The sequence below is a fragment of the uncultured Chitinophaga sp. genome, assembly GCF_937874145.1.
GTDB lineage: Bacteria > Bacteroidota > Bacteroidia > Chitinophagales > Chitinophagaceae > Chitinophaga.
Map to the genome: position 1 here is coordinate 1 of NZ_CALNBI010000433.1, position 57,671 is coordinate 57,671.

General features: G+C 54.4%; 50 protein-coding genes (1 of these 50 running past the window's edge). 17 read left to right on the forward strand and 33 right to left on the reverse strand.

Annotated features, from left to right (window positions below; translation table 11 throughout):
- On the reverse strand, positions 1-1,486 hold a 1,486-nt coding region (locus Q0510_RS20645), incomplete at its 3' end, for a CarD family transcriptional regulator (protein WP_298715871.1).
- 445 nt (positions 1,487-1,931) lie between these two features.
- Here Q0510_RS20645 and Q0510_RS20650 point away from each other — a divergent pair.
- Positions 1,932-2,657 carry an FAD-binding oxidoreductase gene (locus Q0510_RS20650; RefSeq protein ID WP_298715872.1) on the forward strand — a complete coding sequence of 242 codons (726 nt, stop codon included), beginning with the start codon at positions 1,932-1,934 and terminating at the stop codon, positions 2,655-2,657.
- 65 nt (positions 2,658-2,722) lie between these two features.
- Here Q0510_RS20650 and Q0510_RS20655 read toward each other — a convergent pair whose 3' ends face one another.
- The 3 genes from Q0510_RS20655 to dtd all read right to left on the reverse strand — a co-directional run bounded on the left by Q0510_RS20655 (position 2,723) and on the right by dtd (position 5,007).
- Positions 2,723-4,162, reverse strand: a complete 1,440-nt coding sequence (locus Q0510_RS20655; RefSeq protein ID WP_298715874.1) for a glycine--tRNA ligase — start codon at positions 4,160-4,162, stop codon at positions 2,723-2,725.
- 61 nt (positions 4,163-4,223) lie between these two features.
- Positions 4,224-4,553 carry a nucleotide pyrophosphohydrolase gene (locus Q0510_RS20660; protein ID WP_298715876.1) on the reverse strand — a complete coding sequence of 110 codons (330 nt, stop codon included), beginning with the start codon at positions 4,551-4,553 and terminating at the stop codon, positions 4,224-4,226.
- Between the two features lies 1 nt (position 4,554).
- Positions 4,555-5,007 (reverse strand): D-aminoacyl-tRNA deacylase, encoded by a 453-nt coding sequence (dtd, locus tag Q0510_RS20665; protein WP_298715878.1) that lies wholly within the window; start codon positions 5,005-5,007, stop codon positions 4,555-4,557.
- A 52-nt stretch (positions 5,008-5,059) separates the two neighbouring features.
- Between dtd and arfB the strand changes: the two genes are divergently transcribed.
- Both arfB and Q0510_RS20675 read left to right on the forward strand, forming a co-directional pair.
- A complete protein-coding gene (arfB, locus tag Q0510_RS20670; protein ID WP_298715883.1) occupies positions 5,060-5,452 on the forward strand; it encodes an alternative ribosome rescue aminoacyl-tRNA hydrolase ArfB in 393 nt (130 codons plus the stop codon).
- Between the two features lie 33 nt (positions 5,453-5,485).
- Positions 5,486-6,973, forward strand: coding sequence for an oligosaccharide flippase family protein (locus Q0510_RS20675; protein WP_298715885.1), 1,488 nt, complete (start codon positions 5,486-5,488; stop codon positions 6,971-6,973).
- Here Q0510_RS20675 and Q0510_RS20680 read toward each other — a convergent pair.
- Complete coding sequence (locus Q0510_RS20680) at positions 6,956-7,618, reverse strand: MBL fold metallo-hydrolase (protein WP_298715887.1); 663 nt, start codon at positions 7,616-7,618, stop codon at positions 6,956-6,958. The genes Q0510_RS20675 and Q0510_RS20680 overlap by 18 nt on opposite strands.
- Positions 7,619-7,719: 101 nt before the next feature.
- On the opposite strand from Q0510_RS20680, the gene Q0510_RS20685 reads away from it, so the two are divergent.
- Positions 7,720-11,043: a hypothetical protein gene (locus tag Q0510_RS20685; protein WP_298715889.1), complete on the forward strand. Its 3,324-nt coding sequence runs from the start codon at positions 7,720-7,722 to the stop codon at positions 11,041-11,043.
- Between the two features lie 51 nt (positions 11,044-11,094).
- On the opposite strand, the gene Q0510_RS20690 is transcribed toward Q0510_RS20685, so the two are convergent.
- Genes Q0510_RS20690 through Q0510_RS20700 form a run of 3 tightly spaced genes read right to left on the reverse strand, consistent with a single transcriptional unit; the run spans position 11,095 to position 12,422 of the window.
- Positions 11,095-11,451 (reverse strand): diacylglycerol kinase, encoded by a 357-nt coding sequence (locus tag Q0510_RS20690; protein WP_298715891.1) that lies wholly within the window; start codon positions 11,449-11,451, stop codon positions 11,095-11,097.
- Positions 11,451-11,747 (reverse strand): transcriptional regulator, encoded by a 297-nt coding sequence (locus Q0510_RS20695; protein ID WP_298715893.1) that lies wholly within the window; start codon positions 11,745-11,747, stop codon positions 11,451-11,453. The genes Q0510_RS20690 and Q0510_RS20695 overlap by 1 nt, the downstream gene beginning before the upstream one ends.
- 12 nt (positions 11,748-11,759) lie before the next feature.
- Positions 11,760-12,422, reverse strand: a complete 663-nt coding sequence (locus Q0510_RS20700; protein WP_298715895.1) for a hypothetical protein — start codon at positions 12,420-12,422, stop codon at positions 11,760-11,762.
- A 339-nt stretch (positions 12,423-12,761) separates the two neighbouring features.
- Here Q0510_RS20700 and Q0510_RS20705 point away from each other — a divergent pair, with 339 nt between their 5' ends.
- A complete protein-coding gene (locus Q0510_RS20705; protein ID WP_298715897.1) occupies positions 12,762-15,269 on the forward strand; it encodes a DUF5686 family protein in 2,508 nt (835 codons plus the stop codon).
- Here the strand turns inward: Q0510_RS20705 and Q0510_RS20710 are convergent.
- The 5 genes from Q0510_RS20710 to Q0510_RS20730 all read right to left on the reverse strand — a co-directional run bounded on the left by Q0510_RS20710 (position 15,266) and on the right by Q0510_RS20730 (position 17,883).
- Positions 15,266-15,691, reverse strand: coding sequence for a helix-turn-helix transcriptional regulator (locus Q0510_RS20710; protein ID WP_298715899.1), 426 nt, complete (start codon positions 15,689-15,691; stop codon positions 15,266-15,268). The two genes, Q0510_RS20705 and Q0510_RS20710, sit on opposite strands and share 4 nt — an antisense overlap.
- 211 nt (positions 15,692-15,902) lie before the next feature.
- Entirely contained in the window at positions 15,903-16,283 is a 381-nt protein-coding gene (locus Q0510_RS20715; RefSeq protein ID WP_298715901.1) for a VanZ family protein, read from the reverse strand.
- 47 nt (positions 16,284-16,330) lie between these two features.
- Positions 16,331-16,711, reverse strand: coding sequence for a glycine cleavage system protein GcvH (gene gcvH, locus Q0510_RS20720; protein ID WP_298715903.1), 381 nt, complete (start codon positions 16,709-16,711; stop codon positions 16,331-16,333).
- Positions 16,712-16,798: 87 nt separating this feature from the next.
- A complete protein-coding gene (locus tag Q0510_RS20725) occupies positions 16,799-17,467 on the reverse strand; it encodes a peptidylprolyl isomerase (protein ID WP_298715905.1) in 669 nt (222 codons plus the stop codon).
- Positions 17,468-17,547: 80 nt separating this feature from the next.
- Positions 17,548-17,883, reverse strand: coding sequence for a hypothetical protein (locus Q0510_RS20730; RefSeq protein WP_298715907.1), 336 nt, complete (start codon positions 17,881-17,883; stop codon positions 17,548-17,550).
- Positions 17,884-18,142: 259 nt separating this feature from the next.
- Here Q0510_RS20730 and Q0510_RS20735 point away from each other — a divergent pair, with 259 nt between their 5' ends.
- The 5 genes from Q0510_RS20735 to rsgA are packed head-to-tail and all read left to right on the forward strand — an operon-like array spanning position 18,143 to position 23,045.
- Positions 18,143-19,144, forward strand: a complete 1,002-nt coding sequence (locus Q0510_RS20735; RefSeq protein ID WP_298715909.1) for a MoxR family ATPase — start codon at positions 18,143-18,145, stop codon at positions 19,142-19,144.
- Between the two features lie 26 nt (positions 19,145-19,170).
- On the forward strand, positions 19,171-20,037 hold the full coding sequence (locus Q0510_RS20740) for a DUF58 domain-containing protein (protein ID WP_298715911.1): 867 nt from the start codon (positions 19,171-19,173) through the stop codon (positions 20,035-20,037).
- Positions 20,038-20,064: 27 nt separating this feature from the next.
- Entirely contained in the window at positions 20,065-21,069 is a 1,005-nt protein-coding gene (locus tag Q0510_RS20745; RefSeq protein ID WP_298715913.1) for a hypothetical protein, read from the forward strand.
- 8 nt (positions 21,070-21,077) lie between these two features.
- Entirely contained in the window at positions 21,078-22,088 is a 1,011-nt protein-coding gene (locus Q0510_RS20750) for a VWA domain-containing protein (protein WP_298715915.1), read from the forward strand.
- A gap of 24 nt (positions 22,089-22,112) precedes the next feature.
- Positions 22,113-23,045: a ribosome small subunit-dependent GTPase A gene (rsgA, locus tag Q0510_RS20755; RefSeq protein ID WP_298715917.1), complete on the forward strand. Its 933-nt coding sequence runs from the start codon at positions 22,113-22,115 to the stop codon at positions 23,043-23,045.
- Here the strand turns inward: rsgA and Q0510_RS20760 are convergent.
- Genes Q0510_RS20760 through Q0510_RS20770 form a run of 3 tightly spaced genes read right to left on the reverse strand, consistent with a single transcriptional unit; the run spans position 23,042 to position 23,941 of the window.
- Positions 23,042-23,212 carry a hypothetical protein gene (locus tag Q0510_RS20760; protein ID WP_298715919.1) on the reverse strand — a complete coding sequence of 57 codons (171 nt, stop codon included), beginning with the start codon at positions 23,210-23,212 and terminating at the stop codon, positions 23,042-23,044. The genes rsgA and Q0510_RS20760 overlap by 4 nt on opposite strands.
- A gap of 12 nt (positions 23,213-23,224) precedes the next feature.
- Entirely contained in the window at positions 23,225-23,374 is a 150-nt protein-coding gene (locus Q0510_RS20765) for a hypothetical protein (protein WP_298715921.1), read from the reverse strand.
- A gap of 45 nt (positions 23,375-23,419) precedes the next feature.
- Positions 23,420-23,941 (reverse strand): gamma carbonic anhydrase family protein, encoded by a 522-nt coding sequence (locus tag Q0510_RS20770; protein WP_298715923.1) that lies wholly within the window; start codon positions 23,939-23,941, stop codon positions 23,420-23,422.
- A 34-nt stretch (positions 23,942-23,975) separates the two neighbouring features.
- On the opposite strand from Q0510_RS20770, the gene Q0510_RS20775 reads away from it, so the two are divergent.
- Positions 23,976-25,157: an aspartate aminotransferase family protein gene (locus Q0510_RS20775; RefSeq protein ID WP_298715925.1), complete on the forward strand. Its 1,182-nt coding sequence runs from the start codon at positions 23,976-23,978 to the stop codon at positions 25,155-25,157.
- A gap of 139 nt (positions 25,158-25,296) precedes the next feature.
- On the opposite strand, the gene Q0510_RS20780 is transcribed toward Q0510_RS20775, so the two are convergent.
- The 3 genes from Q0510_RS20780 to prfA all read right to left on the reverse strand — a co-directional run bounded on the left by Q0510_RS20780 (position 25,297) and on the right by prfA (position 27,897).
- Positions 25,297-25,980: an OmpA family protein gene (locus Q0510_RS20780; protein WP_298715927.1), complete on the reverse strand. Its 684-nt coding sequence runs from the start codon at positions 25,978-25,980 to the stop codon at positions 25,297-25,299.
- A gap of 136 nt (positions 25,981-26,116) precedes the next feature.
- Positions 26,117-26,686 carry a hypothetical protein gene (locus tag Q0510_RS20785; RefSeq protein ID WP_298715929.1) on the reverse strand — a complete coding sequence of 190 codons (570 nt, stop codon included), beginning with the start codon at positions 26,684-26,686 and terminating at the stop codon, positions 26,117-26,119.
- 134 nt (positions 26,687-26,820) lie between these two features.
- Positions 26,821-27,897: a peptide chain release factor 1 gene (prfA, locus tag Q0510_RS20790; RefSeq protein ID WP_298715931.1), complete on the reverse strand. Its 1,077-nt coding sequence runs from the start codon at positions 27,895-27,897 to the stop codon at positions 26,821-26,823.
- Positions 27,898-28,066: 169 nt separating this feature from the next.
- Between prfA and Q0510_RS20795 the strand changes: the two genes are divergently transcribed.
- Positions 28,067-29,233 carry an amidohydrolase family protein gene (locus Q0510_RS20795; RefSeq protein WP_298715932.1) on the forward strand — a complete coding sequence of 389 codons (1,167 nt, stop codon included), beginning with the start codon at positions 28,067-28,069 and terminating at the stop codon, positions 29,231-29,233.
- Between the two features lie 12 nt (positions 29,234-29,245).
- On the forward strand, positions 29,246-30,343 hold the full coding sequence (locus tag Q0510_RS20800) for a mechanosensitive ion channel domain-containing protein (protein WP_298715933.1): 1,098 nt from the start codon (positions 29,246-29,248) through the stop codon (positions 30,341-30,343).
- A 67-nt stretch (positions 30,344-30,410) separates the two neighbouring features.
- Here the strand turns inward: Q0510_RS20800 and Q0510_RS20805 are convergent, their stop codons facing one another.
- The 3 genes from Q0510_RS20805 to Q0510_RS20815 all read right to left on the reverse strand — a co-directional run bounded on the left by Q0510_RS20805 (position 30,411) and on the right by Q0510_RS20815 (position 32,513).
- The gene (locus Q0510_RS20805) at positions 30,411-30,899 is read right to left on the reverse strand and encodes a hypothetical protein (protein WP_298715935.1); all 489 of its coding nucleotides are present in this window, start codon (positions 30,897-30,899) and stop codon (positions 30,411-30,413) included.
- Positions 30,900-30,912: 13 nt separating this feature from the next.
- Complete coding sequence (locus Q0510_RS20810) at positions 30,913-31,446, reverse strand: MerR family transcriptional regulator (RefSeq protein WP_298715937.1); 534 nt, start codon at positions 31,444-31,446, stop codon at positions 30,913-30,915.
- Positions 31,447-31,541: 95 nt separating this feature from the next.
- Positions 31,542-32,513, reverse strand: a complete 972-nt coding sequence (locus Q0510_RS20815) for a M23 family metallopeptidase (protein WP_298715939.1) — start codon at positions 32,511-32,513, stop codon at positions 31,542-31,544.
- Positions 32,514-32,806: 293 nt separating this feature from the next.
- Here Q0510_RS20815 and alaS point away from each other — a divergent pair, with 293 nt between their 5' ends.
- Together alaS and Q0510_RS20825 are read left to right on the forward strand one after the other, a co-directional pair.
- A complete protein-coding gene (alaS, locus tag Q0510_RS20820; protein WP_298715941.1) occupies positions 32,807-35,419 on the forward strand; it encodes an alanine--tRNA ligase in 2,613 nt (870 codons plus the stop codon).
- A gap of 122 nt (positions 35,420-35,541) precedes the next feature.
- On the forward strand, positions 35,542-36,504 hold the full coding sequence (locus Q0510_RS20825) for a PDZ domain-containing protein (RefSeq protein ID WP_298715943.1): 963 nt from the start codon (positions 35,542-35,544) through the stop codon (positions 36,502-36,504).
- 69 nt (positions 36,505-36,573) lie between these two features.
- Here the strand turns inward: Q0510_RS20825 and Q0510_RS20830 are convergent, their stop codons facing one another.
- Both Q0510_RS20830 and Q0510_RS20835 read right to left on the reverse strand, forming a co-directional pair.
- Positions 36,574-36,990 (reverse strand): hypothetical protein, encoded by a 417-nt coding sequence (locus Q0510_RS20830; RefSeq protein ID WP_298715945.1) that lies wholly within the window; start codon positions 36,988-36,990, stop codon positions 36,574-36,576.
- A 466-nt stretch (positions 36,991-37,456) separates the two neighbouring features.
- Positions 37,457-38,830 carry an aldehyde dehydrogenase gene (locus tag Q0510_RS20835; RefSeq protein ID WP_298715947.1) on the reverse strand — a complete coding sequence of 458 codons (1,374 nt, stop codon included), beginning with the start codon at positions 38,828-38,830 and terminating at the stop codon, positions 37,457-37,459.
- A gap of 90 nt (positions 38,831-38,920) precedes the next feature.
- Between Q0510_RS20835 and gatB the strand changes: the two genes are divergently transcribed.
- Together gatB and Q0510_RS20845 are read left to right on the forward strand one after the other, a co-directional pair.
- Positions 38,921-40,378 (forward strand): Asp-tRNA(Asn)/Glu-tRNA(Gln) amidotransferase subunit GatB, encoded by a 1,458-nt coding sequence (gene gatB / locus Q0510_RS20840; protein WP_298715950.1) that lies wholly within the window; start codon positions 38,921-38,923, stop codon positions 40,376-40,378.
- 174 nt (positions 40,379-40,552) lie between these two features.
- The gene (locus tag Q0510_RS20845; protein WP_298715952.1) at positions 40,553-41,704 is read left to right on the forward strand and encodes a TlpA disulfide reductase family protein; all 1,152 of its coding nucleotides are present in this window, start codon (positions 40,553-40,555) and stop codon (positions 41,702-41,704) included.
- An 82-nt stretch (positions 41,705-41,786) separates the two neighbouring features.
- Here the strand turns inward: Q0510_RS20845 and Q0510_RS20850 are convergent, their stop codons facing one another.
- The 9 genes from Q0510_RS20850 to Q0510_RS20890 all read right to left on the reverse strand — a co-directional run.
- Entirely contained in the window at positions 41,787-43,130 is a 1,344-nt protein-coding gene (locus Q0510_RS20850) for a RagB/SusD family nutrient uptake outer membrane protein (RefSeq protein WP_298715954.1), read from the reverse strand.
- A 125-nt stretch (positions 43,131-43,255) separates the two neighbouring features.
- Positions 43,256-46,375, reverse strand: a complete 3,120-nt coding sequence (locus Q0510_RS20855) for a TonB-dependent receptor (RefSeq protein WP_298715956.1) — start codon at positions 46,373-46,375, stop codon at positions 43,256-43,258.
- Positions 46,376-46,817: 442 nt separating this feature from the next.
- Entirely contained in the window at positions 46,818-48,215 is a 1,398-nt protein-coding gene (locus tag Q0510_RS20860; protein ID WP_298715958.1) for a RagB/SusD family nutrient uptake outer membrane protein, read from the reverse strand.
- A 14-nt stretch (positions 48,216-48,229) separates the two neighbouring features.
- A complete protein-coding gene (locus Q0510_RS20865) occupies positions 48,230-51,079 on the reverse strand; it encodes a SusC/RagA family TonB-linked outer membrane protein (protein ID WP_298715960.1) in 2,850 nt (949 codons plus the stop codon).
- A gap of 186 nt (positions 51,080-51,265) precedes the next feature.
- On the reverse strand, positions 51,266-52,723 hold the full coding sequence (locus tag Q0510_RS20870; RefSeq protein WP_298715962.1) for a SusD/RagB family nutrient-binding outer membrane lipoprotein: 1,458 nt from the start codon (positions 52,721-52,723) through the stop codon (positions 51,266-51,268).
- 21 nt (positions 52,724-52,744) lie between these two features.
- Positions 52,745-55,975 (reverse strand): SusC/RagA family TonB-linked outer membrane protein, encoded by a 3,231-nt coding sequence (locus Q0510_RS20875; RefSeq protein ID WP_298715964.1) that lies wholly within the window; start codon positions 55,973-55,975, stop codon positions 52,745-52,747.
- A gap of 256 nt (positions 55,976-56,231) precedes the next feature.
- Positions 56,232-56,417 carry a hypothetical protein gene (locus Q0510_RS20880; RefSeq protein ID WP_298715966.1) on the reverse strand — a complete coding sequence of 62 codons (186 nt, stop codon included), beginning with the start codon at positions 56,415-56,417 and terminating at the stop codon, positions 56,232-56,234.
- A 77-nt stretch (positions 56,418-56,494) separates the two neighbouring features.
- Positions 56,495-57,193, reverse strand: a complete 699-nt coding sequence (locus tag Q0510_RS20885; RefSeq protein ID WP_298715967.1) for an IS1595 family transposase — start codon at positions 57,191-57,193, stop codon at positions 56,495-56,497.
- A gap of 246 nt (positions 57,194-57,439) precedes the next feature.
- Positions 57,440-57,671, reverse strand: the final stretch of a protein-coding gene (locus tag Q0510_RS20890; protein ID WP_298715968.1) for an efflux RND transporter permease subunit. 2,171 nt of this gene lie beyond the right edge of the window; 232 of the gene's 2,403 nt are visible here — the last part of the coding sequence; the start codon falls outside the window, past its right edge; it ends in the stop codon at positions 57,440-57,442.

Consider the following 57,671-nt stretch of genomic DNA (forward strand, 5'->3'; position numbering starts at 1 on the left):
TGCTGATCTTGTGCAGTGAGTTGATGTTCACATACAGCAGATCGTTGTTTTTGTAAATAATGCGGATCGCCTCCTGCATCTTCCCGCCCACTTCAATTTTCTGCAGGCCGCTGTATACGCCCACGCCGTGGTCGATGTGGGTCACGAAGTCGCCGGATTGCAGTTCCTGCAGGGTTTTGAGGGTGATGGCCTTGCTTTTGTTGTAGGCCTGCTTCACTTTATATTTATGGAAGCGCTGGAAGATCTGGTGATCGGTGTAGCACGCGATCTTCAGCCCCGTATCCACGAACCCCGCGCTGATGGGCACCGGGATGGGATAAAAGAGGAAATCGGCCTTGAGGTCTTCGAAGATGCTCCGGAGCCTTTCGAGCTGGCGCGGGTTTTCCGCGAAGATGAACAACGCGGTTTTGGCGGCGTTCTGTGCCGAGAGGTCTTTGATCAGCAGGTCGAACTGACGGTTGAATACCGGCTGCTCCACCGTTTTGAAGGCAATCTCTTCCACCCCTGCCGGCACTTTTTCAAAATTGAAATGCGACCCGAACACGATGCAATGCTTTTGCTGCAACTGCTGCATGATCACATCCGCCTTCTCAAAATCCGCTTCATAGAGCTGGATGGCCTCGTCGTCAGACACGTCTGTGGCGCGGCCGGTCTGCAGCCAGTCGTCGAGCCGCTGCTCCATCTGTCCCATCACGCCCTGCACATACGAAGGATCTTTGAGCCAGACGATGGTGTTGGCGGGAAGGAAATCGGGCAGCGACATTTTATCACCGGAAGACACGCGGGTGTCCATGTTGGCGATCAGGTTAACCTGCATGAGCTTCCTCTCGGATAGCTGTGTTTCGGGATCAAAGAGGCGGATGGAATCTACCTCGTCGCCAAACAGCTCAAAGCGGTAAGGCTTATCGTTCCCGAAGGAATATATGTCCAGGATACCGCCGCGGACGGCGTATTGCCCGGGTTCGTAAACAAAGTCGGTATGTTCGAAGCCCCATTCCACCAATTTAGCCAGCAGATCGTCGACTTTGAGGTTTTCCCCCACTTTGACGGAGATCATGTTGGTGTTGTACGTGGTGTTGCCGGCCACTTTTTCGAAGAGCGCTTCGGGGTAGGTGACGAGCACTTTTTTGTGGGGCTGGGGCCCGGTGAGCTTCATGAGCGCCTCGGTGCGCAGCATGCTGTGGCTGCTGTTGAGGTCGGAGAAAACGCCGGTTTTCTTGAACGAGTCGGGGAAGTAGAATATGTCCAGCGCCTGGGAGAGATGTTCCAGGTCGTTATGGAAATAGGCGGCTTCTTCTTTGTCGTTGAGGATGAAAACGTGGTTGGCGTCGGAGCCATTGCGGAGGGCGGTAGCCACGAAGGCGGCGGCGCTGCCGGTGAGGCCCGTCAGGTGGAAATACCGGGGTGCAGGCATACGAGTCCCGTCCGCCAGTGATTTCAGGCGGGAATCCCGTTCAAACAGCTGTAATACTCCCTGCAAATTCATGAAGGCTGCAAAGATAAGGCATTTTCAACTTTCATGCCGGACAGGATCATCCATCCAGGGAGGTTATGGTAAGTCATGCTGTAAGGTGAAACAGGTATACCTTACAGGTCAGCTACCCTTGATATACGGTTGAGATACCCTTATATAGGGTGGCTCAACCGTATCTGAACGATGGCTGAAGGGTATCTCAAAGGTATCTCAACCTATCTGTAACATAGTACCAGCCTGGCATTGAAGCCGCTGACAGGTAAAGCATCCGGTTATTCAATTCCGCACAAAGCCTCTATGGCAAAGGGTTTCCGGTGAATGTGAGGTTACACCGGGCGGCGGTGCCCCGGCGGATGGAGGGAAACAGGGAGCAGGACGGGCAAAGGGCGCCTCAAACCAGAAAAAAAGCGTAATTTATGGGTATTGGCTTTACTCATCTTACAAAATTATTCTATACATGCCCGAACAATGGTACACCGGCGTGGTGACGAAGATTGTGAATGAGACGTATAATACCAGGAGATTTTGGATCCACATACCCGAGAAGGAAGCATTTCATTTTAAGGCCGGCCAGTTCGTAACGCTGGACCTGCCGATCCACGAGAAGAAGAACAAGCGCTGGCGAAGTTATTCCATCGCCTCCCACCCCAACGGTTCTTCGGAAATAGAACTGGTGATCGTACTGCTGGACGGGGGCGCAGGCACTACCTACATTTTCAATGAGATCAGGGAAGGCAGCGAGCTCATACTCCGCGGGCCTTTGGGGAATTTCGTGCTCCCCGAAGCGATGGACCGCGATCTTTTCCTCATCTGCACCGGCACGGGCATCGCGCCTTTCCGGTCGATGGCGAAGTTCCTGCACAAGAACCAGCTGGCCCATCCCAACATCCACCTGATCTACGGATCGCGGTACGAGAAGGATATTTTGTACAAAGATGAGATGCGCGCCCTCGCCGCCGAGATGCCCGGCTTCCACTACCACCCCACCCTTTCGCGGGAGGATAGCCCCGACTGGACGGGCCACCGGGGCTACGTACACAACGTCTATGAAGATCTTCTCTCCGACCGCCGCCCCGCGCACTTCTTCCTCTGCGGCTGGAAAGTGATGATCGACGAAGCGAAGCAGCGCATCCAGGCCATGGGATACGACCGGCATGATATTCACCTCGAACTTTACGGGTAACGATATTTTATAATAAAAAAAGGCGCCTCCTGCCGGAAGCGCCTTCGCTATTTCTTTCGTGACGATTAATCCATCATCGATTTCATCACCATCTCTTTCACGGTAGCAAGCGGGATACGCTCCTGTTCCATAGAGTCGCGGTGACGGACGGTTACGGTGCCGTCTTCTTTCGTCTGGTGGTCGATGGTTACGCAGAAGGGCGTGCCGATTGCGTCCTGGCGGCGGTAGCGTTTACCGATGCTGTCTTTTTCCTCGTAGTAGCAGTAGAAATTCTTTTTGCAATCAGCCATCAGTTCCTGGGCGATCTCGGGCAAGCCGTCTTTCTTGGTCAGCGGGAGGATCGCCAGTTTGATGGGAGCCAGCTTGGCGGGGAACTTCAGTACCACGCGGGAATCTTGCTTCTCCGGGGTGCTGAGGTCCTGCTCTTCATAAGCTTCGGAAAGCACCATGAAGCAGCAGCGGTCGAGGCCGATGGAGGTTTCGATCACGTAGGGAACGTAGTTCTGGTTGATCTCGGGATCGAAGTACTGGAGCTTTTTGCCGGAGAATTTCTGGTGCTGGCTCAGGTCGAAGTCGGTACGGCTGTGGATGCCTTCCACTTCCTTGAAACCAATCGGGAAATTATATTCGATATCCACGGCCGCGTCGGCATAGTGGGCCAGTTTGGCGTGGTCATGGAACTGGAGGTGCCCGGGTTTCAGGCCGAGGCTCTTGTGCCATTTCATGCGCTCTTCTTTCCAGTATGCGTACCATTCCTGCTGGGTGCCGGGGCGGATGAAGAACTGCATCTCCATCTGCTCGAATTCCCGCATGCGGAACACGAACTGGCGTGCCACGATCTCATTGCGGAAAGCCTTCCCTACCTGCGCAATACCAAACGGGATCTTCATACGGCCCGTCTTCTGCACATTCAGGAAGTTGACGAAAATACCCTGCGCCGTTTCCGGACGGAGGTACACTTTATTATCGCCCTCGTTTTCGGCAGCCACGGCGCCGAACTCGGTGGAGAACATGAGGTTGAACTGCCGGATGTCGGTCCAGTTAACGGTTCCGCTCACGGAGCAGGCAATTTTCTTCTCTTCGATGAAAGCCTTCAGCCCGGCGTAATCGTTTTCTTTCAGGTAGTTTTCCATGGCGGCGATCACGGCGTCTTTCTCGGCTTCGGGCAGGGTGTCTGCATAGCCTTCGATGAGGTGATCCACGCGGTAGCGCTTCTTGCTGTCTTTGTTATCGATCATCGGGTCGCTGAAGTTGTCGACGTGCCCGGATGCTTTCCAAACCGTGGGGTGCATGAAAATGGCCGCGTCGATGCCCACGATGTTTTCGTGCATCTGCGTCATGCTGCGCCACCAGTAGTCGCGCACATTCTTTTTCAGCTCGGCGCCGTACTGACCGTAGTCATATACCGCGCTCAACCCGTCATAAATCTCACTCGACGGGAAAATGAAACCGTATTCTTTACAGTGCGAAATGATCGCCTGGAACTTGTTCTGATCTGTTGCCATAGTCGCGCAAAGATAAAATCCTATTTTGAAACAACGTATTATTATAATCAACCAACCGTAACTAGCCTTTCAGCTTCTCGTTATCCTGGTGCCGTTGGGCGTCGCGGGTCGTTTTCTTCTCAAAGTTCTTCTCCAGCGCTGCGGTGAGGTCTACCCCGGTCTGGTTGGCGAGGCATAGCAGGACCCAGAGGACGTCCGCCAGCTCGTCGGGCAGGTTTTTGCCGCGGTCGGAGGGTTTGAACGACTGGTCGCCGTATTGCCGGGAGATGATCCGGGCTACTTCCCCGACTTCTTCGGTGAGGATGGCCATGTTGGTCAGTTCGGAAAAGTAGCGGACGCCGGTGGTGTTGATCCATTGGTCGACGCGCTGCTGGGCTTCCTGGATGGTCATTTTATTCTCGGTTTTTGGTGTCGATGATGATGGTGACGGGCCCGTCGTTCAGGAGCGAAATTTGCATATCCGCCCCGAAGGTGCCGGTGCCGATGCTTTTCCCCAGGTCGGCTTCCAGCCTGGCGATGGTGTTTTCGTACAGGGGGATGGCGGTGTCGGGCTTGCTGGCCCGGAGGTAGCTGGGGCGGTTGCCTTTTTTGGTGGAGGCGTGAAGGGTGAATTGGGAGATGAGGAGGATATCCCCTCCCGTTTCGAGGACGCTGCGGTTCATGACGCCGTTTTCGTCGTTGAAAATGCGGAGGTTGACGATTTTAGCGCTCAGCCAGGCAATATCTTCCGGCCCGTCGGCGTCTTCTATACCCAGCAGCACGAGGAGGCCGCCTTCGATGGCGGACTTCACCTGCCCGCCGATGGCTACATCGGCCCGGGTTACCCTTTGGATCACAGCTCTCATAAAATATACAGTGGAAGGATTTACATTTGCGGTTAAAGATAAGCAATGTGTTATGCTTGACGTGACTCCGGAAATAAAATTCAAAACGGCCCGCAGCGGCGGGAAGGGCGGCCAGAACGTGAACAAGGTGGAAACGATGGTGGAAGGCTACTTCGACATTGCGGGCTCCTCCCTGCTCGACGCCGATCAGAAGGCCCTGCTGCTGCAGAACCTGGGCGGCAAGCTGAATGCCGAAGGGCTTTTGCAGGTGAAGTCGCAAACGGAGCGGTCGCAGCTGGGCAATAAAGGGGAGGTGATCCGCAAAATGAACGCCCTGCTGGCCCAGGGGCTCTTTGTGCCGAAGAAGCGCAAGAAGGTAAAGCCAACTAAAGCCATGATCGAAAAACGCCTCCAGTTCAAGAAAAGGCTGAGCGAGAAAAAACAGAACCGTCGAAACGACTATTGATACGATTGTTTAATTTGGATTAAAACCGACGCTTTGGGAAACATCAAGAAACTGGCCGGCGCAACTATCTGGTACGGCGTACCCACCATTTTTCACCGATTCCTGGGATTCATCCTCCAGCTCTTTCTTACGAGCGTGTTCCCGACCGAGAAGTTCGGGGAGGTGACCCAGTTGTACGCTTTCATTCCTTTTTGCAACGTTATTTTCACATACGGGCTGGAAACCAGCTATTTCCGGTTCACGCAGTCGGTGGAGAAAGACCGGCTGTACAATACCCTGAGCGTCTCGATCCTCCTGAGCACGGTGCTGTTTTCGGGGGTGCTGTTCGTTTGCTCGCCGTTGCTGGCGGGCATGCTGGGGCTCCCTGGCCGGGCGGACCTGGTGATGCTGGCCACGGGCGTCCTGTTCTTTGACACCCTGACCACGATCCCTTTCGCCAAACTGCGCCAGGAAGGCCGCCCGCGCAAATACGCCGCGGTGAAGATCGCTACCATCGTGGTGCAGATCCTGCTGACCCTGTTCCTGCTCAAATGGGCGCCGAAGTTGCATGCCGGCGGGCACCTGGGCTGGTACAACCCGGCGCGCGGGGTGGAATATTTCGTGATCGCCAATATGCTGGCGAGCTTGTGTTCGCTGCTGTTCCTGTCGAAGGAGTTCAGCGCGTTCCGCTGGAAGTTTGATAAAGGTTTGTGGAAAGAAGTGATCCGGTACAGCTGGCCGCTGATGGTGGTGGGGATCGGCGGGATGGTGAACGAGATGCTGAGCCGGCTGGTGTTCCCGCAGGTGTACCCCTACCCGGAGGAGGTGGCCAAGAGCGAACTGGGGATCTTCGGAGCCAACTATAAGCTGGCCGTTCTCGTAACCATATGCATCACGGCGTTCAGGATGGGTGCGGAGCCGTTCTTCTTCAACCAGAGCGGCAGGCAGGATGCCCAGCAGACGTATGCCCGGGTGATGAAGTTCTTTACGATGTTCATGGGCGCGGTGTTCCTGGCCGTGGCGCTTTTCCTCGATATCTGGATCTGGTTCATCACGCGCGGGCCCGATCCGAGGTATGCCGAAGGGATGCACATCGTGCCGGTGATCGCCATGGCGTCGGTGTTTTTAGGGATTTACTACAACCTGACCATCTGGTATAAACTCACCAACCGCAACCTCATGGGCGCCTGGATCACGCTGGGCGGGGCGGTGGTCACCATCATCCTGAACGTCTGGTGGATCCCGCAGTTCAGTTATACAGGCTCGTCCTGGGCTACTTTTGTTTGTTACGGGCTGATGATGACCGTATCGTACCTGCTGGGGCAGAAATATTACCCGGTGCCGTACGAGGTGCCGAAGATCGTGGGATACCTGGCGCTGGCCGGGGCGATCTACGGGCTGCAGCATTGCCTGCGGGCCGAGGGGTTCGGATTCTGGCCGCTGCAGTTAGCCGGCGTGGCCGGAATGGGTATATACCTGGCCGTTATAGCGTGGTCGGAAAGGAAAGACATCGCCCGGTTGCTGTCACGCAAGGCGGGTTGAAGGGTCTTCCGGCACGAAGGGGTTGTGCACCTTTTCGAACCCGATCGTAGTCTCAGGACCGTGGCCCGAATACACGACCGTTTCGTTAGGCAGCTTGTACAACTTTTCCCGGATGCTGCTGGCCAGTGTTTCAAAATTACCTCCGGGGAAGTCGGAACGGCCCACGCTCTGTTTAAATAACACATCTCCGGCGATCACAAATTGCTGTTGGGCGCAATAGAACGATATGCTTCCGGGAGAATGGCCGGGGGTAAGGATCACTTCCAGCTCATCATCCCCCAGCACCACCTTATCGCCTTCCTCCAGGTAACCGGCAGGGGCGGGACTGGGCTCGAAGGGGATGTTGTACATCTGGCCGGACTGCGGGGAGCGGTCGAGCACCACCTGGTCGAGCCGGTGGATTTCCGGACCTTTACCAAACATTTTCTGCACCAGCCTGTTGCTGAAGATGTGGTCCAGATGGCAGTGGGTATTGAGGAGCCGTTCGACGGTCAACCCGTTGTCGGCCATGAATTTGAGAAACCCGTTCCGCTCTTCTTCATAATAAAATCCCGGGTCTATAATGATACACTGCTTTTTTTCGTTAATTAGTACGTATGTGTTCTCCTGAAAAGGATTGACCGTAAAGCACCTGATTTCGAACATTGTTGACGTTTTTTACTAATTTTAATTCGCAACACAATATTATCAATACTTTCCGTATGAACCGATTTATTACCAGGTCAATTATTCCATGCTTATGCCTATTGATCGGATTTGTTGTTAACGCCCAGGCGCAGGTGAATACCGTGGAATTTGGCCAGAACCGGGTGCAGTACAAGAATTTCAAGTGGCGGTTCTATACGACCCGGCACTTCAATACGTACTTCGCACAGAACGGTCTCGAGCTTGGCAAGTACGTGGCGCAGGCTGCGGAAAGGGAGCTCCCCCAGCTGGAGGAGTTCATGGAGTTCACCTTCCGGCAGAAAGTGAATATTATTGTGTACAACAACTTCGCGGAGTTCAAGCAATCCAATGTGGGTATCGGGGTAGACTGGCAGAATACCGGTGGGGTGACGAAGCTCGTCGGCAACAAGCTCCTCGTCTATTTCGACGGCGACCATGCCAACCTCCGCCGCCAGATCCGCCAGGGTATTGCCCGGGTGATGCTGGAAACCCTCCTTTTCGGGGAGGATATCGGCGAGTTTGCGGGGAATGCGGTACTGATGGATTTCCCGAACTGGTTCACCGACGGGTTTATCGCTTATGCCGCGGAAAACTGGAATCCCCAGCTCGACGACCAGCTGAAAGCCGCCCTCAACTCCGGCAAATACAATACTTTCAACCAGCTTACCTTCGACAAGCCCCTCCTGGCAGGCCAGGCATTCTGGTATTATGTCGAAAGCAAATACGGGAAAGACGCGGTGCCCTACCTCATGTACATCACCCGCATCAACCGCGGCCTGAAGAAAGGCTTCGAGCAGGTGCTGCACATGAAACCCAAAGCCGCACAGGCTGATTTCATGATCTGGTGGCGCAAGCGCTTCCAGGAAGACGGCCGCCGCCGCCGCCAGGTGACCCGTGGTACCGGCGTGATCTCCAACGAAATCGGCAAGAAAGACTACTACCGCTACGCCCCCAATCCCAAAAACAGTATGTACGCCGTGGTGGAATACAGCAAAGGAACGTACAAAGTGAAGATCAACCTGGGATGGACGACCAACAAAGTGCTCCTGAAATCCGGGGTGAAACAGCTCACTTCCAAGCTCGACCCCAATTACCCGCTGCTGGCCTGGAACCACAAAGGCAACCGCCTGGCCGTGGTATATGAGCACGAAGGCAAAACGCGCCTCATGGTCTACGACCTGATTTCCAAGATCACGATCAGGCAGGACCTCCCGATGTTCGACAGGATCATCGATATGAAGTTCTTCTTCGAATTCGACAACTCCCTCCTGCTTTCCGCCGTGCGCAACGGTCATACCGATATCTTCACCTACAGCATGACCAACAGCAAGGTAGACCAGATCACCAACGACGTGTGGGATGATCTCGATCCTTCCTTCGCCGCCTTCCCCGGCAAGAGCGGGATCATCTATTCCTCGAACCGCCCGGGCCCCAAAGCCCGTACGTCCGATACGGCGTTGCCGCATAACCGGTATAATGTTTTCATGGTCGACAACTGGAACAAATCTTCCGAAAAGCAGATTTCCCAGCTGACCGACCTGCCCTATGGCAACGCGCGCCTGCCCGTGCAGTATAATACTACGCACTTCACTTTCGTGAGCGACGCCAATGGTGTTTCCAACCGCTACGCAGGCTTCTTCCGGGCGGAGAAAGCGGGCGTGGATTCCCTGTACTTTATCGGTGCGGAGATCCTCCACAACCCTGACAAGGAAGAGCTGGATTCCGCGTTGATGGATTATGGCGCTACGGCACCCGATTCCATCCAGGCCGTGGCCATCACCAACGACTCTACGTATGTGTTCCCCGTCACCAATTACCAGTATGGCATCAAGGAATCCCGGATCGCGGGCGACCAGGGAATGGTGTCGGAAGTGGTGCAAATCGGGGACTGGAAGCGGTTGTATAAACTGAAAGTGGATACGAACACGCTGCGCAGGCGGAATGTGTCGGCCCGGCCCACCAACTTCAGGTTGCAGCAGATGCGCGACGACTCCATGCGCCTGGGTTTACCAAGTTATTACGCCCAGCCCGATACATCTAAACAGGCCAACTTCTTCCAGAACGAGTTCGGCAACGAACCGGCTGAACCGGCCGCCCAGGAAGAGCAGCCGATGATCGCCGAGCGGAAAGAGCCGCCGGTGCTGAAAAGCGCGCGCCTCAGCAATTACAGGCTCAAATTCAGCTCCGATTACCTCGTGACGCAGATCGATAACTCGGTGCTGATGAACCGCTATCAGCCTTACTACGGCTGGCCCCAGGGCCCCATCCGCCTGACAGACCCCGTGAACGGCCTTATCCGCATCGGCGTGAGCGACCTGATGGAGGATGTCAAGTTCTCCGGCGCTTTCCGCGTGCCCCTGGCGCTCGACGGTACGGAGTACATGTTCTCCATGACCTACCTCAAAAAGCGTTTCGATTACAAATTGACGTATTACCGCCGGATGGAAAAACTCTCGTTCCGGAATGAGAACTCCCAGTTCTGGGGCTATCCGTCCAAAAATATCACCAATATCTACCAGGGCGAAGTGCGCTATCCGTTCGACCAGGTGCGCAGCATCCGGCTTTCCGCCGGCCTTCGCCGCGACGAAACGGTGGTACTGGGTAACGACAGCGCTTCCATCATGCAGCCCAATTACAAGGAAAACGCGGTACTGGCGCGGCTGGAGTATGTGCACGACAATGTGCTGAACCCCGCCATCAATATCTACAAAGGCACCCGTTTCAAAATCTACGGCGACCTGATCGCGCAGGTGTCCAGCAGCGATGCGTTCTTTGACCAGAAGTCCGTGAAAGGCAAGTTTACCTACAACATGGGTATCGATGCGCGCCATTACGTGGAGATCCACCGGAACTTCATCTGGGCTACCCGCATAGCTGCAGACCTTTCGTGGGGCTCGCGCAAGCTGATCTACTTCCTCGGCGGCGTCGACAACTGGATGGTGAAACCGGACATTTATTACAACCGCGCTCCGAACGAGAACGAGAACTACGCCTACCAGACGCTGGCGGTGAACATGCGCGGTTACAAACAGAATATCCGCAACGGTAATAACGTGCTGCTGATGAACACGGAGCTCCGCCTGCCGGTGTTTACCACATTCATCGACAAACCGATCAACAGCGCGTTCCTCCGCAACTTCCAGCTGACGACCTTCATGGACATCGGTACCGCCTGGAACGAGAAACTGAAGTTCAAAGGCGCCAATTACACGGAATACGTTACGGCCGAAGGTGTGGTGATCCGCATCAAGGAAGGGTTCCTCGGGCCGTTCGTGGGCGGTTACGGCTTTGGCGCCCGCACCACGTTGCTCGGGTATTTCGTCCGCTTCGACGCGGGCTGGCCCATGACCGGATTCTTCCGCGGCAAGCCGCAGCTGACCTTCGGTTTGGGGGTTGACTTCTAAAGAATATAAACTTCGATACACAAAAAAGCCGGCTACATGAGCCGGCTTTTTTTATAGCATTTTGGGAAGGAAGATGCACCCCGCGGCTACGACCGCCGCGATGGCGGCAAGGAGTACAGCGCCGGCGGCGATGTCTTTGATATTTTTCACGAGGGGATGATGCCCGGGATGGAGCAGGTCCATGGATTTCTCAATGGCGGTATTGAGCAGTTCGGCGGTCCATACGCCGCCGGTGGCGATGGCGATAACGGCCCATTCGCCGGGGGAGCATTGGAACCAGCAACCTGCGGCGACAACGGCGGCTGTGGCTGCGAGGTGGATGCGGGCATTGGGTTCGGTGCGGAGCGCGGCAGCAATTCCGCGGAATGCGTTGCGGAAGCTGCCGGCGAGTCCTGTGCTGCGGTTCATCACTGTGTGAATTTGATCATGGCTTCCAATGCGGCGAGGTGGCCTTTGAAGGCTTTTTCGCCGGCTTTGGTAATGGAATAGGTGGTATTGGTTTTCCGGCCCACAAATCCCTTGTGCACTTTGATGTATGCGTTTTCCTCCAGCGTGGAGAGGTGCGAGGCCAGGTTGCCGTCGGTCACGTCCAGCATGGCTTTGAGGTCGTTGAAGCTGACTTCTTCATTGACGATCAGCACGCTCATCACGCCCAGCCGGATGCGGCTTTCAAAAAGTTTATTCAGATGCTCGATCGGATTCATGCAAACCGGGGTTTAAGCGCCCTGCGGGGCGCGTTCGTATTTCCACCACATGATGATGCCGTAAAGAATATGTACCACACCAAAACCCAGGGCCCAGAAGAAGAGGCCATTTCCGAGCCAGAAGGTGGCGAGGATGCCGAGGCCGGTTTCGATGAAGCCGACGTAGCGGAGCTCCGGCATGGTGAATTTGCTGGCGTTGATGAGGGCCAGGCCGTAAAACACCAGGCAGGCGGGCGATACGAATCCGTAAAAACCATTGTAAATCATGCCGAGGATGAAGAGGCCGCCGGCGAAAAGGGGAACGGCGAGGTTGAAGACGACTTTGCGGGCGGTGGCGTCCCAGATGGGGAGGCCCTGTTGCCGGGCTTTGCGCCAGGTAAAGTAGCTCCCGGTGGTGAGGGCGCATAGCAATACGGCGGCAGCGATAAGCAGTAGTTTGAGGATGAGGACGTTCACGTTGCCGGAACCATCGTAGGCCGCGCCGTCGTAGGATTCGTAGGAAACCGGGCTGCCGTTGCGGTAATCGTCCAGGATGCGCCAGGCGAACCATGCGCCGATAAGGCCGCTCAGTCCCGCGCCCACACCGCCCAGTCCGCTGAGCGACATGAAACGGGTGCTGCGTTCCATGATGCGCTTGATGTCTTTAAGGGTATCGAGATGTTGTTGCTCGTTCATAGCGAAAGCACTTTGTACATCAAAGCTAGTCATAATTGTGGAAAAAGGGGCATAGAAGGGGGCTGATGAAAATCTGGCATGTTATTCCCTTTATATAGGGGTAACGGGTATGGGCGTGCGTTTATAGAAGGCAGGGGTTTCCGGGGTTTCCCGGGTGCGGCGGCGCTAGATAAAAGCGGTGAAGATTTCTGCTGCGGGGGGCTCGCGGCGGGAATCCGGGGGAACCTCCGGCCGGAGGGGTTTCCAGGCTGAACACACGCGCCTGCCGATTGTTATAAAACGGTCCCATTTATCACGGGCTCAAGTAATTCGTCCGAAAATATCTAATTTGCCTCGCAAATGAACGGCTGGAAACGAACCATAGCTTTAGTAATAACGATCATCAGCTTCTTACCCCTCACTGCGCAGCATAAAGTAAAGGGAATTGTTAAAGACGCGCACACCCAGGAACTGATCCCCTTTGCCACACTGCAATTTGTGGGCACCAATACCGGCATGGTCACCGACGCCGAAGGCGCCTTCCTCTTCGAGCTCCCTTCCATCCCTTCAGACTCCCTCCTCGTCCGCGTCATGGGATACGCCAGAACCGTCCTGTTCGTAGACCGCAAACTCCCCGAACAAACCCTCATCTTCGAAATCTCCCGCGGCGACGTTTCCCTCAAAACATACGAAGTAAAGGCCAACGTCAATTTCGCGCTGATCCTGCTCCGGAATATCGTCCGCCGGAAACCGTATAATAACTACGACCGCCTCGAAAGTTACAAATACGAAATTTACAATAAGCTGGAGCTCGACATCAAAAACCTCAATACCGTCAAACTCGCCAAAAACCGCTTCTCCAAACCTTTCGCTTTCATCCTGAAGAATATCGACAGCACCACGGAAAACCAGCCCTTCCTGCCCGTCTTCCTCACCGAAAGCATTTCCGATTACTATTTCCAGCGCAACCCGAAAAAGACGAAAGAGATCATCAAGGCTTCGCGCACTTCCGGGCTCGACAACGAAAGCGTTACCAAGTTCCTCGGCGGGATGTACCAGAACATCAATGTATACGACAATTTCATCCCGGTGTTCGACAAAAGCTTCGTGAGCCCTATCGCCAACAACGGCAACCTGTTCTATAATTACCGCATCACCGATACGCAATACATCGCCAATCACCGTTTCATCCGCATGAACTTCGAGCCGCGGCGCAAAGGCGAGAACGCTTTCATCGGCGACCTTTGGGTGATGGATTCAACCTTCGCCATCCAAAAAATGAGCATGGCGGTGCCGAATGACGCGAATATCAACTTCGTCCGCAAGATCTCGCTGGTGCAGGAGTTCAAACCTTTCCCCGACAGCAGTGGCTGGTTCCTGGCGAAAGATAAATTCGTGGTCGACTTCTGGACGCCCAGCCCCAAGCCCACCAAAACCCTGGAATTCATCGGACGGAAAACGACGACGTACGAAGACCTGGTGTACAACGATACCGCGGTCACCAACCTGTTTTCCGAGAAGCGTTATCCCCAGAACATCGTGGTGGCCGACAGTGCGAGGGTGCGTACCGATTCGTTCTGGGCCGGCCACCGGCACGAAACGCTGAGCCACAACGAGCAGGCCATTTACAACATGGTGGACACGCTGCAGAAGATGCCCCTCTTCCAGAAGTATTCCAACACCATCCGCTTCCTGGCAACGGGATATAAACCGTTCGGTCCGATTGAATGGGGACCGTACTGGTACCTCTTTTCCCAAAACCGCCTGGAAGGCTTCAGGGCCCGCCTCGACCTGGGCACCACTCCGCAGTTCCATAAAGACCTTTACCTCAACGGATACCTGGCCTACGGCTTCGGCGACGACCGTTTCAAGGGCAAATTATCCGCCCTCTACCTGCTGAAGCGCCATCCGCGGATGTATGTGTACGGATCGTTCGTCCGCGACCTCGATAACGGCGCGAGCTACTACGATGAGGTGGGAACAGACAACATCTTCACCCTTGCCATCCGCAAGCCTGGCGTGCCGCAGAAGTTCATGCAGATCGAAGAGAAGCGGGCGGAGTTCTTCAAAGAATATTTCAGCGGTTTCTCCCATCACTTTTCGGTGGTGCATAAACAGTTCATGCCTTATGCGCCTCTTCCCGGCGGCGCCACGTTCCCCCACAGCGGCGGCAAAACCGACCCTTACACCAACCTCGAAGTAGCGGTAAAGCTGCGTTACGCCTTCCGCGAAGAGTTCCTGGAAGGGAATTACTACCGCTTCAGCCTGGGCAGCAAATACCCCATCGTGGAATTGAAATACGCGCTGGGCGTGAAGGGCATCTGGAAGAGCAATTACAGCTACCACAAAACGTCGTTCACCGTGTCCGACTACCTGAAGGTGGCGCCGTTCGGCCAGTTGTATTACAATTTCTTCGGCGGCAAGATCTTCAACACCACCCTGCCCTATCCGCTGCTGGAAATCCATCCCGGCAACGAAATCTACTATTACAACAAGTATGCGTTCAACATGATGAACCGGTATGAGTTCATCAGCGATCAATACGCCGGCTTCAACCTGGAGCATACCCTCGGCAACGGGATCTTCAATTACATCCCGCTGGTCCGCAAGCTGAAGTTCCGCCAGTTCTGGACGGCCAAAGGCGTGATCGGCAGCCTGTCGGACAGGAACCGCGCGCTCAACTTCCAGTCCGGATATCCTTTCAAGACGCTTGAAGGCCATCCCTACATCGAGCTGGGAACAGGTGTGGAGAACATCCTGAAGTTCATCCGGGTCGACTTTGTATGGCGGGTGGCGCCCAAGCCGTTACCGGCGGAAATCAACAACAAGAAGTTCGGTATTTTCGGGAGTTTCCGGTTGCAGTTCTAGGCGTCGGAGGCTTTGGCACGGCGGGTGGTTTCCCGGGCGAGGGGCTTGAGCATGGCCTGCATGATGCGCAGGTGCTCATTCATCAGCTGGTCGAGCTTCTGCACGGAGTCCCGCAGCGACACCACCATTTCCTTCATCAACAATTTATCCTGCCGGAAGTACGCGAGGAGATCCTGGAGGTCCTTCTCCGGGAGGCCTTTCTTCAGCTGCCGCTGCTCCGGCGGCTGCTCGTTGAAAAACTCCGTAAAATGCACGTCCAGCACCTCCGCGATCTGCATCAGCCGCTCGATCGTAAGGCGCTTCGTGTCATTCCGCTCTATGTTGCCATAGGCCGTGGAGCCGATGTTCAGCCGTACTGCCATGTATTCCTGCGTCAGGTTGCGGAACTCCCGCAACCGGCGGATCGTTTTACCTACGTTCATATGGAAGGTCTTTGTGAATCGAAGCGGGTTAACAATTCTTCTCCGCAATATTAACGAGTCGGGGAACACCCACCAAACAATCTCCGTAAATGCAAGAAGTTCTCTTCTAACTCGGAGAATATCCCGGAAAATCAAAGATTTGGGGAAATAAAAATGCGCCCGTTTCAAGGCGCATACATTTTCAATAAGTCGTTATTCCCGGCGGAAAAACCTACTTGAGGAACCGCTTTCCGATGTACCGGAAAATGAGCGCGCCCGCAACAGCGCCCGCCGCATCCGCCGCAAGGTCCCACAGGTCAAAGCTCCGGTTGGCCACCAGGTATTTCTGGATAAACTCGATCGCAAGCCCGTAAGCCGTCACGCACAATACGATCAGCGACAGCATCCCCGCCCCGATGTACCCGTGATGCCGGTAATACCCGTACGCCAACAGCAACACCATCCCCCCGAAAAGGAAAAAATGCGCCACCTTGTCCACGTGCATGAAGTCGAGGAAGCCGACCTGCGGAACCGCCTTGCCCGGCATTGTGCATAAAAATAGTATGAGGATGATCCATCCCGCTGCGGGCAGATAATAACGGATCATCCTCATACTAAATGTGTCTTTATTTCTTGATGACTGTGTCTCAGGCATAATGTTTATTCGCCTACCAGCGCTTTGTACTGGTCGGCCGTCAGCAGGCCTTCCACGTCGGCAGGGTTGTTTACAGTGATCGTCACCATCCAGCCCTCACCATACGGGTCGGTATTTACCAGGTCGGGGCTGCCGTCCAGCGCGGGGTTCACCTCGCCAATGGTGCCGGCAACGGGCAGGAACAGGTCGGAAACGGTTTTTACCGCCTCTACGGTGCCAAAAACCTCTTCGGCACCCAGCGACTTGCCGGTCGTGGAAATGTCCACGAACACGATATCGCCCAGTTCACGTTGTGCGAAATCGGTAATACCGATTTTCGCTGTGTTCCCTTCTAATAATACCCACTCGTGGTCTTTGGTGTAACGCAGTTGCGACGGAAAATTCATGTCAAGTTTGATTTTGAGCGGTAAAAATAAAGATTACCGCCAGAATTATAAAAAGTTTGTCATTTTCTAAACGTTAAAATGACATGCCTAGAAGAAAAAGAACTTCTTTTTCAACCGCATTTTCATCCGGATGTCCTCCACCGGCCGGTCGCCCGGCTTCTTCGTGGGCTGCGCCGCGATGCTGTCGATCACATGGAAACCTTTCACCACCTGCCCGAAAACGGTATAGCTCTGGTCCAGGTGCGGCGAACCGCCCCATTCCTTGTACACTTCCCGCTGGTCAACAGGCAGCTTGCGCCCGCCGAGCCGCGTCTGCTCCAGTGTATCCAGCCCGCCGTCGGTCCACTTCTTCCCCTGCACGATATAAAACTGGCTGCCGGACGACTCTTTCGCCGGGTTATTGTCCCGCGCCGCGCCCAGCGCGCCCTTCCGGTGGTACAGATCCAGCTGGAATTCAGCAGGGATGCGGTAATCAGGCCCCCCGTTCCCCAGCGCCGCGCCGGGCTGTGCCCGCCGGCTGCCGGGGTCGCCGCCCTGGATCATGAAATGCTGGATCACGCGGTGGAACAGCAGGCTGTCGTAATAATGCTGCTTCACGAGCTTAATAAAGTTGTCGCGGTGCTTCGGGGTCTGGTCGTACAGCCGGATCACCATTTTGCCGTAAGGCGTATACAGCTTCACTTTTCGGTTGCGCTGCGCCTGCGCGGCCATGGAAACCAGCAGCAACAGCCATAAAACGGGTAGTTTTCTATGCATGGGCTTGATGATGTATTCGTCTTCCGGTCAGGGCCGGGCCGCCGTTGCGTCGCACACTTCGGCGGCGGTGCGGGGCCTGGCTATTCTTCCTCGAAATAATCGATGATATGTTCTTTAATGAACCGCTCCTGCTCTTCCAGCCCCATTTTGGGCACGGGCTGTACCTCTTTGAAGTGCGGCCATCCGTCCTTATCCCGGCCTTCCGGCTCGAAATACCCGCTGCGGCTCAGCAAAGCGCACATGGCGATGTGCATGAGGTCCTGTTTTTGTTCTTTGGTGAACTTCTTTTTCGGGCTGTTCAGTTCCTGGATCCCGATAATCATTAACATGGCTTCCATGTTCGGGGTTTTCCCGAATCTTTCGGTGAGCATGTCTTCCACTTGTTTCCAGCGTATATTGAAATCGTCGTTGTTCATGTTTATTGGCTTTTTATGCCGCAGGCCCTGTCTGGCATTCCTATTGCAGGGCTAACGGACGACAAATGTACGGTTTAGATAAAAAATTGATGTAAATATCGTCCCGTATTCTTAAATTGGAAATTTTTATAAACCATATCTGCTTTTGCCGATCATCTCCCCTGCGCCCGATTTAACAGGTTTTTAACTGCGCAATCCCGCCATGGGAGTAGGTTTAAAAAGCAGAATCCTTATTTTAGCAACCTTGAAATAACAATTCATGGAAAATACCTCGTACGACATCCGTCAGATCAATGAAAAGATTCACCAGGCCAGTGCCTTTGTCGACCTCCTGAATTCGGAGATCAACAAAGTGATCGTTGGCCAGAAATACATGGTGGAGCGCCTCATGATCGGCCTGCTGGCCCAGGGCCACGTGCTGCTCGAAGGCGTGCCCGGCCTCGCCAAAACCCTTTCCATCAAATCCCTGTCGAGCGCCATCGATGCCCGGTTCTCGCGCATCCAGTTCACGCCCGACCTGCTGCCGGCCGACGTCGTGGGTACCATGATCTACAACCAGCAACGCAATGAGTTCATGGTCCGCAAAGGGCCCATCTTCGCCAACTTCATCCTGGCTGACGAGATCAACCGCGCCCCGGCCAAAGTGCAGAGCGCCCTTCTCGAAGCCATGCAGGAAAAACAGGTGACCATCGGCGATACCACCTTCAAACTCGAAGAACCGTTCCTCGTGCTCGCCACGCAGAACCCCATCGAACAGGAAGGTACCTACACCCTCCCCGAAGCGCAGGTCGACCGTTTCATGCTCAAAGTCGTGATCGGCTACCCCACCAAGGAAGAGGAACGCCACATCATCCGCCAGAACCTCGCCCCGGAAGGCCAGGCGAAGATCAACCCCGTTGTGCGCCCGGAGGATATCCTCGAAGCCCGCAAACTGGTGCGCCAGGTGTATATGGACGAAAAGATCGAACAATATATCCTGGACGTGGTGTTCGCCACCCGCAACCCGGAAGATTATAAGCTCGCCAAGCTGAAACCGCTCATCGCCTACGGCGGATCGCCCCGCGCCTCCATCAACCTGGCCCTCGCTTCCAAAGCGTACGCCTTCACGAAGCGCCGCGGATACGTGATCCCCGAAGACGTGCGCAGCGTATGCTTCGACGTGATGCGCCACCGCGTGGGGCTCACCTACGAGGCCGAAGCCGAAAACGTAACCAGCGAAAACATCCTCAGCGAGATCCTCAACGCCGTGGAAGTGCCATAAGACATAAACCCGTCCAGCAACAACCGATGGATACAGCAGAAATATTAAAAAAGGTCCGCCAGCTGGAAATCAAAACCAAAGGGCTGACCAACCACATCTTCGCCGGTGAGTACCACAGCGCCTTCAAAGGCCGCGGTATGTCGTTCAGCGAAGTGCGCGACTACCAATTCGGGGACGATGTAAGGGCTATCGACTGGAACGTGACCGCACGCTTCAACCATCCCTTCATCAAAGTTTTCGAAGAAGAACGCGAACTGACGGTGATGCTGCTGGTAGACGTGAGCGAAAGCGAGACCTTCGGCACCACACGCCAGACCAAGCGCAGCCTCGTTACCGAGCTCTGCGCCGTGCTGGCGTTTTCCGCCATCAAGAACAACGACAAGGTAGGCGTCATCTTTTTCAGCGACGGGATGGAGAAATACATCCCGCCCAAGAAAGGGAAGTCGCATATCCTTTTCATCATACGCGAGCTGCTCTCGTTCGAGCCGAAGAAGAAAGGGACCAATATCGCCGAAACGCTGCGGTTCTTTAACAACGCCACCAAGAAGAAAAGCATCGTTTTTCTCCTGAGCGATTTCTTCTCCGGCAATTACCAGGATGCGCTGAACATCGCCGGCAAGCGGCACGATGTGGTGGGCGTCCAGGTATACGACCGGCGCGACAAGGAGTTGCCCGACGCGGGGCTCATCCGCATGACGGACGCCGAAACGGGCGTATCGCAGTGGGTGGATACCAGCGACCGGAAGGTGCGGGAGTATTACGACCGCCAGTTCCAGCAACACGCGCAGTATTGCCGCAATGCGTTCATGAAGAGCGGTTCCGAACTGATCAGCATCCGCACGGATGAAGATTATGTAAAAGCATTACAGACCTTTTTCCTGAACAGGGTTTAACGAAAAAAGAAGCACGATCAAGACCGGATGAAATTCATCAAGAACATATTCACCACCGCCCTGCTTTGCTGCCTTATGGCCGGCGCTTTCGCGCAGGAGCAGGAGGCAAAGGTGGAATACCAGGATTATTTCAAGGCCACTGCGAAGGCGGATACAACGAGCATCCGCATCGGGGAGCCCGTGAAGGTAACCCTCGACGTCAAAGTGATGCTGTACGCGCTCAAGGGCGCCAACATCAAAGTGATCTTCCCCAACATTCCCGACTCCGCCAACCACATCGAACTGGTGGGGCGCAGCCAGCTGGATACCACCGGGTCCGACGAAAACCAGAAGTTCTGGAAACAAACCGTGACCTTCACCAGCTTCGATTCCGGCCGCTGGGAACTGCCGCCCATGAAGTTTGAAGTGTATTCGGTGACCGACGGGTCTTATGATTCCGTGTACACCGATCCTATCTTCATCGACGTCAATACTGTCGCCGTAGATACCACCAAAGCCTTCAAGCCCATCAAGCCATTGCGGGCGGTGAGCATCAACTGGCTGGATTACTGGTTCTGGATACTGGGGAGCTTCCTGTTGATTACGGCCATCGTGTTGTTCCTTACCATGCGCAACAAGAAAAAAGCGCCGAAACCCGTGCCCGTGGTGCCTTCCCAACCGCCATTCGAACGCGCCCTCGAAGCGCTCGGCAAGCTGGAGAAAGAACAGCCCTGGCACACCGATGTAAAAGGCTATTACACACAACTCACGGACGTGCTGCGCGTGTATTTCGAGCAGCAGTTCAACATACCGGCCATGGAACAGACCACCGCGGAACTGATGGACGACATCAAGCCGGTGACCATCCTGAACCAGCAACGGAACGAAATCTACAGCATCCTCAGCCTGGCCGACCTCGCCAAGTTCGCCAAGCTCCAGCCCACCCCGCAGGAGCATGAGGAATCGCTGCGCAAGGCCAGGGCAGTAGTGGAATGGACGCGCGCCGCCGCCATGCATAAAACCGAACAGCCGGCCACCGGCACAAATTCGTAAAACGACTCATGAACGCGGAACTCTGGAAAAATATTGAATTCGCACACCCGGCCTTCTTCTGGCTGCTGCTGCTCATCCCCGTCTTCATCTGGTGGAGCGTGAGCGCCGGCCGCAAGTTCCAGGGATCGGTGAAAGTATCGTCGCTGCAAGGCCTCAAAGGCATCCCCGTATCCTGGAAAATCCGTTTCCGGCCCCTCCTGCCCGCCCTGCGCATCATTGCATTCGCCGCGCTGGTAGTAGCAATGGCAAGGCCGCAAACCTCCAATACCTCCGAAAACATCGACAGCGAAGGGATCGACATCGTGCTGGGGATCGATATCTCGGGGTCCATGCTCGCGGAAGACCTCAGGCCCAACCGTATGGAGGCCGCCAAGAAAACGGCCATGGACTTCGTAGACAGCCGCATCAGCGACCGTATCGGACTGGTGATCTTCTCGGGCGAAAGCTTCACGCAATGCCCCATCACCACCGACCACGCCGTGCTCAAGCAACAGCTCATGGCCATCCGCAGCGGCATGCTGCAAGACGGTACGGCCATCGGCATGGGGCTCGCTACTTCGGTGGACCGCCTCCGCGAAAGCAAAGCCAAAAGCAAAGTCGTGATCCTGCTCACCGACGGCGTGAACAACACCGGCCTGGTAGACCCGCTCACCGCGCTGGAGATCGCGAAAGCGTATAAAGTGAAGGTTTACACGATCGGCGTGGGCACCCAGGGCAAAGCGCCCTCTCCCGCTACTATGCCCGACGGCAGCGTGCAAATGCAGATGGTGGACGTGCAGATCGACGAGCCCCTTATGAAAAAGATCGCCAGCGAAACCGGCGGTCGCTATTTCAGGGCCACCAACAATACTTCCCTGCAAGACATCTATCACGAAATCGATAAGCTGGAGCGCACCAAAGTGGAAATCACTTCCTACAAACGCTTCAAAGAGCATTTCTTCCCCTTCGCCATGATTGCCCTGGCGGCTTTGCTGCTGGAAGTGGTGCTGCGGTACACGCTTTTCAAGCGGCTGCCCTAGCCTGATTTGCTTTATCTTTACACCGTGCAAGCAACGATTTACAAATCCACCGGCAGTTGGTATACCGTGAAAACGGATGAAGGCGACCTTTACCAGGCGCGGATCAAAGGCGTATTCAAAATAGATGAGACCATCACGTCCACCAACCCCATCGCCGTGGGCGACCATGTCGACATCCAGCTGGAAAGCGGCGAAGAAGGCACGGCCGTGATTACGGGCATTGCCGACCGGAAGAATTATATCGTACGCAGCTCGCCGCAGGGCAAGCATAAAAAGCACATCGTAGCCGCCAACCTCGACCAGGCGGTGCTTGTGGCCACCGTCAGGGAGCCGCGCACCTCGCAGGGCTTTATCGACCGGTTTCTGGTAACGGCGGCAGCCTACCACATCCCCGTTATCCTCGTATTCAATAAGATGGACGTGTACCGCCCCAAGGAAATGGAGCAGTTCGGGCACTGGCAGGCGGTGTATGAAGACATGGGCTATACCGTGTTGCTGACAGGCGCGGCGGAAGGAAAGGGGATAGATGAACTGGGGGAACTACTGAAAGATAAGACCACGCTCATTTCCGGGCATTCCGGTGTGGGCAAGAGCACCATCATCAACGGGCTGATTCCGGGCCTGCAGCTGAAAACGAAACAAGTGAGCGGCTGGAGCGGGAAGGGTTTACATACCACTACATTCGCCGAGATGTTCGACCTGCCTTTCGGCGGCCGCCTCATTGATACGCCGGGCGTCCGGGAATTCGGCATCGTAGATATCCCGAAAGCGGAATTATCGCATTACTTCCTGGAGATGCAGCCTTACATCCAGCAATGCCAGTTCAACAACTGCCAACACCTCGACGAGCCCGGGTGCGCCGTGAAAGCCGCCGTAGAAGCGGGCGACATCGACCTGGACCGCTACGTCAGCTATGCCACGATCCTGGCTACGATCAACGAAAATGATTACGATTAATTTCTTCTCAGGAAGCCGAAGAAGCCTTTCTTTTTGGGCGCATTCATCTCATCCATCACTTTTTCGGCGCCGAGGTTGCGCGCAGGCGTCGGGCATCCCGTTTTCTGGGACCTGCAGGCCATGGCCATAACCGTCAAAACGGACAGGCAAACGAAAAGTTTCCGCATAACCAGGGGATTTTAGAAGAGTTTCATTTGCTTGCCGGCTTTGCTGTTCTGCTTCATATTGCCGGAATTGTAAAATGTGCTGCCGGGGCAGCCTTGTTTCTGGGAGGCGCATCCTGCGAACAGGAACGACGCCCATAGCCCAATCATCCATTTTGATTTCATAGGTCCGGGATTAGGCCTGCAATATAATAATTTTTTATAAGATGACTATACCTGGTCGCGGAACCAGTCGGCGTACATGATGTAGTTATTGGCAATGCGGTCGATTTCCCCGGAGATCAGTTCCTGGGAGATGGTTTTCACCTTTTTAGCGGGCACCCCGGCATAGATGCATCCGGCTTCCACCTGTGTATTTTCCAACACAACGGCGCCGGCGGCAATGATGGTATTGGAGCCGATGTGGCAATTATCCATCACGATGGCGCCCATTCCGATAAGCACGTTATCTTCCACCGTACAGCCGTGTACAATGGCGTTATGGCCGATGGATACGTTGTTGCCGATGTTGGTTTTCGTTTTCTGGTAAGTGGCATGGATCACGGCGCCGTCCTGGATATTGACTTTATCGCCCATCCGGATGCTGTTCACATCTCCCCTCACCACGGCATTGAACCAAACGCTGCAATCCTTTCCCATCACCACATCGCCTACGATGGTGGCATTCGGCGCAATGAAGCAATTGTCGCCCATTTGCGGGTGTACACCCTTTACTGGTAATATTACTGGCATGATACAAATATAGAACTTCACTAACTTCGCCCCAATGAATAACAGGCAGCTTTTTTTACAGCATGTGGCGCAAACCTCAGACGCCCCCCTGGCGCTGGAGATGGTGAAAGCGCAGGGAATGTATATGTGGGACGCTTCCGGCAAGCAATACATCGATATGATCGCGGGCATCAGCGTCTGCAATATCGGGCATTGCCACCCGGCTGTTGTGCAGGCCATCCGCGAACAGGCGGAAACGTATATGCACCTCATCGTGTATGGCGAATTCGTGCAGTCGCCCCAGGTGCAGTACGCCACATTCCTCACCCAACATCTTCCCGCATCCCTCAACTCCGTATACTTCACGAATTCCGGCAGCGAAGCCACCGAAGGCGCCATGAAACTGGCCAAACGCCATACCGGGCGCACGGGCATCATTGCGTTTAAGAACAGCTACCACGGCTCTACACAGGGTTCGCTGAGCATCATTGGCGACGAATACTGGCGCAACGCTTACCGCCCGCTCCTCCCCGACGTGCTGCACCTGCAGCACAACGATATGGGCATGCTGGAGCAGATCACCGGACGGACCGCCTGCGTGATCGCGGAAACCGTGCAGGCAGAAGCCGGCGTGCTGGCGCCGTCTGTTGAATGGATGCAGGCCCTTCGCGCGCGCTGCACCGAAACGGGAACGCTTCTCGTGCTCGACGAGATCCAGTGCGGCCTCGGGCGCAACGGAACGCTCTGGGCCTTCGAACAATATGGCGTGGTGCCTGACATTCTTTTGGCAGGGAAAGCCCTGGGCGGCGGCATGCCCCTGGGCGCGTTCGTCGCCAACCGGGATATCATGTGGAGCCTCACCAGCCAGCCCGTCCTCGGCCATATTACCACCTTTGGCGGACATCCGGTAGCCTGTGCCGCGGGGCTTGCGGGCATGAAGGCCCTTTTGTCTGAAAAGATGATGGATGGGATTTTCGAAAAGGAGCAGCTTTTCCTCCGCCTGCTGCAACATCCGAAAATTAAGGCCGTACGGTCGCGGGGGCTCATGCTGGCCGTGGAAGTGGAAGACTTCCCTGCCTGCAAGAAAGTGATCGATTATTGCATCGCCAACGGGCTCATCACCGACTGGTTCCTTTTCGCCTCCAACGCGATCCGGCTGGTGCCGCCACTGATTATTTCCGAAGAAGAAATCCGCAAAGCCTGCGCAATCCTGCTGGCAGGACTGGACACTTTATAAAGAAGTACTTATACTACGACAAGCCGCCAGGGACATGGTCTCAGGCGGCTTTATGTCGTGGACATCATGGCAAAAAAAATCCTCCCGGGAAACCGGGAGGACCGTTCAAACTGCTTATGAGAAAATTCAACTAAAAAGCTTATTTCTGACCAGCTTCGTTTTTCGCTTCAGATTTCATTTTATCGTTAGCGAAGATCGAGAATTCCACACGACGGTTTTTAGCGCGGTTGGCTTCGCTGTCGTTGGGGAATTTAGGCTGGGTCTCGCCGTACCAGAAGGTTTGCACGCGGTTAGCGGAAACGCCCCGGCCAACGAGGTAGTTGGCTACGGATTTTGCCCGGCGCTCGGACAGGCCGTAGTTATAGGAATCTGAACCGGTATCGTCGGTGTGGCCTTCCACACGAACGTGGGTATCCGGGTATTTGTTCAGCACTTGCGCGAGCTCCTGGATGTTGCTCTGAGCGGTGGAAGTGAGGTCGGATTTATCGAATCCGAAAAGCACGCCGGAATCGAAGGTTACGTTGATACCTTCACCTACGCGTTCTACGGTGGCGTTGGGCACTTCGTTCTTGATTTCTTCTGCCTGCTTGTCCATTTTCTTACCGATCAGTACACCTGCGGTACCGCCTACGGCTGCACCGATGATGGCGCCAAGGGCAGTGTTACCTGCTGCTTTACCGATTACTGCGCCGGCAGCTGCGCCGCCGCCAGTACCGATCACGGCTCCTTTTTTAGTATTGTCCATGCTCTGCCACGTGCTGCAGGAGCTAAAAACAAGAATACCTGCCATCGCTATCGCCACAAATGCATTCATTCTTTTCATCTTGGTTAAGTTTTATTGGTTTGAGTGTGCTAGCTAAATCAAAATCTTTGCCAACAATTTTTTACTGCTGGTAATTTTTTGTGTATCAATGCATAAGGGATAACGGTTATGTAGATATAGCGTAATTCCCGATTCGTTACTTCCCGAACAAACCGCCGAGCAAGCCGCCGAGGCCACCGCTGCTTTGTTGTTGTTTGGCGCCGTTGGAGATCATGGCCGTGAGGTCCTGCATGTCTACATCGCCGTCGCCGTCTTTATCCAGTCCGAATTTACCGAGCAGGCCGCCGAGGTTGAGCCCGCTGGCGGAACCGCCGGTGAGGGAACCGATGATGCTGTCGAGGGAAAAAGAACTATCGCCGGGGTCGTTGGTTTTCTTCACGAGGGAGCCCAGTACCGAGGGGATGAGGGAGCCCGCGAGCGAAGCTGCCGCGCCGCTGTTGAGGTTGAATTTGTCCATAAGGTTCTTGATGAAATTCCCCTGGATGCCGTTCACCAGCGGATTGGCGCCATCGGGGGCGCTGCTGCCGTTGAAGAGGCCCATTACTTCCTTCACGTTGCCATTTGCCAGGGCGGATTGCAGGCCCTCGGCGATGGAGTGGGAAGCTTCGCCGATCACGGCATCATTTTGTTCGTTGGGCACGGCAGGGTTGGCAACCACTGTTTCCTGCGCATTTTCGCGGACCAGTTGGACTAATTGATCTAACATTTTGTGAAGTTTAGGGTGGATAAATACAATATTGTAACCCGATAGATTCAGGACGTGTGCAGGATTAATAACATTTCCCTTCCGCAAATTGTTGCGAAAGTAAAATGCCCCGGCCTGGGGACGACAGCCGAAAATTACATGCCCAGCTGGTCGCCGGTCTTCATCTTCTCGGCGTTTTCAGCGAACTGAAGCGCCTGCACCATTTCATCGATGTCGCCGTTCATGAACGCGTCGAGGTTGTAGACGGTCATACCGATGCGGTGGTCCGTCACGCGGCCCTGGGGGAAATTGTAGGTCCGGATTTTCGCGGAGCGGTCGCCCGTGGAAACCAGGGATTTACGTTGCGAAGCGATCGCGTCTTCATGCTTGCGCACCGCCGCTTCGTAAATGCGGGTCCGGAGCATGCGCATGGCGATATCGCGGTTGGAGTGCTGGCTGCGGCCTTCCTGGCATTCCACCACCACACCGGTGGGAACGTGGGTCAGGCGTACGGCGGACTCCGTTTTATTTACGTGCTGGCCACCCGCGCCGGAAGAGCGGAAAGTGTCCATTTTGATATCGGCGTCGCGGATTTCCACGTCCACTTCTTCCGCTTCGGGCAGTACGGCCACGGTGGCGGCGGAGGTATGGACACGGCCGGAGGCCTCGGTGGCGGGAACGCGCTGAACGCGGTGAACGCCGGATTCGAATTTGAGGGTACCGTATACGTCATCGCCGGACACTTCCACGACTACTTCCTTGTAGCCGCCTGCGCCGCCGGCGTTTTCGTTCATGATAGAAGTTTTCCAGCCTTTGATCTCGCAATAACGGAGGTACATGCGGAGCAGGTCGCCGGCGAAAAGCGCGGCTTCGTCGCCCCCGGTGCCGCCACGGATCTCGAGGATGGCGTTCTTCTCGTCCTGCGGGTCTTTCGGGATCAGGAGGTTCCGGATATCGGCTTCCATCTGGTCTTTCTGTTCCGCGAGGCCTTCGGTTTCTTCCTTGGCCAGTTCGCGCATTTCCTCGTCGCCGCTGTCCAGCACTTCGCGGTTGAAGGCGATGGCTTCCAGCAGTTTGCGGTAAGCGTCGTAGGCCTTTACGATCTTTTCGAGCTGGCGGTATTCTTTGCTCAGCTTGCTGAATTGTTTGTTATCGCTCACCACTTCGGGGTTGGTCAGCGCCATGGAAACTTGTTCGTATCGGCCTTTAATGGCGTCGAGTTTATCTATCATATTCGGTTATCCGGATTAATTATCAGCAATTTCGGCGAAGGTTTGGCGTTATTACGCCATTATTATCCCTGCCTGCCTTGCCGGTTCGGGTTGCAAAATTACGTTTTTGCCGGTTATTTTAAGCGCTGGATGAGGGCCCTTCCGGCGAACATTCCCTAAATTCACCCTTATGATCAAGATTACAGCAGACGATATATTTGACGGTAGAAAATTTCATGGCCCCGACCGGGCGTTGGTGCTGGACGATAACGCCACTGTTTCGGCGCTCGTTCCGCTCTCGTGGGTGGGGGAGGATTTTATCAGGGTGGAAGGGGTACTCAGCCCCGGTTTCATCAATACTCATTGCCATCTTGAGCTTTCGCACATGAAGGGCGCCATCCCCCCCGGCACCGGCCTCCCCGCCTTCCTGACGGCCGTCATGGAAAACAGGCAGCCCCCCGCCGCGGAAGTCCTCGCTTCGGCGATCGACTCCGCCGCCGAAGACATGCACGCCCGGGGGATCGTGGCCGTCGGCGATATCGCCAATACCGCCGCCACCGCCGCTGTCAAAATACGGACCGCCCAACAAACCGAATGGCGGACTTTCGTGGAATGCATGGGCGTGTCCGACCAGTTCGCCCCCCAGCGCCTGGAACACTCCCTGTCTGTGCTGGCCCAATTCCGCCAGCACAGCATCTCCGCCAACCTCGTCCCCCACGCCCCCTACTCCGTTTCACCCACATTGTTCCGCCTCATCAACGGCCTCCAGCATAACGATCTCATCTCCATCCATAACCAGGAATCCCAGGCTGAAAACGAATTGTTCCGGCACAAAACCGGCCCTTTCCTGGATTTTTACCGCCATTTCAACATGGACGCTTCCGGCATCGGGGGCGCCGGCCTCAACAGCCTGCCCGCTTACATCGGGTATTTCGACAAAGCGCAAACCGTCCTCCTCGTCCATAACACATTCACCACCCGGGCCGACGTGGAATCCGCGCTTTCCCGCACCGGTGACACATATTGGTGCCTCTGCCCCAACGCCAACCTGTACATCGAAGGCATGCTGCCCGACGTTCCCATGCTCATGGGCACGCCCGGCGCCAATATCACGCTGGGCACCGACAGCCTCGCATCCAACCACCAGCTTTGCATCTGGAGCGAAATCACCACCCTTCGCGAGAAATTTCCTTCCATCCCCCTGGAAACCATGTTGCAATGGGCCACGCTCAACGGCGCGGAAGCCCTCGGGATTGCGGACCGCTTCGGCAGCTTCGAAAAAGGGAAATCTCCCGGCATTGTACAGATCGTAAATAACGAAGCCCGGCGACTCCATATGCAATCGCTTATTGTGTAGATTTGCACCGCTATGAACGAATTCCTGAACCAACATTTCCTCGAAAACTCCGTCCGCAACTACCTCATCGTGGCGGGCATCATCCTTTTCATTTTCCTCATCCGGCGGTATCTGTCCAAAAGTCTCGCCGCAGGCCTCTACAAACTCATCCGGCACTGGTCGCCCGGCATCCAGCAGAACGCTTTTGTAGAGCTGCTGCTCAAACCGATCGAATATTTCCTGCTGATGACAGCCGTGATCATGGCCAGCAACCACCTCGTATTTCCCGAAGCGCTGAACATCGTGATATTCAACCGCGCCGTGGAGCCTTTCACGATGAAAATGCTCCTGGCGTTTGTGCTGAAGATCGTGCTGAGCATGACTTTCATCATGATCCTGCTGCGCCTGATCGATTTCTTCGCGCTCATCCTCGAACAAAAAGCCGGCCTCACAAACGACAAAACCGACGACCAGTTCGTCATATTCTTCCGCGATTTCTTCAAAGCCATCGTGTACATCATCGGGGCGATGATCCTTATCAACATCCTTTTCGGAAAAGAACTGGTCAACAAGCTGGTAGCTGGTCTTGGCATCGGTGCGGCGGCCCTCGCACTCGCCGCCAAGGAAAGCATCGAGAACCTCATCGGTTCGTTCATCATCTTCTCCGACAAACCTTTCCGTGTAGGCGACAGCGTTAAAGTTGACAATATAACCGGAACGGTGGAAAAGATCGGGCTGCGCAGCACGCGCATCCGCACGCTGGAGAAAACGTTCGTGACGGTGCCGAATAAGAAAATGGTGGACAGCGTGCTGGACAACCTTTCGCTCCGCACGCAGCAGCGCGTGGCGCAGAAGCTGGAACTGTCGGGCGATACGCCTCCCGGCCCCGTGCTCGCCGTGGTGAAAGACATCCAGGCATATCTCGGCAAACAGCGCGAGGTGGAAGCTGGTTTCAACGTGAACCTGCACGATTTCGGGAAAGATTCCCTCATGCTGCAGATCATTTATATGACAAACATCCTCGAAGGCATACCGTACCTGGAATTGCGCGAACGCGTGAACCTGGAAATGCTCGCCATCCTGGAAAAACATGGCGTCCGCCTGGCAACCAGGGAAGCCGGCGCCGCTTGATGCCTGAATCAATAAAAAATCCCCCCATGGCCAGGCCGCGGGGGGATTTTTCGTTCTATGGAAATATCTACTTCGCGTTCATTTTCATGAGAATCTGCGCCAGGTCGTCTTCCACGGTGTTCTGTGCAGCGCCGGCAATGCGGCCTTCTTCTTTCCCATCGCGCATCACGAGGATGGCGGGAAATTTCTTCACTTTGTAACCATCGGCTTTGGCATCGCCGGTGGCGCCGGAACCATCAACAGCGTACATATGAATGCTTTCTTCCGGAACGCTGGACAGGATCATCACTTTATAGAACTCGGAAAGCAGCTTGCGGCTGGCTTCGTCGGAAGGGTTTACCAGGGCCACCAGCTGAATTTTGTCCTTATTGGACTTGATATAATTAACCATGGTGGAGTTGGCGTTGTAGCGGTTGATACCGGTATGGAACCAGGCGTAGGAAGAATCGTTGACGAGCTGTTTCATATCGAACTTGCCTTTGAGCGGCTGACTCTGGGCCATGGTCACGGTTGACAGCAACAATCCGCATCCCAGTAAAATGGTTTGTAAACGCATAATGTCCTATGTTTTATAATTGATCTTTTAACTCCGTTAAGAACGTCCTCACTTTTTCGAGGGACTTGACCATTTCGAAGTTGCGGGAAGCGATGCGCTTGTCTTCCCGGAGCTTCTGTTTGGCGCCTTCGATGGTGTACTTTCTTTCGCGCAGCAGGTGGTAGATGAGTTTGAGGTGCTGGATATCTTCTTGTCTGAAGAGGCGGTCTCCTTTCCGGTTTTTTTTCGGCTGGAGGATATCGAACTCATTTTCCCAGTAGCGGATGAGCGAGGTATTGACGCGGAACATACCGGCTACTTCGCTGATCGAATAGTACTGTTTGTCGAGGGTTAGTTTTTCCAGTTCCTGGATGACGTGCGGATCACCGGACAGCTCTTTAAGACTTTTGCGGCCCCGTTTTTTGCCCTTTACCGGAGCTTCGCCAGCAGGAAGCGGAGCTCCCGGCGCCGGAGGGGCGCCGTTTTCCAACCCGGGCTCGCCGGGCGCTGGCTGTTTTACGGTCGGGGGCTGCGGCGGGAGGCCGAATAAGTCCAGTTGCTGCATCATAACCGAAACTAATTGATAATGAAAAAGATTACGGATACAATATTACGGAATCCATCCCATGAACTGAACCGCCATTTCCTTCAATAATCATTCCATTAATCGAAAGACTGGTTGCCGGAGCGGGCGATCTTCAGCATGCGGTCGAACTCCTCGGGAGTAAGATCATTATAAAAGAAGTAGACCGGATCCACTTTCACGCCGTTCTTCATCACTTCGTAATGGCAGTGCGGGCCGGTGGATTTACCGGTGCTGCCCACCCATCCGAGGATGTCGCCGCGCTTGACGGACTGCCCGCGCTTGGCTTTGATGCGCACCATGTGGCCGTAAAGGGATTTGTAACCATATCCGTGGTTCACCACCACGTGGTTGCCGTATCCGACGTCGCTGAGGCTGGCTTCTTCGATGACGCCGTCGCCGGTAGCGTAGATCGGCGTGCCGGAAGGAGCGGTGAAGTCGAGGCCGGAGTGGAATTTCACGGTTTTATAGATGGGGTCGATGCGGTAACCGAAGCCGGACGCGATCCGGTCGAGGTCTTTGTTCGCCACCGGCTGAATGGCGGGGATCGACGCGAGCATTTTTTGTTTGTTCTTGATAAGATCTTCGATCTGGAGGTAGGATTTTTCCTGGAGCGCCACGCGGGAGGCGATTTCGCCCAGCAATTTGCGCGTAGCGGCGATGATCTCGCTTTCGGGTTTGACGGAAAGGGCCAGGTTTTCTTTCGTCTTCTCGTCTTGTCCGGCCCTCACGCTATCAGGGATGGGGGCCGCTTCGAAGATGACGCGGTAGATTTCGTTGTCGCGGTGCTGGAGCTCGCCGAGCTGGGATTTGAGTTCCTTTACCTGGTCTTGCAGGTTGCCGTATTCTTCCTGCATGTTATCCAGGTCGCGGCGGAGCATCGTTTCCTTCGGGGAATCGAGGAAGCGGTAGGAAACGGTGAGGAACAGGATGCCGGTCACGATGGCGGCCGACAGGAAGCCGAGGATCCGGAGGATTTTCACCTTCACGGACACTACGAGCTTTTCGTATTTCAGCGTTTGAGTGTTATAAAAATACTTGACTTTCTTCATGCACCTTTAAGGGTTGATAGCAGCGAACCATAGAACGCCCCCCGTTAAAATTTATTATGAGCCTGACCAGGCCCGGTTTTTCCCCGGAAAATGGCGATTAGCTAGTTATGATTATTTCGATATTTTTGCACCGCATTCCACCTTGCGCTTAAAAATTGAAAGGGTTTTTGCCGTGGGTCCGCAAACCTAAGCGAAATAGGCTAAAACGTCAACCTTTTGAACAAATTAACACCAATTTCAGGACGGATGCAATTATAACTATAAAATCAGATATTAATACCGACTAATATTTTATGACCGCAGCCCAGATCAGGCAACAGTTCCTGGATTTTTTCGCCTCTAAGGGTCATCACATCGTCCCTTCGGCGCCGATCGTAGTGAAAAACGACCCCACCCTGCTGTTCACCAACGCGGGGATGAACCAGTTTAAAGACATCTTCCTCGGCAACAAGCCGGCGCAGTGGTCCCGCGTGGCGGACACCCAGAAGTGCCTCCGTGTGAGCGGCAAGCATAACGACCTGGAAGAAGTGGGGATCGACACCTATCACCACACCATGTTCGAAATGCTCGGGAACTGGAGCTTCGGGGATTATTTCAAGGAGGATGCCATCGCCTGGAGCTGGGAGCTGCTGACGGAAGTGTACAAACTGCCGAAAGACCGCCTGTACGTGACCGTTTTCGAAGGCGATGCCTCCGAGAACCTGCCGGCTGACACGGAAGCCCTGGAATTCTGGAAGCGCCATATCGCGGAGGACCGCATCCTCATGGGCAACAAAAAAGATAATTTCTGGGAGATGGGCGACACCGGCCCCTGCGGACCTTGCACCGAAATCCACGTCGACTGCCGGACGGAAGCCGAAAAAGCCGCCGTTCCGGGGAAGGACCTCGTGAACAACGACCATCCGCAGGTGATCGAGATCTGGAATAACGTATTCATGCAGTTCAACCGCATGAAAGACCGTTCCCTCGTTCCCCTTCCCGCCAAACACGTAGATACCGGGATGGGCTTTGAGCGCCTGGTAAGGGTGCTTCAGGGCAAGCAATCCAACTACGACACCGACGTGTTCATGCCCCTCATCCATGCCACGGAGAAACTCTGCGGCAAAAAATACGGTGAAACCGAAAAAACGGACATCGCCTTCCGCGTGATCGCCGACCACATCCGCGCCATCTGCTTCACCATTGCAGACGGCCAGCTGCCCGCCAACAACGGCGCCGGCTACGTGATCCGCCGCATCCTCCGCAGGGCTGTTCGCTACTACTTCTCCTTCCTTGACGTGAAGAAGCCGCTTCTCCATGAACTGGTGCCCGCGCTCGCGGAAGAATTCAAGACCGTTTTCCCGGAACTGGCCAACCAGCTGGATTTCGTGAAGAAAGTGGTGTTTGAAGAAGAAAATGGCTTCCTCCGCACCCTGGAAAGCGGGCTTGGCCGCCTGGAGGCCATTACCGCCAGCGGGCATAAAACCATCGAAGGCGCCGTGGCATTCGAACTGTACGATACTTTCGGCTTCCCGATCGACCTCACCATGCTCATCGCTTCCGAAAAAGGATTCAAAGTGGATGAGGCTGGGTTTACCGCGGAGCTACAGAAACAAAAAGACCGCTCCCGCGCCGCCACCAAGCTCGACATGGGCGACTGGTCGATCCTTGACGAACAACCTTCCGGAATTTTCATCGGCTACACCGAGCTGGCCGCCGATGCTAAAGTGCTGAAATACCGCAAAATCACGGCAAAAGGCAAAGACCAATACCAGATCGTGCTGGACAAAACCCCCTTCTACGCTGAATCCGGCGGGCAGGTGGGCGACACCGGCACACTGTATTTCGGCTCCGAAGCCATCGCCGTTACCGATACCAAAAAAGAAAACGACCTCATCGTACATTTCACCGACTCCCTCCCGGCACATCCGGAAGCAGCCGTGAAAGCCGAAGTGGACGCCGATAAACGCAGGGACATTGCCCGCCACCACTCCGCCACACACCTCCTGCACGCCGCGCTCCGCCTGATTTTGGGCACGCACGTGGCGCAGAAAGGCTCGCTGGTGAATGCGGATTACCTCCGCTTCGACTTCTCGCACTTCGCAAAAGTGACCGATGAGGAACTGGCAGCCATCGAAACGATCGTTAACCAGAAGATCCGCGAGAACATTCCCGTTATCATCCGCGAAATGCCCCGCGACGCCGCGATGGAACTCGGCGCTATGGCGCTTTTCGGCGAGAAGTACGGCGAAACCGTTCGCGTGGTGACCATCGACCCTTCTTATTCCCTGGAGCTCTGCGGCGGCACCCACGTGGGCCATACCGGCGAGCTCGGCCTCTTCAAATTCCTCTCCGAAGGCGCGGTAGCGGCCGGTGTGAGAAGGGTGGAAGCCGTAACCGGCGCAAAAGCGGAAGCTTATGTGAATGAACAGATCGCGCAGCTGAAAGAAGTGAAAGCCGCCATCAAAAACCCGAAAGAGCCCGCCAAAGCCGTGGAAACGCTCGTAGCCGAGAAAGCCGCCCTCGAAAAGCAGCTCGCGGCTATCGAGCTGAAGCAGGTGCAACAGGGCGCGGCAGCGCTCCCCCGGCAGGCGGTTTCCGTGAATGGCGTGCAGTTCCTCGGCACCGTGCTGGAAGTTTCCAGCGGCGACATGCTGCGGCAATACGCCCTCGCGCTGAAAGACCTTCTCACAGCGCCCTTCGCAGCAGTGCTCTGCGCCAACGCAGGCGGCAAAGCGCAGGTGGTAGTCCTCCTGTCCGACGATCTCGCGAAAGACAAAGGCCTCAATGCGCAGAAGATCATCAGAGAACAGGTAGCCGGCCTCATCAAAGGAGGAGGAGGCGGCCAGCCCACACTGGCAACAGCCGGCGGGCAAGATGCCAGTCAGTTCGCTGCCGTGATTGAAAAAGTGAAAAGCATCCTCTAAATAGAAAGGCTCCTCCGGGAGCCTTTTTTTTAACATTCCCTTATCGTCCCCTGCCCTTTTTTAACATTTTTTTACCCGCTCCCGCGCTTACATTTGCCCTGTCACAAAAACACCGACGACATATGCGCAAACTTCTTTTTTCCGGCAGCTCGCTTCTCCTCGCCTTTACCCTGGCTTCGACCGCGGTATCCGCCCAGGACGCCCGTAGCCAGAAGCTGGGAGAATACGATGAAATCATCATCAAGCGTAAAGGCGAAGCAAAAGACGCGAAAGTGACGGTTGAGATCAAAGACGGCGAAGTGCTCGTAGACGGCAAGCCCATCCGCGATTACCAGGGAGAGAATATCTCTGTAAAACGCCGCGTCGTTACGCCCCGCAACGGCAATTTCCCGGACGAAGCGCCGGCTTTCTCATTTGAAAACGACATCCGGCCCGGTCCGGCGGTTTTAGGCGTGATCACGGAGAAATCATCCGCTGAAGGCGCAACGGTTACGGAAGTAGCCGAAAACAGCGCGGCGGCCAAAGCAGGCCTCAAAACCGGCGACGTGATCACCAAAATCAACGACACGAAGATCACCGAGCCCCAGGAGCTGTTCGAAACCATCGGCAAACTCCAGCCCGGCAACGAAGTGACCGTAACCTATTTACGCGATAAAAAAGAACAGAAAGCCAAAGCCACCCTCATGCCGCGCAATAGCGCCGAAGACGAGATGCGGGGCCGCCGCTTCCGGACGCCGCGCATGCCCGACGAGCCCCGGACATTCACCATGCCCCGCGGCTTCGACGAGCTCTTCAACCCGAACGCCCAACCCAAACTGGGCCTCCAGGTGCAAGACCGTGAAGAAAACGACGGCGCCACCGTACAGTCCGTGGAACCGGGCTCAACGGCAGAGAAAGCGGGCTTCAAAAACGGCGATATCATCCTTTCCTTAGACGGAAAACCGGTGAAAAACGCCCGCGAAGTTTCCACAGGATACCGCGAAGCGAAAGATAAATCCACCCTCACGTTCGGTATCCGCCGCAACGGCAAATCCGAGACGCTGACGGTGAAAGTGCCGCGCAAGCTGCGCTCCGAAAATTTGTAAACAGTAAGGCAGATATAGTTTAAGTGTAAAGCAAAGAGAAGCGGCCCGGGTTCATCCCGGGCCGTTTTATTACTGTTTGTCATTGGGCTGCCACGACCGGATGAACGATCCCAACTGCGATATCCTTTCATCGACGACAGACATCTGCACCATCAACCGCTTCCTTCGTAACGTCGCTTTTTGACTTTCAGTAAGATTAGCATTTTTGAGAAGCTCATCTATCTCGGAAATAATCGTCCCTTTCTTTCTGTCTGTCCAGAAATTCTTTATCCACTGCAATACAAGCGGGTTACAAACAGACCACAGGAATTTGATAATGAGCGTGACGGGTGGAGCTATCATAAAAAGGTAACTTTTAAATGAATGCTCATCCGGTAATTGCTGCGCAAGGTTAACCAACGCGATCCCCCCGCTCGCCCCAACCAAACTATCCAATCTAATTGAAAAAGCTGGAAGGAGATTCGGGCGTGATGCAGAATGCTCCATCTGTCATTACTTTTCTTCCAATAAAACATCCAGGAATGCGATCATTGCGTCCGCATCATGTTTTCTAAAATCCAGTTCTACTTTCCTACCTGTTTTACTGACGATGGTTAGTTTCCTGGTGGGCTTGAAAACAAAAATCAAACTATGGATCACGAAAATCAGGATGGGGGCAAAAAACAATGTCGATCCGATGATCAAACCGTAATCATATACTGTCATAAAATTTGCATTAAAATGAAGACTGTTTTTTACACCGACAGGGTTAAATCAAACTAAAAATTTTCTGTAAAAATTTAAATTGTGAACCACAATCGGCGACAAAGCGATAGCCGCGAAGGTGATCAATAAGATTTGGTTTGTGGTCATATGAATTGATTTAATAGTTCAATTCAATAGTAACAATTCTCCAAACGCAAAACTTTTTCGCCACCTTTTTTTATGAAAAATTGGAAGGGAAAATCTCGCATTATTTCTGCATCATTTTCAACACCTTCAGCTTATTGCCGAACGGCGGGTATTTCACCGGAACATCCAGCCAGGTGCCGGTTTTCATCACGCCTTTGATGTGTGAGAACTCATCGAAACTGAAGCGCCCGTGATAGCGCCCCATACCGCTGGGGCCGATGCCGCCGAAAGGCATTTCCAGGTTCGTGAAATGAACAAGCGTGTTGTTGATGCACCCGCCGCCGAACGCAATTTTATCGATGAAGGTTTGCGCGGTGCGCGCACTTTTTGTGAAGATGTAAAGCGATAATGGATAAGGATTGGATGCGATCATTTTGACGGCTTCCGCAGTGTCGTTGTAAGGAATCACCGGCAGGACGGGCCCGAAAATTTCCTCCTGCATCACCTTCGCTCCCGGCTTGATATCAGTCAGGATCGTAGGCGCGATATATTTATCGGCACGGTCGGTTTGCCCGCCGGAGAAAACGTTCCCTTCGCCCAGGTACCCCGAAAGGCGGTCGAACTGCCGCTCGTTGATGATCCGTGGGTAGTCGCCACTTTTCGATGGATCGTCGCCATAAAACTGCTTCACCGCATCGCGCAGGTGCTCCAGCAATTCGGGCATGATCTTTTTGTCCGCCAGCACGTAATCCGGCGCAATGCACGTTTGTCCCGCGTTCCAGCATTTCCCCCAGACGATCCGCTTTGCCGCGGTTTTAATATCCGCGCGGGCGTCTACCACGCAGGGGCTTTTACCGCCCAGCTCCAGCGTAACGGGCGTCAGGTGCGGCGCGGCCATTTCAAGGATCTTGCGGCCCACGGGGATGCTGCCGGTAAAAAACACATGGTCGAAGCGGTGGGCCATGATTTCGGGGACCACCGTGGCCCCGTCGCCCGTGACGGTCGCAACGTGCTCCGGCGCAAAGGCGTCAGCGATCACTGTAGCCACCACCGCTTCCGTGGCGGGCGCCAGCTCGGAGGGCTTCACGATGGCGCAGTTGCCCGCCGCTACGGCCCCGATGAGCGGGTTCACCACCAGCTGGAAAGGGTAATTCCAGGGGCCGATGAGGAGCGTCAGCCCTTTCGGTTCCCTGTACACCGTGCTGGAGGACGGGTAATGCATCAGCGGGGAACTGACGGGCTGGGGGCGCATCCATTGGCGGAGATTGGTCAGCGTATGGTCGATTTCGTCGTACAACAGCCCTACTTCGCTGGCAAATGCCTCTACCGGCGCCTTGCGGAGATCCTCATTCAGGGCCGCCAGGATATCGTTTTCATGCCTTTTGAGGGATTTTTTCAGCTTCTTGAGCGCCGATTTGCGGAACGACAGGGAGCGGGTGGCGCCGGAGTCGAAAAATGCGCGCTGGGACTGGTGTATGTCTTGAATAGCAGCCATAGGGTGATTGTTGGATATACAATTTCGTGAAAATTCCCTGCTTTTTTGCAGTTTGAATATCTTTGTACGAATCAGCAGTGATATCAACTTATGAGCGCGAGCATCGATTATAACAAATATGAAGCGGTAATTGGCCTGGAAGTGCATGCCCAGCTGCTGACAGCCAGTAAATTGTTCAGCAGGGATTCCGCTGCCTTCGGCGGCCAGCCCAACACCCATATCAGTCCTGTAACGCTGGGCCACCCCGGCACCCTGCCCTTCATGAACCGCAAAGCGGTGGAACTGGCCATCAGGCTGGGGTTCGCCTGCCATTGCGCCATCGAGAAAGAGAACTTTTTTGCCCGTAAAAACTATTTCTACCCGGACCTTCCGAAAGGATACCAGGTCAGCCAGCACACCGCTCCCATCTGCGTGGGCGGGTATGTGCCGATTTCGGTGGATGGCCAGTCGCGCAATGTGCAGCTGAACCGCATCCACCTGGAGGAAGACGCCGGGAAGTCGCTGCACGACCAGGACCCCTCCAATTCCATGATCGATTATAACCGCGCGGGCGTTCCCCTCGTGGAGATCGTGACCGAGCCCGACCTCAGCTCGGCCGACGAGGCGTACGCCTACCTCACGGAGCTCCGCCGCCTGGTGCGCTGGCTCGATGTGTGCGACGGCAACATGGAAGAGGGATCGATGCGCTGCGACGCCAACATTTCCATCCGCCCGAAGGGCGACACCAACCTCGGCACCAAGGTGGAAGTGAAGAACATGAACTCCATCCGCAACGTGAAGCGCGCCATAGAAAACGAGATCAAACGCCAGATTGAGCTGGTGGAATCCGGCGGTACCATTACCCAGGAAACCCGCAGCTTCGACGCCTCCAACGGCGGCTCGTTCTCCCTCCGCTCGAAGGAAGAGGCCAACGATTACCGGTATTTCCCCGAGCCCGACCTGGCGCCTTTCCGGCTGACAGACGGCTTCCTCGACCAGGTGCGCCGCTCGCTGCCGGAGCTCCCGGAAGAAAAGGTGGCCCGCTATACCAGTCAGCTGGGCCTTCGCGAGTACGATGCCCGGGTTATCTGCGACGACCGCGACACCACTATATATTTCGAAGCGCTGATGGCCGAAACGCCCCATTCGCAGGCTGCTTCCAACTGGATGCTCGGCCCCGTGAAATCGTGGCTCAACGAGCGCAATGCTTCCATCTCCGAATTCCCCGTTTCCCCGGCATCCCTGGCCGCGCTCATCGCGCTGATCCAGGATGGCAAGGTGAACTTTTCCATCGCCTCCTCCCGTATCATGCCCGCCATGATCGAACAACCCGGCAAAACGCCGCTGGAAGTGGCTACGGCCCTCAATCTCATCCAGGAAACCGATGCCGGCAGCATTTTACCGGTTATTGATGCGGTCCTGGAGAAATTCCCGGCTAAAGTGGCCGAATTCAGGTCAGGAAAAAAAGGCCTGATCGGCATGTTCGTGGGCGAAGTGATGAAAATGAGCGGCGGAAAGGCAGATCCCAAGCTGACCAACGAGTTGTTGCTCAAGCGCCTCAACGGGTAAGCGCACCAACGCACCATTCATCCCTGTCGTCTCCCGCTGGTCCGCATACCGCAGGGAAATGACCCTTTCAGGGGATGCCATACTTCCGCCGGCTATATAATTTTAACATTTACTGCAATCCCTTCCGGGGATTTAGGACTATTTTTGATTGAAATACCAATAAAAGAAAAGCCCATGAAACAATTTGCGATTTGGCTGACGGGAGCGGCCGCCTTATTTATGGCAAGCTGCGACAGTCACACGGAGAAAGGCGCGTTCAAGATCGATGTGCAGCTGGCGAATACTCCCCTGGAAAAAGTGTACCTGGAAGAAGTGATGGAAAGCTCCACCAAAATCGTGGATACCACCGCCGTAAAAGACGCTTCCGGCAAGATCACGCTCGAAGGCATGGTGCCGGAGCAGGGCCTTTACGCCATCCGTTTCGAGAGCGGTAAGTATATTTTCCTCGCGCTCGACGCCGGCGACATGAGCATCACCGGTGATTACAACGATCTCGAGAAAATCCAGGTGAAAGGTTCGGAAGCGACCACCGAAATCCTCCAGCTCCTGAAATACTACAGCGAAAAATCGCAGACCCTCAGCAAGGAAATGCAGGCGATCGACAGCCTTCGTATGGCTCAAACGCCCGACAGCGTGCTGGACGCCCGCCGCCTCGCCATGGAGCAGGAAACCAGGAACTTCCGCGAGCACTTCCTCGCAGCGGCCCGCTCTTCCCGCAACCCCGTTCCCGCGGTATTCGCCATGGAACTGGCAGGGTTTGAAGACGCCGCCGACCGGATCGCCCATAAAAAAGATTTCCAGGATATCGCCAAGCGGTTCCCCGATAACGGATTCGTGAAAAACACCCTCGCCGGCCTCACTGCCCTGGAGCAGGGCGCCGGCGAAGAAACGAGCGCAGGCCCGGCTTCCATGATCGGACAGGTGGCGCCCGACTTTGTGCTGCCCGATCCTTCCGGCAAGCAAATCCATCTCAGCTCCTTCAAGGGAAAATACGTACTGGTTGATTTCTGGGCCAGCTGGTGCGGCCCCTGCCGTCAGGAAAACCCCAATGTGGTGGCTGCCTACAATCAATACAAGAATAAAAACTTCACCATCCTCGGCGTATCGCTCGACAAGGAAAAGGCCAACTGGCTGAAAGCGATCTCCGACGACCAGCTGACCTGGACGCATGTGAGCGACCTGAAGTTCTGGGAATCCTCCGTTGTTCCGTTATACGGCATCAACGCGATCCCGACGAACATCCTGGTAGACCCTGCGGGCAAGATCATCGCCGCCAACCTGCGTGGCAGCGCGCTGGAAAGCAAGCTCGCTGAAGTGTTGAAATAAGATATTTACAGCATTGCTGGAAAAAACAGAGGAGCCTCCGCGCGGGGGCTCCTCTGTTTTTTTATTGCGTTCTTTCCTGCTATCAATCATAGCCGGGGTTCTGCCCTAGGCTCGTGTTCTGCTGGGTTTCCTGGAAGGGAATCGGCCAGGGCGTGAGGTTGTCGTTCCAATCCTGCTCGGGCTGGAAAGCTCCACGGGCGGGAATGTTTCGTTTGGTGCGGACGAAATCAATCATCCCGAAACCTTCAAACGCCAGCTCGATCCTCCTTTCGTTCAGGATGAGATCGATGAGCGCCTGCTTGGAGGCCGGTAACGGCAGCAACGCAGCATCTGAACGGTCGCGGATTTCGTTGATGATATCGAGCGCTTCCTGGCTAACACCGGCGTTTATCCGCGCCAGGGCTTCTGCTTTGTTCAGCAGCACTTCGGCGTGGCGCAGGATGGGCACCCAGGAATCGAAAGTTGTTTTTGCATACTTGCCGGTATACACGAAGTCACCGGAAGTGACGATCATATCCCCGATCTTACGTTTGTCGGTATCCGCGAAATTCGGGAGTTCGAGATAATCCGGGTTTATCGAAATATCCGCCCGGCCATTGGGGCTGTAGTGTTGCCCGATGGCGTTGTTGGTATTGGGGTTATCGCTCGTGTTCATGGCGATATTGAAGATGATCTCGGGCGTGGTTTCATAAGTAGGCCTGTTAAAATTCTCATATGGGTCGGCTGCAAGATCGTACCCTTCAGGAGACGCGATCACCCGGTCGGCAGCCGCGTCGGCCTGGGGCCAGTTGCCGGTCACGAGGTAAACGCGGGAGAGCAGCCCGTTGGCAGCCCCTTTCGTGGCCCGGGTGCGGGTAGCATACGCAGAGCCCCAATCGTCCGGCAAATCAGCGGCCGCATCGGTGAGATCCTGGATGATCTGGTCATACACCTGCTTTACAGTCGCCCTGGGCAATTTCCACTTCGGATCAAAAGCATCTCCGCCGGAAGTTGGCGCCGTAATCATCAGGGGCACGCCGGGATGGCTGGCGTCCGCGGTGTATCCATATGTCTGCGCATAAATATTGACCAGGTAATAAAATGTAAGCGCACGGCAGAATTTGGCTTCCGCATAATATACAGATGCCGCATCCGCGCCGATCACGCTTTCATTTGCCTGGAGATTGGCCATGAAATAATTGGCCTCGAAAATGGTACGGTAAGCACCCGTCCAGGCAGCCAAAACCGTCGCATTGTTCGACAGCAGGTTAAATGTGGGTATCTGCCCGAAATAGGCGGCCACACTGGCATCGTTACCGCGCTGATCGATGTAGATGAGCGCGCGCCCGCCGAGAAACTCCGCATTCTGCAATGCATTGTACAGGCCGAAAGCAGCCTTCTCAATACGCGCGGGAGTATTAAAAACGTCCTCAGGACCGATTGCCACATACGGGGCCTGTTCATCAACCTTTGAGCAGGAGCCGAACAATAGTAAGGTTCCAAAAGCAAGTGTTATGACCGGCCGGTAGATATATGTAAGATGTATTTTCTTCATGATGTTTAAGATTTAGATCAGAAGGATGCGTTTAAACCGACAGAAATTGTTCTTCCGAGGGGAACGCCGCGGTTATCTACACCGAATGCGATGTTCGCAGTACGGTTGGTGTTGATTTCAGGGTCTGCGCCGGAATATCCGGTAATTATCGCCAGGTTGTCGCCCGACACAAACAGCCGCAGGTTGCTCATACCCAATTTCTCGCGGATGCCCGGGAAGGAATATCCCAGGGATACGTTTTTCAGGCGGAGGTAGTCGCCCTTTTCCAGCCAGCGGGTGGAGGTTTGGGTAGAAATATTGTCACGGAGCACCAATTTGGGAACGTCCGTGTTTTTGTTCTCCGGCGTCCAGCGATCCTTGATCTCAACGAGGTTGTTATTCAGGAAATTCGTCATCAGGCCCTGCCTTGTAGCATTCAGGATATAGTTGCCGCCACTGAATTGAATCGCTACATTCAGCGTGAATCCTTTATAGGAAACCGTATTTTCCAACCCACCATACCAGGTAGGATATCCGGATTTCCCTTCGAGATAGTTTGCGTCGGCTGCAGTTACCGCCGTAACTGCCCTGCTGCCATCCGGGGTCGTCCAACGGTTGGCGGCAGCAGCCGTGTGGTTATACATTTTCGTTTCACCATCTTTGGAGCGGAACATGGCGTAGCCGGTTTCCGGGTTCACGCCTACCCAGTCGATCAAATACCAAACACCCAGCGGACGGCCTTCGCTGGCACGGTTGGAACCGCTCGGCATATCCAGTCCGCCAACAAGTTTCGTTACCCTGTTTTTCAGGAAAGTTACGTTCGCGGTAACGTTCCAGTCGATCGCCTTATTTGTGATCGGCGTACCACGTACCGTAAATTCAAAACCGCGGTTCCACATCTCGCCAATATTGGTGGTTACCGTGGCATTGGGAATACCTGTAGTCCGGAGCACCGGGGCGTCGAGCACGAGATCGTCCACATCATTATTGAAGTAATCAAATGTAAAGCCCAACCGGTTGTTGAAGAACCCTGCATCTAAACCGATATCCAGTTTCTTGGCCCGTTCCCAGCGGAGATTGGGGTCACCCATTTGCGAGGGCGTAAGACCGTTATCCTCCGTATACTGTCCACCGCCGTAAAGCGTCCGCCAGGCATACCGGGTAATTTTCGCATTACCCACCACGCCATAGCTGGCACGCAATTTCAATTCATCAATCCAGCCCACATTGTCTTTGATGAAATCCTCTTCCGACAGTCGCCAGCCAATGGAACCACCCGGGAAATACCCCCTGCGGTTATCTTCCCCGAAATCGGAGGAAGCATCTGCGCGAAACACGAATTCAGCATAATACTTGCTTGCATAGTTATACGCTATGCGGCCCAGATACGAGTCGAACGCCGTTGCTTCCTGGCCACCGCCTGTATAGGAATTTCCCTCACCGGCCGACAAGCCGTCATAGATGTATTTAAAATAGCTATCGGCGAGGTTGGCCTGCCCGGTATATAATTGGAAGTTGCGCTCATATTGATATTCCAACCCCGCCAAAACTGAGAGATTATGTTTTTCAGCAAAGGTTGTCGTATAGGTGGCCGTGTTCGTCCAGTTCCACAATTGGTTCTGCCAGAGGTTCTCCTGCACCAGGCCATTCAGGCCGAAACCATTGCCTGCCTGATCGGGGCCGCTGTATTGATCCTCGAAATTCTGGAGATAATCGACCCCGAGGCGTGAGGTGAGTTTCAGCCCTTTGATGGGAGTCAGTTCACCATACACATTTGCCAGGATCCTGCGCGTTTCGTTATCGTTGCGGCCGAGGTAAACGCTGCCCAGCGGGTGGAAGAACCGGTTCTGGCGTTCGCTAACCCTGTTGGCGCCGTTTCCCAGGTCGCGATTGCTCGGGGAAAGATAGTAACCGCTGTAATCCCCTGTGCTGTTGTACACCGGCACGTTCGGCGGCGCATTATAGCCGCCTATGGTGGAACCTGCGAGATAACCGTCGGAAAGCACCCCGTTATTCAACGCGCGGGATCCATACACACTCATACCAATTTTCAACCAGTTTTTGGGGGTAACATCGGCGTTGATCCTGGCGGAACCCCTGCGAAGGCGGTTCCCTACCAGGATACCATTCATATCGGCATATTCGGCAGAGCCGTACACCTGCGATTTCTCTGTACCGCCGCTAAAGGACACCTGGTGCGTTTGCTGGAAGCCCGTGCGGAAAATAACGTCGAGCCAGTTTGTTCTCTCCGGCCGGCCGTCACCGTTCTCATCGAAATCCGCCGCGATATCAGCAACTCCCGCATTACGCGATTTTTCATTCTGGATACCAGCGAACTCATCCCCGTTCAATAACTTGGGAGCCCTGCGCACCGTGGCCCAGGACAGCAGCGTATTATAATTGACGGTCATCGCTCCACGCTTGCCCTTTTTAGTGGTGATGATAATAACACCATTCGCGGCACGGGAACCATACAAAGCCGCGGCCGCTGCATCCTTCAGCACATCGACGCTTTCGATGTCGTTGGGATTGATGTCGGCCATCGGGTTATAACGCGTACCGTTCCCACTGTTGAACACGTTGGTATTCTCGGCTTCGTTGAGAATGATCCCGTCCAGGACAATGAGCGGGCCGTTCTTATTGGAAATCGAGTTCACCCCGCGGATACGGATGGCTACCGCATCGCCCAGCACGCCGGATTGCACGTTTACATTCACGCCGGCAGCCAGCCCGTCGAGCGCCTGGTCGAAGCTCTGGATCGGACGGTTATTGAATTGTACCGCGTCGATCTTGGAAGTGGACGCCGTTGCATCGCGCCGGTTAATGTCCACATAACCGGTTACCACTACTTCACTGAGCGTTTTGTCGTCGGGGCCCATGGAAACATTGAGCACGCCGCCGCCGGGAACGGGCAATTCCTGCGTGGCATAACCGATAAACGAGAATACCAGCACGTCGCCGCTGCCGGCCTCGATCCGGTATTCGCCCTGCGTGTTGGTAATCGTTCCTTTTGATGTGCCTTTAATGGAAATGGTCACGCCAGGTAGTGGTGACCCGTCTGCTTTATCGGTTACCTTGCCCGCGACTGGACGGGTTTGGGCCATAGCATGCCCGCAAAGTACGACCGATAAGAACAAAAGTAGTAACGTTCTTTTCATATCGATAGGATTTTGGTGATGAAACTGCGACAAATGAAATATGCAGGAAGGTTACAATCCGTCGATTTAGATTTTGTATTGGGCTATCGGAAATACTATTTCATCATAAGTTCAACTAGTGTACAATGCTCGATCAGGATTTTGAATTGGGCTGTTGAAATATTATTTCATTATGGGTCAATTAGGCTTACTGCTCGATTTAGATTATTGAATGCTTCCGCTTGCTGCAATAAAAGTAAATTACTGAAAAAAGGAATATTACGATCAATGAGATATAATGAGTACTTACGGAATTCCCATCAAACAGTTTGAATATCAATTCATAGAGTTAAATAATAAATGTGTTTAAGCCGACAAAATACTGGAATAATGAAATAGCCCGGAAAAGCGTGTATGCTTCCGGGCTATAGTGTCCGATCAATTATCATTACCCCAGCGGGCATTATTCATACAAAGGGTGCTGCCCGATATTTTTATTCGCCTGCAATTCCGCAAGCGGTATCGGCATAAAATAATTTCTTCGCGTATGCAATAAAGTTAAATCGCTTCCTCCTATCGCAATGATATCAGCCGGCAGGCGTACAATATCTTTTTTCCAACGGCGGAGGTCAAAATAACGATGGCCCTCGAACGCCAGCTCACGGAAACGCTCTTCTTCAATGGCAGTCATCGCCTGTGCCGTTGTGCTGAACGAATTGTGCACATAATTGCTGATACGCCGGCTGCGCAATGCCTGCATATCATCATTTGCCGAAGCGATATCCGGCCCCGCCTTGCGCGCCTGCGCCTCCGCATGGATCAGGTACATCTCCGACACGCGGAAAAGCTTTATATCCGTCAGGTTGTAATTCGCAGGCTGCCCGCCGGCATATTTCGTTACCGCCCAGCGCGTACCCGCAGGCGATGCATCCAGGTCTGCTATCCAGGAATGAAAACGGACATCGTTCACCGCATCAAACGCCCCGATCAATTTGAAAGATGGCGCAAGCAATACCATGCCGCCCGCGAGCCTGTAAAATGCGCCAAAACGCTCGTCTGCCGGTTCGCGCTTCAGTTTCCAGATTACCTCGTTACTCTGCGCATCCGTCCAGATTTCCGGGAACTGCGCGGCGGTTGCCAACGGCATTGCGCCGATCACTTCCTGCGAAGCGGCAATGGCGGCCGCCCAGTCCTGCTGGTATAAAGCCGTTCTGGCTTCTATCGCCAGCACCGCCAGCCGCGTAATCCGCGTTGCACTGCTCCAGGATGCCGGGATGAGCGCTTTTGCATCGCCCAGGTCTTTTCGGATCTGCGCAAACACCTCTCCTGTTGTATTTCGCGCAGGTTGGCCGGCCTGCGAAACCGTCATAATGGGTACGCCTGCGGAATCCGCCGCATAATCCACTGCATAATGCCGCAGCAGTTCGAGGTGGCAATAAGCACGAATGGCCAGCAACTCCCCTTTCAAACGATTCTTCCTTTCCACATCCGGCAATTCAGCATGAATGCCGTCGATAACGGCAAGGATACGATTCGCGCGGTCGATCGCCTGGTAATTGCCCTGCCATGCCGGCACCACGTTCGGCGTGGAGGCATCCTGCCGCCATTCGAATACCTGCACACCGTCGTTGCCGGTGTTTTCAAGCGGCATCATATTTTCATCCGAAATGAGGGAACTTATCTTTATCGACTGCCCGTTTAACGCCGCATACGCGCCGAGAACGCCCGTATTCACGTCGTCCACATCCCGGAACGCAACGGATGCGTCTTTAACACCGGCCGGCTTCACGTCCAGGTCCCCCAGGCAGGAAGCCGCCATCATCCAGGCTGCGAGCAAACTATATCTAAACATTAATTTCATCGGTCATTATTTAATCAGAACTGGATACAAACACCCGCTACCAGCGTGCGCGGCGACGGATACTCGAAAAATGCATTGGCGTTATTGTCTTCCGGATCAAATCCATTCCATTTCGTAAAAGTGAGCAGGTTCTGCCCCTGCACATACACCATCGCACCCTTCACCACCTTCAGCGGCGCAAGGCAATGCTCCGGCAGGGAATACGCGATCTGAACATTGCGCAACCGCAGGAACGATGCGTCCTGGATATGGGCGGACGAGAAAGTACGCGGACTGGTGATCGATGCTTCATTCGCACCGTCTCCCGGCTGGCGCCAGCGCTCCAGCCATCTTACCGACTGGTTGCTGAAGATGTTCCCGTTATTGTTCAGCGTGTAATAATCCATCGCGTTATAACGGTTGTAGCCGGATACGTAAGAGAAAAGCACATCGGCCGTCCAGCTCTTGTAACGCAGGCCGGTAGTAATGCCGCCGTAAATCTGGGGATCGTTGGAGCCGTAGCCGGCCACGCTCATGGAAGTAATGTTATAATTCTCCGTTTTGTTGCCGCTGCGGTCGTAGTAAAGCGCCTGCCCGGTCTGAGGGTCTACCCCGGCGTATTTTACGATGTAATGCGCGTTCACGGGAAGCCCCTCGCGGATGAGGAAAGTGCTTTTCTGATATTCGTTGGCGCCGCCGAGGCTGGTAACGCGGTTACGGTTATACGTAAAGTTGGCGCCGGCCGTCCAGGTCAGGTTTTTCGCGCGGATGATATCGCCGTTCAGGTCCAGCTCCACGCCGCGGTTGCGGATATTGCCGGCATTGATGCTGCGGGAAGTGAAACCGCTGGTCATCGACAGCTGTTCGTCCAGGAAGAAGCCTTTCGTAGCACGGTTGTAGAAATCGGCCACAAGGCGCAGGCGGTTGTCGAAGAAAGCCAGGTCGAGCCCCGCGTTCAGCATTTCTGTTTTCTCCCATTCGTAATCCGGGTTGCCGATGGCGGCGGGTGCGATGCCCGGCTGCCCGTCGTAGCGGGAAGGACCGTACCCAGATGCATAGGCGAAATACTGTGCCGGGGGCGCTGCGGAAGTACCGTAGCTGGCCCGGACGCGCAGGGTGTTGATCCAGCTTACGTTCTCCAGCCAGGGCAGGTCATACCCGGCGCCGACGGAGTAAAACGGCTGCCAGCGGTTCCTGGAAGGCAACGTCGACGAGCCGTCGTAACGATAGCTAAGGTTGAGGCTGAAGCGCTCGTCCAGCAGGTAGCGCACAAGCCCCACCCAGGAAGCCAACGCCCTGCCGGTCCGGTTACCGCCCACCTGCGGAATGAACCCGTTGATGGGAGATCCCGGCGTGGTGGCCGACAGCGTGCCGTCGAGCCCCGGCGTAAGCCCAAAACCCGTGGCTTTGAGATCCGACCATTTCAGCCGGTTGAATTCATAAAACCCGGCCACCACGAGGCGATGGCGCTCATGCAGCAATTTATCGTAAGTGATGCCTGCGGAAGATGTGAACTGGAAGAAGCGGGACATCATTTCCGAATGGCTCCCCTGCCCGCCCGCGGCGGCTCTCCCTGCATTGGAACCGGGCGCGGCGGAACGGATCTCGTTATTCTCCCTGAAATCCAGTCCCATATTGAAAGTGGCGTACAGCCAGTCGTTCACCTGGTACCGGAGCGCGGAGCTGAGCAAGCCTTTCAGTTGGTTCACGCGGTTGGTCGTAGTTTCCATCCGCTCCAGCGCGTCGGAACCCTCGCGGGTGTCGAACGTTCCGCCGAAATTGGATTTGTTGCCGCTATGCACGAGCACGCCGTTAATATAAGGCTGCTCATACGGCAGGGCATAATATATGGAGGCAAAGGGATTGGCGACGGAAGACGTTGCCTCGCCTTCAATGAGGTCGCTGCCGGTATAGCCAACGGCGGTATTGACGGACAGGCGCAGTTTTTTGCCAGTCGCGTCGAGGTTGGTGCGGAAGGTATAGCGGTCGAGGCCCGAGCGGTAGGCGATACCCTGCTGCGACAGGTAGCTGGCGGAGGAGTAGAACCTTACTTTATCGGTACCGCCGCTGGCGGATAATTCGTATTCATGGAAGGGCGCCGCATCGCGGAGGAAGTAATCCATCCAGTCGGTCTGAATATGGCCCAGGCTGTCGAGGATGGCTGCGTTGCGGGCCTTGGCGCTGGCGGGCAGGCCGGCGTTCGCGGGATTGGCGGCGGAGAAGATCCATCCCGCACCGATCGTTCTGCCAGTTTCTTTCCCCACTTCTTCTTCAAACTGCAATCTTTCCTTCGTGTTCATCATATCGAAGCGGCGGCGCGAAGCCTGCGAAATACCGTGACGGGTATTGAAAGAGAAGCGCACTTCGCCCTGCTGCCCCCTGCGGGTGGTGATGAGCACTACGCCGTTGGCGCCGCGGGAGCCATAGAGCGCCGTGGCGTTCGCATCTTTGAGTATACTGACGGATTCGAAGTCCGCCGGGTTCAGCCCCACGAACACGCCGCTTTCTACGGCGATGCCGTCTACGATGTACAAAGGCGCAGATGCGTTCATATCGGAGAGGTCTGCATTGGTGGCGGTGCCCCTGATCACCATGCGGGCGCCTGCGCCGGGTTGCCCGCTCCCTGCCGCCACGTACAGTCCGGGCGCGCGGCCCTGCAGCATCTGGTCGAAGGAGGCTATGGGCGCCTGTTGGAATTTATCCCCTGAAACAGTGGTCACCGCACCCGTGTATTGCTTACGTGTAGCGGTATTGTAACCGGAAATAACGACTTCGTCGAGAAGCCGTTTCGATGGAATAGCTGTGTCTGGCCGGTTGTCTGATGTCTGTGCAACGCCGGATATGCTGATGGCCGATACCAGCCATAGCGATAGCGTTTTTTTCATGAGATTTGCTTTTGTGTCTAATGCCCCTAGAGGATGTAACAGTTTACCCCCACAAGATACTGAAATTCAACTGATATCACAGTACACTTAAATGTGATTGGAAATTTGGCGGGATATTATATGAAAAAGCAAAAAAAAGCCGCTCCCGGAATGGGAGCGGCTTTTTTAATTATCGTGCTGCAGGACTTACTCGGCAACGTCCCACCAGAGACGTTGGCTGTTCGGCCTGTGCTTTACGTTGATGAATTCGCCGTTTGTATTGGCTTCCGTTTCCGGATAAGGCAAACGAACGGGGAACTTGCCGTCGAGGCGTTGCTGTACCGACAGGTTGAAGATATCGGGGAAACCGGTACGGCGCCATTCGGTCCAGGCTTCGAAAGTCTGCAAGCCATTCATGGCGTAATATTTCTGCGTAATGATCGCCTCGATCTGCGCTTCCAGCGTTCCGGGCCATTCGGCATCAGGTGCGTTGGCAATGTAAGCCGCGGCTTCCGAACCGATTTCATTGGCTTCGAAGCTGGCGGTGATCCCGTTGTTGAAAAGCGTTTGCGCGCTGCCGGCAGTGAACCAGCCGCGGGCGCGGGCTTCCGCCTGCAGGAAATAGCTTTCTGCTTCGGAGATCAGCACTACGGGAGCCAAAGCGGAGTTATTATCCGCACCGAGGCCACCGGTAGCGGCGCTGGGGAAGGAATAATCGAAATCCGGGGTATTGCGGAAGTCGCCCTGCACCCCACCTACGATGGTGTCCTCAACACCGTCCCAGGTTACCTTGGTATAGAGTTGCTCCAGGCGGGGGTCGTTATTCGCTTTCATGGCGTCCAGGAAAGTGGCGCTGGCTACGAGGTTCTGGGTTCTGCCAAGACCGAGGATTTCGGAGAACAGGGGGTTCTCGTTACCGCCGGAGGTAGCGTACTGGATCGCAGCGGAGGAGGTCAGCAGCGGTTCATCTGCCAGGGCTTCCACACCCGCCTCGGCACGCGCTTCGTCCACCTCGCTGATGCGGAGATAAGCACGCAGTTTCAAGGTGTTGGCGAAACGGATCCACTGTTCGATATTACCCTGGAAGATCAGGTCTTCGCTTCCCACCCTGTTGGGGCTGGAAGGATTCAGCATAGAAAGGCCGCGGTCGAGCCACATGAAAATGCTGTCGTAAACAACTTTCTGCGACTGGTACGGAACGTCCATGCTGGCGCCTTCGTTAAGCGCATCCTTTAAAGGCACATCGCCCCAGGCATCGGTGATCATTTGATAAGTGTAAGCCTTCATCACATAAGCAATAGCTGCATGCTGCGTCAGGCTGCCGGCATTTTCGATCACACGCTTGTAATCCTGAAGGGCGCCGGCGTACAAAATAGCCCAGGGATTGTTGGTGGTAGAAGGCTGGATGTTATACTGGTCGGTGGTACGGTATTGGCTTGAAAACGGGTTTTGCGTCCAATACTGCGACCACAAGCCCCCAATGATACCGAATTGGTTGGAGAGCACGTGCGCGGTAGCAGCCTGCCCGGAAGGCAACAGCAGCTTTACATCCGCAACTATGGGCTGGTTCGGACTTTCGTTTACATCCAGGAACTTACCGCAGCCCACCGCTGTTACGGCAATCGCAACAGTTAAAGCCACATTCTTTATATTCAATTTTCTCATTCTTCAAATTTTTAGTAACTGTTAAAAACTAACTTTCACGTTGAACCCAAAGTTCCGCAGAGAGGGTTGAGCAGAGAAGTCCAGGCCTTGTTCGTTAGATGAACCGCCGGAGTTCACTTCAGGATCCACATACTGGTTTTCCTTCGGTATCCACATGAACAGGTTGTTACCAAACAGCCCTACGGTTACGTCGCTAAAAATTCCTTTGTTCAGCATGCTTTTCGGGAAACGATAGCTCAGGTTTGCTTCGCGCAGTTTAACGAACGAACCATCCAATAAGTGCTGTCCCGGAGGTATCAGGTTGGGCCAGTAAGTTTCCATATCGTAGGGTTCCGTATTCGTGATGTATTTATTCGCATCGTTCGGATCTACGATAACTGAATTCGGGAACGGATGGGGTACGCGGCCGTTGGTTGTAGTTTCTTTCGAAACACCCACAAAGTCCATCAGGTCCTTCGTCCTGGAATAAAACATACCGCCCTGTTTGGTGTCGAACAGTAGGCCTAGTGTCCAGTTTTTATACTTGACGTTGGTACCCAGTGAGGCCATGTAATCCGGGTTATACGTTCCGAGATATACAGATGCCGGCGTCAGCAGCGGGAACCCTGAGTTGGGATCAACGATAACTCTTCCATCAGGCGTTTTCTGAATATCCTGGGCATAGAAGGTGCCATAAGGTTTACCCACTGCCGCTACGATAGACATACCGCCGAAGCCGCCCAGAACGATCTGGTCTACACCAGGCAACAGCGAAAGCACTTCGCTTTTGTTCTTGGTGTAAGTACCATACAATTCAACGCTCAGGCCGTAAGATGTCTGAATAGGCGTACCGCGCAGGGCAAGTTCCACACCCTTATTCTGAATGGAACCCGCATTCACCACTTTGGTAGTGTAACCGCTGGTAGCAGAAATCGGGATGCTCAGGATCTGGTCTTTAGACTTATTCTGATAGTAGGAGAAGTCTACGCTCAGCCTGTTCTTGAAGAAGCTCATCTCAGTACCCACCTCAAATGCGGTGGTGATCTCCGGTTTCAGGTCGGGGTTCCCGATCCTGTTGGACTGTGCCATGCCCGGAACGCCGTTGAGCGGGAAACGCGTGGCGCCGAAAGGCGCGAGGATGTTGGTACGGTCGTAGAAGGTATTCAGCAGATAAGGATCCGCATCATTACCCACCTGCGCCCAGCTGGCGCGGATCTTACCATATTCAAACCAATCGGAGATGGCTGCATCTTTCATCAGTTCGGTGAATACGAATGATGCGTTCACGCTCGGATAGAAGAAAGAGCGGTTGTTTTTCGGCAGTGTGGAAGACCAGTCGTTACGCGCAGTAAGACCTAAGAAGAGCAGGCTGCGGTAAGACATGTTGATGTCTGCGTACACACCGATGAGGCGGCGACGGGAGAAAGTGTTCACCGCGTCGATCGGGCCATTGGAGTTACCGAAGTTATACCATCCGGGTACTACGAGGCCGCCGGAAGGGTTGGTTTCAACGTCCGAAACATCGAATTGGCGCTGACGGATGTTATGGCCCAGCAGGATGCTGCCTTTGAAATCGGAGCTGAATTCATGCTCCGCGGTAATCATAAGGTCGTTCACGATCTCTGCCAGGTTGTAGATTTCCTCCTGGTATTTACCGGCTGCCACCTGGGTGTTTGCCGCCCTGCTGTAGTTTCCGGTAGTGTTGTCGGCCGGAGCGAAGCTGAATTTCGGGTATTTATACTTACGGCGGTCAGCATACACGTCGACGCCAAGGCGTTCAACAACGTTCAACCATGACAGGGGTTTCCAACCTACCTGGAAGTTACCGGTAATACGGTCAACAGCGTTTTCGTTGCGGTAGTTGGCCAGCTGCCAGTAAGGGTTCACGGTGTAAGCACCGTAATAGCCATACAAGGGGTTGCCTGCAGCATCGGAGATGTTACCGAAACTGTTGTAGGGATTGCTGAGGTCTTTCAGCGAAGTCAGGGGGATGTCGCGGGGCATCTGGATAACGGAGTTCCATACAGAACCGTCGCCCTGGCCGCCCTGCACCATGTTCGATTTGATTTTCGCGTAGTTGAAGTTTACGCTGGTCGACAGGTTGTGCGCGAGCTCGGCAGAACCGTTGAAACGCACGTTGTACCTGTTGTACGTGTCGGTATGGCCCGGCATTACCCCATCGGAATTCAGTGAATTGAGCGACAGGAAGTATGTCGATTTTTCACCGGCTCCGGAAAGCGCCAGGTTGTTGTTGGTAGCCATACCCATGTCGAAGAAGTTCTTTACGTTGTCTTCAATGGCGGAGTAAGGCTTTTCCTGGCGAACGCCGTTGATTTCCTGTCCCCAGGGTTGCATCTGGCCGTTAAAGGGCGCGCCCCAGCTCCAGTTCTCCTTGGGGTCATTAATGTAACCGCCGGCACCGTCGGAATAACCCTGACCGAATTCGTTCTGGTACTCGGGGATTTTCAGGATGGTAGAGAAAGTGTTTGCCGTATTGAACGAAACGTTCATTTTAGACTGGCCTTTCTTACCGGATTTTGTGGTGATGATCAAGGCACCGTTAGACGCACGCGAGCCGTACAGCGCGGCTGCCGCGGGGCCTTTCAGGATGTTTACGGACTCGATGTCGTCCGGCGAGATGTCGTTACCGCGGTTACCGAAATCTACGGAAGAACGGCTGTCGCCGCCGCCCATCAGGCCGCTGTTGTCGATGGGTACGCCATCTACTACGAGCAGTGCCTGGTTGTTACCGGAGATGGAAGAACCACCACGGAGTACGATACGGGTTGAGCTACCGGGAGCGGATGCAGTACCGGAAATGTTCAGACCGGGTACTTTACCGGTAAGGCCATTCAGCGCACTTACGCTCTGGCCTTTGGTCAGCTCTTCCGCCTTTACGGTCGGCGCAGCGAAACCGAGAGAACGCTTTTCTCTCCTGATGGCCTGGGCCGTAACAACAGTTTCTGTGAGATTCGTAACGTCTGCGGTAAGTACAACGTTAACTGTGGGGCCGGAGATTTTGGCCTCCTGATCGCGCATTCCAATGAATTTTACCACCAGCGCGTCTACACCATCGGGGACATTCAGTGAATAATCACCTTCTACGTTAGTAACGGTTCCGATATTCGTGCCTTTTGCGATAATAGTGGCACCGATGATCGGGGTTCCGTCTTCTGCCGCCGTCACCTTCCCTTTAATGGTTCGGCTCTGCGCCATTACCTGTCCCGATAGGCATACCAGGATCAGGAAAAGTGCGGTTAGACCTTTCCTCATAAGCATAATTTAGTTGTTTAACAGAATTTTAACAGACAAATATAAATTACTTAACTCTTTTGTAACGCAATTGGTTTGTAATTTTTTTGGTGGGGACATACATATTTTTTTGGTGAATACTTTTTTTTCCTGATAAGTTGAAAGAGTACAATAAGAAGAAAGTATATGGATATGTCGCCCGCATCCCTTGTCCCGGCTGGGTTATGACCAGGTACAAAAAGAAAAAGCAGGCGACAAGATTATCACCCGCTTATCATCAACCAAAATCTAAATCGAGATCTTTAGAATGGTTTTGATGCACCGCATCGCTGCAGCGCACAATATTTTTTATGCCAGATACACTGTTCGGTAAAGGTTTACATGCAGTTTCCCGATGAGACTTTGATCCACCTGTAACGACGGAATATCCGGACGCCAGGCGTTTTGCGAATCCTTTTTTCATAAGCGACAGACTTTGGTAGCGTAAAATTACTGGATTTCCGGTAATCTACGCAAACTGTCGCCCCCAACTAATTTGGGTCAAGATAAGTTCAACGGATAAGTCTTGAGAAGATTAAGTAACACTGCGTATAATTCTTCATGTCTGTAGTTGTATCGAAACTCACATTCTTTCAAATGGAGGTATGCTGTATTCCTGTTCAGTCCTTTAAATTTCGCCAGGCGGTGCTTCGTCAGCCCCCAGAACCCGTCCACATCATCCAGCGCATTCTTGCTGTCGGCTTCGTGATGCCCGTGCCCAAGGTGGTATAAACGATACTGGCTCAGGTCCACCACACCGTTGAACCGCCGGATCCGCTCCGCGCTCCCCACCGTTTCCAGCACCGACCGCCCGCGGGCAATCGCCTGGATCATAGAACGGCTCACATCCGGAAGAATCTCCGTGAAAACCTTGTTGTCGCTCTTGTAAATCCCGAATATCACCGGCTTTACAATGCGGTCAACATCCGTTTTAACGGCAACGGATATATCTTGCGGCTGATGGAGAGTTAGGTTACGGTGACCATAAGAAGCGGCCCCCGCTTGCTTTTCAGGTTGCAAAGACTCGCAGTACTTCACAATCTGCATCCGGATTTTCTTCAGGTAACTGTTGATCGTTACCCGGCTCACGCCACTGATGTTGGCGATCTGGGTGGCGGTTAAATCTTCGGAGAACAGCTTTAGTATCTCCTTAAATTTACGCTCAGACAAATGAGCGCCCTTTAGGAACTTATTTTTCATGGTACTAAGAGGATTAGAAATGGCACTCTAAACCTCTAACTTTTTCTCCGCTATATATAATGCTTTATTATAAACGGCGAATACCCCATGATGAACGCCCCCTACTAGATTATTTGGCCTCACTGCAATGAAAAACCCGTGGCAAGCGGCCACGGGTTTAATTCTAATGCCTTACAGATGCAAAATACTTATCTAGTGCGTTAAATCACAATACTGGTTAAACGGTCGTAAAACAGGATGAGCGTATCAGTCTTTCCGCTCGTCCAACCCGATTTCCTTCATCTCCAGGTCCGCCTCATCGTCCAGCGCCTTCCACAATTCCTTCTTCCGCGCCTTCTTCTGCAACGCCTTCTCCATCCACAACAACATCGCCGGCAGGATCGTCAGGTTCGTCACCATCGCCATCACCAGCGTCAGGCTCGTTAACCAGCCCAATGCCTTCGTACCCTGGAACTCCGAGAAACTGAATATCATAAAG

Coding starts and splice junctions, on each gene's coding strand:
- Q0510_RS20650 (WP_298715872.1), top strand. CDS start 1,932: ATGCCCGAACAATGGTACACCGGCGTGGTGACGAAGATTGTGAATGAG.
- Q0510_RS20655 (WP_298715874.1), bottom strand. CDS start 4,162: ATGGCAACAGATCAGAACAAGTTCCAGGCGATCATTTCGCACTGTAAA.
- Q0510_RS20660 (WP_298715876.1), bottom strand. CDS start 4,553: ATGACCATCCAGGAAGCCCAGCAGCGCGTCGACCAATGGATCAACACC.
- dtd (WP_298715878.1), bottom strand. CDS start 5,007: ATGAGAGCTGTGATCCAAAGGGTAACCCGGGCCGATGTAGCCATCGGC.
- arfB (WP_298715883.1), top strand. CDS start 5,060: ATGCTTGACGTGACTCCGGAAATAAAATTCAAAACGGCCCGCAGCGGC.
- Q0510_RS20680 (WP_298715887.1), bottom strand. CDS start 7,618: ATGTTCGAAATCAGGTGCTTTACGGTCAATCCTTTTCAGGAGAACACA.
- Q0510_RS20690 (WP_298715891.1), bottom strand. CDS start 11,451: ATGAACCGCAGCACAGGACTCGCCGGCAGCTTCCGCAACGCATTCCGC.
- Q0510_RS20695 (WP_298715893.1), bottom strand. CDS start 11,747: ATGAATCCGATCGAGCATCTGAATAAACTTTTTGAAAGCCGCATCCGG.
- Q0510_RS20700 (WP_298715895.1), bottom strand. CDS start 12,422: ATGAACGAGCAACAACATCTCGATACCCTTAAAGACATCAAGCGCATC.
- Q0510_RS20705 (WP_298715897.1), top strand. CDS start 12,762: ATGAACGGCTGGAAACGAACCATAGCTTTAGTAATAACGATCATCAGC.
- Q0510_RS20710 (WP_298715899.1), bottom strand. CDS start 15,691: ATGAACGTAGGTAAAACGATCCGCCGGTTGCGGGAGTTCCGCAACCTG.
- Q0510_RS20715 (WP_298715901.1), bottom strand. CDS start 16,283: ATGAGGATGATCCGTTATTATCTGCCCGCAGCGGGATGGATCATCCTC.
- gcvH (WP_298715903.1), bottom strand. CDS start 16,711: ATGAATTTTCCGTCGCAACTGCGTTACACCAAAGACCACGAGTGGGTA.
- Q0510_RS20725 (WP_298715905.1), bottom strand. CDS start 17,467: ATGCATAGAAAACTACCCGTTTTATGGCTGTTGCTGCTGGTTTCCATG.
- Q0510_RS20730 (WP_298715907.1), bottom strand. CDS start 17,883: ATGAACAACGACGATTTCAATATACGCTGGAAACAAGTGGAAGACATG.
- Q0510_RS20735 (WP_298715909.1), top strand. CDS start 18,143: ATGGAAAATACCTCGTACGACATCCGTCAGATCAATGAAAAGATTCAC.
- Q0510_RS20740 (WP_298715911.1), top strand. CDS start 19,171: ATGGATACAGCAGAAATATTAAAAAAGGTCCGCCAGCTGGAAATCAAA.
- Q0510_RS20745 (WP_298715913.1), top strand. CDS start 20,065: ATGAAATTCATCAAGAACATATTCACCACCGCCCTGCTTTGCTGCCTT.
- Q0510_RS20750 (WP_298715915.1), top strand. CDS start 21,078: ATGAACGCGGAACTCTGGAAAAATATTGAATTCGCACACCCGGCCTTC.
- Q0510_RS20760 (WP_298715919.1), bottom strand. CDS start 23,212: ATGCGGAAACTTTTCGTTTGCCTGTCCGTTTTGACGGTTATGGCCATG.
- Q0510_RS20765 (WP_298715921.1), bottom strand. CDS start 23,374: ATGAAATCAAAATGGATGATTGGGCTATGGGCGTCGTTCCTGTTCGCA.
- Q0510_RS20770 (WP_298715923.1), bottom strand. CDS start 23,941: ATGCCAGTAATATTACCAGTAAAGGGTGTACACCCGCAAATGGGCGAC.
- Q0510_RS20775 (WP_298715925.1), top strand. CDS start 23,976: ATGAATAACAGGCAGCTTTTTTTACAGCATGTGGCGCAAACCTCAGAC.
- Q0510_RS20780 (WP_298715927.1), bottom strand. CDS start 25,980: ATGAAAAGAATGAATGCATTTGTGGCGATAGCGATGGCAGGTATTCTT.
- Q0510_RS20785 (WP_298715929.1), bottom strand. CDS start 26,686: ATGTTAGATCAATTAGTCCAACTGGTCCGCGAAAATGCGCAGGAAACA.
- prfA (WP_298715931.1), bottom strand. CDS start 27,897: ATGATAGATAAACTCGACGCCATTAAAGGCCGATACGAACAAGTTTCC.
- Q0510_RS20795 (WP_298715932.1), top strand. CDS start 28,067: ATGATCAAGATTACAGCAGACGATATATTTGACGGTAGAAAATTTCAT.
- Q0510_RS20800 (WP_298715933.1), top strand. CDS start 29,246: ATGAACGAATTCCTGAACCAACATTTCCTCGAAAACTCCGTCCGCAAC.
- Q0510_RS20805 (WP_298715935.1), bottom strand. CDS start 30,899: ATGCGTTTACAAACCATTTTACTGGGATGCGGATTGTTGCTGTCAACC.
- Q0510_RS20810 (WP_298715937.1), bottom strand. CDS start 31,446: ATGATGCAGCAACTGGACTTATTCGGCCTCCCGCCGCAGCCCCCGACC.
- Q0510_RS20815 (WP_298715939.1), bottom strand. CDS start 32,513: ATGAAGAAAGTCAAGTATTTTTATAACACTCAAACGCTGAAATACGAA.
- alaS (WP_298715941.1), top strand. CDS start 32,807: ATGACCGCAGCCCAGATCAGGCAACAGTTCCTGGATTTTTTCGCCTCT.
- Q0510_RS20825 (WP_298715943.1), top strand. CDS start 35,542: ATGCGCAAACTTCTTTTTTCCGGCAGCTCGCTTCTCCTCGCCTTTACC.
- Q0510_RS20830 (WP_298715945.1), bottom strand. CDS start 36,990: ATGGAGCATTCTGCATCACGCCCGAATCTCCTTCCAGCTTTTTCAATT.
- Q0510_RS20835 (WP_298715947.1), bottom strand. CDS start 38,830: ATGGCTGCTATTCAAGACATACACCAGTCCCAGCGCGCATTTTTCGAC.
- gatB (WP_298715950.1), top strand. CDS start 38,921: ATGAGCGCGAGCATCGATTATAACAAATATGAAGCGGTAATTGGCCTG.
- Q0510_RS20845 (WP_298715952.1), top strand. CDS start 40,553: ATGAAACAATTTGCGATTTGGCTGACGGGAGCGGCCGCCTTATTTATG.
- Q0510_RS20855 (WP_298715956.1), bottom strand. CDS start 46,375: ATGAAAAGAACGTTACTACTTTTGTTCTTATCGGTCGTACTTTGCGGG.
- Q0510_RS20860 (WP_298715958.1), bottom strand. CDS start 48,215: ATGAAATTAATGTTTAGATATAGTTTGCTCGCAGCCTGGATGATGGCG.
- Q0510_RS20865 (WP_298715960.1), bottom strand. CDS start 51,079: ATGAAAAAAACGCTATCGCTATGGCTGGTATCGGCCATCAGCATATCC.
- Q0510_RS20870 (WP_298715962.1), bottom strand. CDS start 52,723: ATGAGAAAATTGAATATAAAGAATGTGGCTTTAACTGTTGCGATTGCC.
- Q0510_RS20875 (WP_298715964.1), bottom strand. CDS start 55,975: ATGAGGAAAGGTCTAACCGCACTTTTCCTGATCCTGGTATGCCTATCG.
- Q0510_RS20880 (WP_298715966.1), bottom strand. CDS start 56,417: ATGAAAAAAGGATTCGCAAAACGCCTGGCGTCCGGATATTCCGTCGTT.
- Q0510_RS20885 (WP_298715967.1), bottom strand. CDS start 57,193: ATGAAAAATAAGTTCCTAAAGGGCGCTCATTTGTCTGAGCGTAAATTT.